This window comes from Synechococcus sp. PCC 6716, assembly GCF_022570815.1.
Lineage (GTDB): Bacteria > Cyanobacteriota > Cyanobacteriia > Thermosynechococcales > Thermosynechococcaceae > Thermosynechococcus > Thermosynechococcus lividus.
Genome location: NZ_JAKLTU010000003.1, coordinates 1 through 57,671, shown reverse-complemented (window position 1 = coordinate 57,671; position 57,671 = coordinate 1). Strand labels below are relative to the sequence as shown.

Sequence of the window (57,671 nt, the reverse complement as noted above, 5' to 3'; positions counted from 1 at the left end):
CCCCAAGCCGTGACAGACTTTCTTCAGAACCTGTCTCAAGCGGATGCAGAAACCTTCCCAGCCTTGGCCGAAGGACTGGATATCCGTCTCAGTAGCCCCACAGTAATTGGCAGTGCCCTTGTTGCTAAAGAGCGGGTGATTCACGTGAGTGCCTTTCCGAATACACTGGCCACTGAAACGTACTAGGCACAACAGCTAACACAGAAGTAAACTACTCCCGCTAAGCGCTAACGCGCTGTAGATGGGAGCTTTCAGTAGCCCTCAAGATATGCTCACTCAAAGAGCAAGACAATATCTCGGATCCTCTAGGCTGGTTTACAGACAGCCCCAAACGCTTGATCAGGTTTGCTCCATACTTGATTGGTCTGACTCTGGTGCTTCAGTCTTCAGTTGGATGTGCAGATAGACGTTGCCGTCTCGATGCTTGCAAAGCTGAGCCGAGGTTGGCTGACGCCCTTTGAGTGTGCCTCTTTGGTAATGGCCTGCATTCAACTTCACCTTCTCTGTGCCTTGAACTGTTGCAAGGCTAACCTGCCACTCCTTATCGTTGAAGGTAAACAGATCGTTGTTACAGTCCATACTGGTTGGTGCAAACCGTTTAACAGGCTTGCCTTTGAGTTTGGCAGTCTTACCGCCACACGAGCGCACGCCCTGAGCGCCATGTTGGCCACCAAGGAGAATGTCTCTTTGATGGTCTAGTCGGTCAAGGACTGAAGAGCGATTTTGTTGGTGAGTTTGGGATGGGTGTTGTCATTGACATAGTTGCACGCATCAGCAGACGCCTGAAGAGTTGCCGCCAGTTTGGACGCTTACTCAGGCCTAGGTTGAAGCTTTACAATGAGTGTCAGGACTTGTTTCATGGTTGGTACTTTACCACCACTGTGAAGATTGTCTAGAATGGCCAAGAGTATTACTGATTTCGGGGGTATCGAGCCGCACTTATACGCCTTTGGCGGAGCGAAGCTCGACAGCGCTCCTCCCCCCCTGACCGCCAAGCTTCGCTGTGGCGAGAGCACCTCGGAGGTCTAGGTGGTTATTGTGCCATCTTCTTCCTTAAGGCTCGCTGCAACTATGGGGATCGTCCTAGTCGTTGAGCCAAGCGCAGGTCTAGGGTAGGATGAATGCGGTCTATCGTTTATTGACGGCCTGTGATTGATCTCAAACAGCTTCGTGAGACTCCCCAAGCGGTGGGCGATCGCCTACGGCGGCGGCAAGGTGATTACGATCTTGAAACGATTCTTAAATTGGATGAGCAGCAACGCCAACTCGAGCAACAGCGCTCCCAACTACAGGCACGCAGCAACGAAATTGGTGCCCTTGTCGGCAAAAAAATCAAGGCAGGAGCCGATCCGCGCGATCCAGAGATTCAAGCCCTGAAAGCAGAGGCAAACGACCTGAAAAAAAAATTAGCCGATCTCGAACCCCGAGAGCGTAATCTCAAGGAGCAGCTAGAGGCACTGCTTCTAACCATTCCCAACCTGCCTAGTGACACCACCCCCCTTGGCCGCGATGAAAGAGATAATGTTGAAGTCCGTTGCTGGGGCGATGAATTCAAACCAAGCCATCCCTGTCAACCCCATTGGGAGGTTGCCACTCAACTGGGGCTGCTAGAGGTGGAGCGATCGGTGAAGGTGGCGCAAAGCCGCTTTGTTACCCTCGTGGGGATGGGGGCAGCGCTCGAGCGCGCCCTCATTCAGTTTATGCTGGATACCCATACCGCTCGGGGCTACGTCGAAATTCTGCCGCCTTTTTTGGTGAATACTGCCTCCCTAACGGCAACGGGGCAGCTCCCCAAGTTTGCCGAAGAAAGCTTTCGCTGCGCTGAGGATGATCTGTGGCTCATTCCCACCGCCGAGGTTCCTGTCACCAATTTTTACCGCGATGAAATTTTGTCAGCTGAGCAGTTGCCCATCTACCACTGTGCCTATACCCCCTGTTTTCGCCGCGAAGCTGGCAGCTACGGTAAGGATACCCGGGGGCTGATCCGCCTGCACCAGTTTGACAAGGTGGAGTTAGTGAAGTTTGTCCACCCTGAGACCTCCGCAGCAGAGCACGAGCAATTAGTGGCCGATGCCGAGTTTATTCTCCAAGCCCTTAAGCTGCCCTATCGGGTTATAGAGTTATGTACGGGGGACTTAGGGTTTGCGGCCATGAAATGCTACGACTTGGAGGTGTGGCTGCCTGCGGCCAACTGCTATCGCGAAATTTCCAGTTGCTCGAACTTTGGCGATTTTCAGGCACGGCGCGGCAAAATTCGCTTTAAGGGGGCAAAACAAAAGGGAACCCAGTTTGTGCATACCCTGAACGGCTCCGGACTGGCGGTCGGGCGTACCATGGCTGCGATTTTAGAAAATTACCAGCAACCCGATGGCTCTGTGGCTGTGCCCGAGGTGCTCCAGCCCTATCTGCGCTGCTCCCATTTAACCGGAACAAGGCTGTGAAGACAACGCTGGCGGCGATCGCCCAAGCTCTTGGTCAAACGGGAGACTGGCCAGAGCAACCCGTGACCGGCATTAGTACAGATTCGCGCCACGTGGCTGCTGGCAATGTCTTTGTGGCACTGCGGGGAGATACCTTTGATGGGCATCAGTTTGTGGCGCAGGCGGCAACAGCAGGGGCAACTGCCCTGATTGTCGAGGAACCTGTCGTTAGTCAGCTTCCCCAATTGCAGGTGGCCAATACCCTTGCTGCGTACCAACGCTTAGGGCAGTGGTGGCGCAAGCAGTGCCGCGCAGCCATTATTGCCATTACTGGCTCCGTGGGTAAAACCACCACTAAGGAAATGATTGCGGCCGTCCTCCGTCACTACGGCAGGGTTCTTAAAACTGAGGCCAACTTCAACAATGAGATTGGCGTTCCCAAAACCCTCCTGCAATTAGAACCTGCGCATGACTTTGCAGTGATTGAAATGGGGATGCGATCGCCCGGGGAGATTGCCCTCCTCAGCCAAATTGCCCAGCCCGATATAGCGGTGATTACGAACGTTGGCACAGCCCACATTGGCCGCCTTGGATCCCGGGAAGCCATTGCTGCGGCCAAGTGCGAACTCCTGGCCGAAATGCCCGCCACCAGCACCGCGATACTGAATGCCGATACTCCCCTCCTATTAGAAACAGCCAGTCGCGTCTGGTCAGGAACAACCCTCACCTACGGTTTAACCGCCGGTCAGCACCGCGGGGTCTATTTGCCGCCCCATACCCTCCAGATAGGGGATCACGCCTACACAGTTCCCCTTGCTGGTGCTCACCATGCCCTCAACTTTTTGGCAGCCTTAACGGTTCTCAGGGCGCTGGGGCTGAATCCTCAAGCGTTGCCACCGCAGCTAGAGCTACACTTGCCCGCGGGGCGGGGTGGCCGGTATCGGCTAGAACCAGATATTCTTTTACTGGATGAAACCTACAATGCTGGCCTCGAATCCATGGTGGCGGCACTCCAGCTCCTGCGTAGCCTGCCCGGACAGCGGTATTTGGCAGTGCTGGGTGCGATGCGAGAGCTAGGGGACTTCTCGCTTCCCTTTCATCAACAGGTGGGGGCAACGGTCGCCCAGTTGGGGTTCGATGGGTTATTGATTTTAGATGAGGGCGCTGAAGGGAAAGCCCTTGCCCAAGGAGCAGCAACGGTGCCAAGCCAGCAATTTGCTAGCCATGGGGGCTTAGTGGAGTATTTATTGACCCATCTGCAGCGGGGCGATCGCGTGCTGTTTAAGGCCTCCCATGCCGTTGCCTTGGATCGCGTTGTGGCAGAACTGCGGCAACGTTGGCCGCGTTGATAGTCCGCTGTTGTTGCGCAATTCTTCATCGGTCTATAGGGTGAAATTAGCGCCTATCTCCAAGGCTGTTCGGCTGGTGGTGTTGCTGAATGTGACTATGAATTGCCCTCATCCCCAACCCTTCTCCCCAAGGAAAAGGGCGCTAAGAGTCTTGTTCCCTCTCCGTTGGGAGAGGGCTAGGGTGAGGGCGGCAAAAGACTCAAACCTGAAAGTCATACTCCTATTCAGCTATTCAGCAACGCCTGGTTGGTTGACAGGAACATAATTGCGTACAAGAGTGAGTAGAAGAACTGGGCAAAACTGACCAATCGGCATCATAGCAATTTGAGAAGGTGTGGCAGTGACCATTCAAAAGCGACTGAGTTGGCGATCGCTAGGATTCGATTGGCTCCCCGTCATTCTGGGGAAGCGATCGCGCCTTAACTCTGTGTTACAACGGTTAGGGCTACACCATTGGCAGGTTGGCGCTATCTTGTCTCTGTGTGCGTCCCTCGGAATTTCTAGCGTTTCCCTATGGCTGCTCTTGCGGCAACCCAACACAGCGGGGAACTGCCAATTTGTGTTTTGGCCTTTTGCCTCAGCTGCCTTTCGGTTGTACTGTGCCCAAGCAGCAGCGGAGCAGCAACGCTTAGAGGATTTACTCTACGCCATTGACTTAATTGACAACTTGCCGCGAGATCATCCCCTTGCCCCCGAAGTTAACCGCCGCCTCGAAGTGTGGTCGGATCAGGTGTTGGCGCTAGCGAATGCTGCCTTTCATGAGGGGCAACTCAGTCGAGCCATTACCTTTGCCCGCCGTATTCCCCGCCATGTCCATGCCTATGGCAAAGTTGAGGCGCAAATAGCCCGTTGGCAAGAGATTTGGCAAGAGGGGGAAGGGATCTACCGCCGTGCCGAAACTGCCCTGAAAAACCTTGAGTGGCGCGAGGCGTTTGAGATTTCTCTACAGCTCCAGTTTGTCGAGTGTCGCTATTGGTCACAGGAGCAGTTTGGTGCCTTTAACCAGCGGATTATTCGGGCTCAAAAAGAGGATCGGCAACTGGATGAGGCGCGAGCCTTGATGGCGCGAGGTGGTGCCGATAACCTTGCGGCTGCCATTACCATTGTCCGTCGCATTCCTAGCAGCAGCGATGTATATCCTGGGGCGCGGCGACTCATCAATGAACTGGGGGAACGCTTGCTCCAAGAAGCCATGGCTGCTCTTGAGCGCTACGAAGCGGCAGAGGCGCGGCGCATCGCCCGGCTCGTTCCCAATGATGTTAGCAGTGTCAGGGCAGCCCAAGATGTGGTGAAGCTAGCAGCGGCTGAGGAGTTAGCCCAGGCAGGGATGGGGGCAGACATCGGCAGTGCGATCGCCCAAGCGCGCACCATTAGTGCCCAGCGTCCTCTTTACTTTGATGCTCAGCGGGCAATTCGTCGATGGCAAACGGATCTGAAGGTATTGCAAACCCTAGCAGAGGCGCAGGCCATTGCCCGCAGTGGCGACATTGGCCACCTCCGCCAAGCGATTGCGATGTTGATGATGCCCCTCACGGAGGCCAGTCCCTACCGCCAAGAGCAAATCCGTACCCAGCAGCGGATTTGGCAGCGGCAAGTGGAAGTTGCTGAAGATCAGCCACTGTTGGATCGCGCGAATGCGTTTGCCCGCCTCGGAACACCTGAAGGGTTGCTGCAAGCACGGCAACTTCTAGAGCAAATTCGCCCGAATCGCGCCCTGTACGAGACGGCTCAAAACCGTATTGCTGAACTGTTTCCGGCAACACCTACAACCACTGAGGCTTGGATCCCTGATGTGGATACCCTGCGGCTCAGTCAAGCCCAAAATCGTGCCCGGGGTGGGCGACCGACGGATTTTGCTGCGGCGATCGCCATTCTCCAAGAGATTTCCCCCGAGGCCACGATTTTCCCCGAAGCTAATCAGCTACGTCTAGAGTGGGGGCACAATATTCTAGAGCAGGCACGCTACTGGGTGGGGCGCGATACCGCTGAGGCGATCGCCACCGCAGAACTCATTCCCCAAGGCCATCCCCTCTATCCTGAGGCTGCTGAACTCATTGCCACATGGCGGCAGATCATGAGCCAACAACCGCCGATGTCGCCTTAGCGAGAGGTACTCTCCACTAGCCGGATCTTTTTGGCTAACCCCACGGCTTGGAGAGCACGAATGGTGATCCAAGTAATGTCAAATTCCCACCATTGCAGACCGTGGCGAGCCGAGTGAGGATAGGTGTGGTGGTTATTGTGCCAGCCTTCGCCAAAGGTGAGCAGGGCAACCCACCAGCAGTTCGTGGAGCGATCGCCAGAGTCAAAGGTACGGTAGCCAAATTTATGGGTTGCACTATTGACAAACCATGTTAGGTGATATACCAACACCAAACGCACAAAAACTCCCCACACCACAAAGGGTAAGCCCCCCCAAAGGTAGAGCAACACCGCTAAGACCACTTGCAGCGGCACAAAGTACTGATTGAGAAAGCGATAGATAGGATCGCCGTTAATATCCTTCGTGAGGCGTTCCACCTCAGCTTTAGCGGGTATGGTCACCAGCATCCACCCCATGTGCGACCACCAAAAGCCCCGTTGAGAATTATGCTGATCCTGTTCTTGATCGGAGTGCAGGTGATGATTGCGGTGCAGCCCGACCCACTCAATCACGCCACCCTCACAGGCTAAGCTGCCGCAAAACACAAAGAAATATTCTAGCCATTTCGGGCACTGGAAACTGCGGTGAGTCACTAACCGATGCCAGCCAAGGGTAATGCCTAAACCGCCGGACACCCAGTAAAGGACAGCACACAAAATCACTGCCTCAACGGAAAAAAACTTTGGCACAACGGCCAGTAACGCACCCACATGGACAACAACCATAAATAGAATCACCCCCCAATTAAGACGTGAGGGGGGTGTGGGCACAACGGAAACAGATGTCATACAAATCTCTTTTTTCAGTGATAACAAGCCCTGTTATAGAGACACCCCGTTTCCGGGGTCTATTTCAGGGATAATAGCGGATGGGCTTGCTTGAAGCCCCGATCGCCTGAAGGACAGGCAATCGCCAGACATTAAGTTCAGGAGAGTTGTGTCCTCACTGTGACAGCTAACATCCTTGCGGCAGCGGAGCAAGCCCTGTCTCCTATTTTTTCCGAGATTGATAGCCGCGTCAAGCAAAATTTAGATCGGGTTTTACGCTCATTTCGCAATCAACGGGTAGGGGTGCACCACTTTAGCAGCATGACTGGCTACGGCCACGGTGATCTTGGGCGCGAGACCCTCGATCGGGTGTTTGCTGAGGTGATGGGGGCAGAAGCCGCCTTGGTACGGGTACAGTTTGTGTCTGGAACCCACGCGATCGCCACCGCTCTGTTGGGGCTGCTGCGTCCGGGAGATGAACTGGTTGCCCTCGCAGGCGCTCCCTACGACACCCTCGAAGAGGTCATTGGTCTGCGGGGACACGGGCAAGGCTCCCTCAAGGACTTCGGCATCCACTATCGCGAAATTCCCTTAGACGGAAATGGGGAGCCGAACTGGGGGGCGATCGCCACCTGTGTAGAGCCACAGACGCGGATGGTGCTGATTCAACGCTCCTGTGGTTATACGTGGCGACCCAGCCTCAGCCTTGATCAGATGGCCAAGATGATTCAACTGGTCAAGGCACAAAATCCTGCTGTGATTTGCTTTGTCGATAACTGCTACGGCGAATTTGTCGAGACCCAAGAACCCACCCACGTAGGGGCGGACTTAATGGCTGGTTCCCTCATTAAAAACCCCGGCGGTACCATTGCCCCAGCGGGCGGTTATCTCGTAGGCAACGCCGCCCTCATCGAACAAGCAAGTTATCGGCTCACAGCCCCCGGCATTGGCCACGAGGGGGGAGCCACCTTTGACCAAAACCGACTCCTGTTCCAAGGTCTATTTTTAGCACCGCAGATGGTGGGCGAAGCCCTCAAGTGTAGCTACCTGCTAGGGTATGTCTTTGATCAATTGGGCTATGCAGTCAATCCACCGGCGCTTGCCCCGCGCCGCGATGTCATCCAAGCAATTGCTTTGGGCAGTCCCGAGAAACTAATTGCCTTTTGCCGCACGTTGCAGCGCTACTCCCCCATTGGTTCCTACCTTGACCCAGTGCCCGCGCCCATGCCCGGCTATGCCGATGAGCTAGTGATGGCGGGGGGCACCTTTATTGATGGCAGCACGGCAGAACTCTCTGCTGATGGCCCACTGCGCTCCCCCTACATTGTCTTTTGCCAAGGCGGTACCCACTGGACTCATATGGCCTTAATTCTGGAGGCGCTCCTTGCAGATAAAACGCTGTAGCCTCAACCGACCTGTTGAGGGGGCGCGATCGCTTCCCACTGGCTAAGAATATCCGCTTCAAACGCCTCTTGCCACGAGGGGCAAGTGCGCTGAGTTATCGCGTGAGCCGCTGTGCCCATCCGCTCGCGATAGCTAGGATCGGTGAGCAAGGGTGCAATGGCTGCTGCCCACACCTGCGGATCACGGCTGAAAACAACCACACCATCGACTCCCGATGCATCCACGTACTTGCGCCCCCCATCAAACCCTGAAATCACAACAGGTAGCCCCGCTGCTCGCGCCTCAACCACCACATTGGGACCTGTTTCCGACTCTGAAGGAAACACAAACACATCGCTGCTGGCGTAGATCGCCCCTAGTTTCTCTTGGGGTACTTTGCCCGTCAGGGTCACCCGATTCCCTAAGCACGCCTTGACCTCCCTGTCCTGTGCTCCTTCCCCCACCACTAACACGTGGAAATCATAGCCCTGCCTAGCTAACTCCATTGCCGCTGCTGCCATCAGCAAGACGTTTTTACTGGCATCTACCCGCCCCACAAACAGTAGGATGGGAACATCAGGGAGGTGATATTCTTCCCGTAGCCACTGCGGTTGACGCCAACGCGGATGAAAGCGATCGCGATCGATGCCCCGGCGGAACCAATACACCCGTTCCTTGGGTAAAAAACTCATCAGCCACTCATAATCCTGCTGCCGCGAAACAAGAATGCGATCGCTAGCACGCATAAATCCCGCGAGCTTTCGCTCGGCTCGCCGACTAAACCACTGGTCAACCTTCAGTTGCTCCAGCCATAGCCATTGCCATAGCTTGCTGCCCCAGCTACGGCCACTCATACGCAGGATAATTTCCCGGGAATAGGTGCGCGTTAGTAACGGTAAATCGGTATGGATTGAACTCAGTAGGGGGCGGCGCTGCTGCTGGCAAAAACGGCGTACCGTTTGCGCAAAGCTAAAGGTATCGGTGAGGTGAAAGACATCGTGCTCAGCTAGATGCCGCCATAGCTCCCAATGAAACGGTGCGACATCTGTCAGTCCTGCCCCTTGGCGCAAGATTTCAAGGCGCTGCGTGCTGAATTGGGGTCGCAGCAAGCGGTAACGTACATTGGCAGCTAGGTCAATGGTTTGTGCCGTTGCCCCCAAAAAGTAAATCGTCAGATCAACACGTTCTGGATACTGGGTGGCGGCTTCAGCAAAGCGTTCCCAGCATTTGACGTGCCCCCCAGCATTGGGCTGCCATTCCAAGCAGATAAAAACAGCAACCGATAGCGGCGGTTTCAAGCCCCTCTCCTGAAAGATTGCACCTTAGTAAAACCAACAAGAACCCTTCACTGTCAATCTATGATGGAAGTATCTATAGATTGAAGCGCGAGATAAGTTGTAGCGATAGCCCATGGTACCATTCTTTTTCGCTGAAGCCTGAGCCATTCTGTTGCCAGCACCAAAGCGATATTGCCGTTTGTAGTGGCCGCATTTAGTGAGCCTCTAGCCGTAACAGAGCAGTTGGAGTGAGGGCTAATGCGATCGTTGACGGTCAAGGTGAATCTGATTGGTATTGAGCCGCTGTCTGATAGGGGCACGGGTTTTACGCTGCGTGTAGTGATTTTTCTCAATACAATACAGATCTAAATGGAGGCACTCAGCTATGGAACCTCAAGTTAAGGCTAAACCCACGTCACTATACGATGAAGATTACCAACGTTGGTTAGATCAAACGGTTGCTCAATTGAAAGCGCGCAACTTTAGTGATCTTGACTTGGAAAATTTAATTGAGGAGATTGAGAGCTTGGGCAGACGTGAGAAACATGCAATTTCAAGCTATCTCATGCGCTTATGTGAGCATCTCCTCAAAATTAAGTATTGGGAATCTGAACGAGAGATGTGCTTGCGAGGTTGGAAACGTGAGGTCATCAACTTCAGATTGCAAATTCAGGAGGAGTTGGAAGTCAGTCCTAGCTTGAAGTCGTTTTTACAGGATGTTTTCCGTAAACAATATAAAAATGGTAGAAAGCTTTTTCTCAATGCAAGTGAGTTGAATGCCTACTTGATTCCTGAAGAGCCGGTATTTTCATTGGAGCAAGCCCTAGATGAAGACTGGCTCCCTTGGCCGCCAGAATCGTCTTCTCGTTCGTAGCGATCTCAACAACAAATAAAGGTGTTACTACAACCTTGTGCCTTAATCATGTCTCAACTCACATGCCCAACTGTCCAATGCACACGGGGCAAGGATGGTGTCCACGAGATGGATATTGTGGGGTCTGCGATGCCGATCCAAGAGTGTCAGGGCAAGGTAGATCTGATTTATATCGACCCGCTGTTTGATGTAGGTGCAGATTTTTCGAGGCGTGTGATATTGGCAATCAATACAATGAAGCAACTGATGGAGGTGAGGCACTATGGAACCTCAAGTTAAAACTAAACTCACGTCACTATACGATGAAGATTATCAACGTTGGTTGGATGAAACGGTTGCTCAATTGAAAGCACAGGATTTTAGCAATCTTGATCTGGAAAATTTAATTGAGGAGATTGAGAGCTTGGGGAGAAGTGATAAACGAGCCATTTCCAGCTACCTGATGCGATTATGTGAGCATTTTCTAAAGCTCCGGTATTGGAAATCCAAGCGAGAGATGTGTTTTAGAGGGTGGGATCTAGAGATTACTAATTTTCGTTTGCAGATTCAAGCCATTCTCGAAGATAGTCCCAGCCTCAAAAATTACCTCAATGACCAGTTTTTATCTGCCTATGGCAATGCTAGAAAGCTTTTTCTGAAAGCAAGCCAACTGGAGTCCCAAGAAGTTCCTGATGAGCCAGAATTTTCGTTGGAGCAAGCCCTAGATGAAGACTGGCTCCCTTGGTCACCAGAATCGTCTTCTCATTCGTAGCGATCTCAACAACGAAATTACAGGGTCTGCGTTGATGTTGAACTGAAGTAGTGGCCTCAAAGCAAGTTGCTAGGTCTCTAATTCCATCAGGCTATGTTAGGGGGAAGGCTCAACGTGCTGCGAACTTGAGCTAGCAGTGACTCACGACTGACTTCCCAACCCTGCTCGCCATTGGGACGCTCTAACACAATCAGGCTATCTACGGGGTCGGCAGCTAAGAGTTGAAACAGCAGTGGAATAATGGGCATTTCGACAACAACGAGTTGGCGATCGCCCTCACGATGGGCATTTGCCATCTCAGCACTACCGTAGGCGTGAATGACCACTTTTTGGTGGTAGGGGGGATGGCGCTCTTCAAGGGTAATAATCTGCCACTGGCCATCCTCGGTTTGCAGCACATAGTACATGGTCTGCTGGTAGCGTTGGGCTTCCTCTAGGAGGATAGGGGCGATCGCCTGTACCGCCGCAATTGTTGCCGGGTCGTCTGGGGCGTTGGCAATTAATTGGTTAACTTGGGTGGCTAAATCCACACCGCCTCCTTGGATTGAGTGGCACGACCTACTTTTTCGCGTCAAGGGCATCAAGGTCAAGGGCTTGGGAGCCACCCGTACCCAAAATGGTCAGCAGCTTGCCCAGTTGGTACCACACTAAAATGGCCGTGGCAACCGTCAGCCCAAGGGCGATCGCTATGCTCAGCCGTGCAGGAAAGCCATAGGTCCATAGCCCTGCACTCAAAAATAACCAAATTCCTAAACAAATACCTAAGTAAGGTACCTGTAGCCGGGAACCGCGAAGCTGACTGAGAATACGCGTTGAGCGACTACGGTTCCACTCCTGCACACTTTGTTTCAGGGTGGCCTCAAAAGCCTTGCCACTGGCCAACCCTATAAAAATTCCGGCAAGCAGCACTACAATGGGTGGATCAAACACAACAATAACCTGTCCTTACTGCATTAGCGAGCAACCGACAACCGCCCTAGCCCACGCTCTAGCGGGCAACCACTAAGGACTCCTCTTCTTTAGGAAGCGCTTGGGACACTGAAGCTTTGAGGGCTTCCCACGCCACATCAATGAAAAAGAGTGGCCGCAGGTCAGATTTCACCAAGTTCCAGAGCCGTTGCACCTCTTCGGTGTGGAGTCGGTCATCTTCGGTTAACGCTAGCACAATTTGCCGCCGTAAATACTGCCCCTCGTCTGAAAAGAGATACTGTAGGCCAAGGGTGGCTGTAGGTGCAAGGTTAAAATGACCATCTTGACGGGCGATCGTAATCAAGTTTTCAAGCCGCTGCCATTGCAGACGACCGTCTTTGAACAGTACATCCAATAATCGCCGCCGCAGTTGGGGCGATTCACCTTGCAGCAAGCGTCGCGCCACATAGGGATAGCTAACATCCACAATCCGAAACTCAGGGTTTAAGCAAAGGGCAATCCCTTCTTGGGTGACGAGGGAGCGAATAATCAAGGCAAACTTGGCTGGCACCCGAAATGGATAAGCATACATCAACTCTGAAAAGCGATCGGTAATAACCTTAAAGTTAAATTCTTGGACACTCGAGCCAATCACTTCCTCAAACACCGACTCAAGGGCAGGGATGATGGGCGTAATGTCGGTATCTGGGGTCAGGAAGCCTAGCTTGACAAAGTCTGCCGCTAATTGTGGGTAGTCCTTATTAACAAGGTGAACCACCGCATCTACCAAGGATTCTTTGGTGGTGTCTTCTAACTGATCCATCATGCCAAAGTCAATGTAGGCCATACGGCCATCCGCCATGGCAAACAGGTTGCCGGGGTGGGGATCCGCGTGGAAGAAGCCAAATTCCAGTAATTGGCGCAGACCAGAAATCACACCGACACGAATGAGATTGTCTGGATCAACCCCCGCCGCCACCATACAATCGGTACGGGTGAGCTTAATTCCGTGGATCCACTCCAGCGTTAGGACGTGCTGGCTGGTGAACTCCCAATAAATTTGCGGCACTTTTACCGTTGGGTCATCCCGGAAGTTGGCGGCAAATTTTTCAGCATTGCGACCCTCATTTAAGTAGTCGATTTCCTCAAAGAGCTTCCGGCCAAACTCATCGACAATATCGCGCAGATCATGGCAAAGGTTAATGGGCAGTAAGGGCTTCACCCACTGCACTAACAGCCGAATTAAAAACAAGTCGCGGGTAATTACCGGCAACAAGTTGGGTCGCTGTACCTTCACTGCCACCTCTTCGCCGGTGTGCAGTTTGGCACGATACACCTGACCAAGGCTGGCAGCCGCCACTGGCTGGGGTGAAAATTCTGCAAAGATATCCCCTAAGTTCAATCGCAAATCTCGTTCAATAATGGCGATCGCAATTTCGGTGGGGAAAGGAGGCAGCTTATCTTGCAGTAAGGTGAGCTGCTCAAGATAATCGGGACACACCAGATCGGGACGGGTGGACAGGGCTTGGCCTATTTTAATAAATGTTGGCCCCAAACGAATTAAGAGCTTGCGTAGCTGCATGGCTCGCAGTGGGATGTTAACCTCCTGTTGGCCGATCAATTTATCCCATTGCAACAGCAGCCAAAATGTAAAGAAGGATACAAAAATATTACAGAACCGCCCTATCACCTGCCATGGTCGAAACAGGAAGTAGCGGGCAATAGCCTCGGGATCGTAGCGACGATGACCAGCAGATGGAGCAGCGGGAACGAGGGGAGTCACAGTTTTTTCTCACCTTTTACCTGAACCCACGTTACTACAACCATGTTGCCCTGCCATGAGTGCTTTTACGGATACGAAAAGGTACCAACGTAAGCAACCATCGCATTTATGAGGATTTTATTGATCCCCACCGAGTAGGCGCATGATTCTTTAGGGTTTGCTTAAATATACTATACTTATAGTATAGAAAACTACACATTATCCTTGCTAATTTCAGGAATTCTTAACAAAACTTTAATATTGGTGTGCTTGTGAGGCTCCTGTTAACGCAGCAGCTAGTCGAACATCCGCAGTGTCAGAGAGTATGTCAAAGTGAAAGTGTTGGTTTATGAGCAGGTAATGTCCACAGATTTGCAGCATCCCCAACACTCCTTTCAGCAATTTCTCAAAGACTGTAGCCGTTTAGGACTGCTACGCCTTGTTGTTACGAACGATACAGCAGTTCTTGAGGTGCGATCGCCCCTTGAAAAGGTGTTCTACGCTGAGCTACCCAAAGGTCGGTATGCCAATATGCACAGCGATGACTTTGAGTTTCATCTCAATATGGATCAGGTTGCCACCATTCGCTTTGAGGAAGGCCAAGCTAAGCGGGGGAACTTTACCACCTACGCGATTCGCTTTCTTGATGGCAATGACAAATCGGTGCTGAGTGCCTTTTTGCAGTGGGGCAACCCCGGGGAATACGCCAACGGCCAAGTGGAGGCTTGGTACGCCCTGCAAGAGCAGTACGGTCGCCAATGGCATCCCATTGTGGAGGCTGTATGAGAGTTGTTGTCACCGGTGCAACGGGCTTTGTTGGGCGGCAGGTAGTACGGGCACTTGTGGAGCGCGGCGATCAGGTGGTGGCCTTAGTCCGCAGGGTATCCAAGACGTTTGCCACTACCCCGCAGGTTACCGTGGTGCCCTACACCCCTAAAGCCCAGGGAGACTGGTATCAGGCGCTTGAGGGTGCGGATGCAGTGATTCATCTGGCGGGGGAACCCCTAGCCAATGGCCGCTGGACTCCCAGCCGCAAGCAAGAAATTTACGATAGTCGTGTTATTGGTACCCAGCAACTGGTGCAGGCGATCGCCGCAGCTCAGGCGCGTCCTAAAGTCCTGGTTTCCACCTCGGCGGTTGGCTACTATGGCACGAGTGAAACGGAAACCTTTATTGAAACAAACACTGCTGGCACAGATTTCCTCGCCCATGTTTGCCAAGACTGGGAAGCCGCTGCCCGCGCCGTCATTCCCCTTGGCGTACGGCTGGTGATTCTGCGGTTTGGGATTGTCCTAGGAGATCAAGGGGCACTGGCCAAACTTCTCCCGATGTTTAAGCTCTATCTGGGAGGGCCTTTAGGCTCAGGGCAACAGTGGTTTTCATGGATTCATCAGCAGGATTTAGTCCGGCTTATTCTGACCGCCCTCGATCAAGACACCCTGCAGGGAGTGTACAATGCCACTGCTCCGGAACCGCTGACCATGGCGGAATTCTGCCGCGTCTTAGGAGAGGTACTGCAGCGTCCCTCTTGGTTGCCCGTGCCTGCCATTGCTCTGCAACTGTTACTGGGGGAAGCCGCAGAAGTTGTGCTGAAGGGGCAGCGAGTGTTGCCGGAGCGCACCTTAGCCAGTGGATTTGAGTTTGAGTACCCGAGTGCAAAAGCAGCCCTGACAGACCTTCTCAACAATACCGCTGTTCGTTCCTGTGGTGGCACGTTAGTGGATGGGGAGCAGCGGAGGTGGTATAGTCCAGATTAATTAACAAATGTTAAGGCTGCTATCGTGAATAGCCATAGCAGTGTGATAGAAAATGTGACTATCTGTGTGGCGTGAGGACTCCATGATGAGTGTGCAGCAACCGATTCGTTTTGGCACCGACGGTATTCGTGGGCGTGTAGGCCAATTACTCACCCCCAATCTGGCATTGCATTTAGGCTATTGGGTCGGTCAAGTGCTGCGCGAGGGAACAGATTTCCCCCATCCTGCCTTTGTTATTGGTCAAGATTCCCGCAATTCTAGTGATATGCTCGCCACTGCCCTAGCAGCAGGCTTGACCGCAGCCGGCGTTGATGTTTGGAATGTGGGGTTGTGCCCAACCCCCTGCATTGCTTATCTGACGGCCCATACCGAGGCCATCGGCGGAGCAATGATCTCGGCGAGCCATAACCCCCCCGCCGATAATGGCATTAAAATTTTTGGCGGCGATGGTAGCAAATTAGCGCCAGCCCTGCAACAGCAGATTGAAGCTCGCCTCAATGAAGGATCGGTACTGTCACCAACGCACCAGTGGGGTCGCCTGCGCCATCGCCCCGAGCTGTTGCAGCGATATCGCCATGCCCTCCAAGCTCCCCTAGAGGAGCGTCAACCCTTGCGGGGGTTACGGGTGGTGCTGGACTTGGCATGGGGGGCTGCTGTATCGATCGCGCCGACGGTGTTCCATGCCCTAGGGGCTGAAGTGATTCCGCTACACGATCAACCCGATGGCGATCGCATCAATGTGGCGTGTGGCTCAACTCATCTAGAGCCATTGCGCCAAGCAGTGAGTGAAACGAAGGCTGCGATGGGCTTTGCCTTTGATGGGGATGCCGATCGCGTCCTTGCGGTGGACAATGAAGGTCGCACCGTTGATGGTGATCATATCCTTTACTTTTGGGGACAGACCCTACAGGCACAGGCGCAGTTGCCCAAGGATTTAATTGTGGCGACGGTGATGTCTAACCTTGGGTTTGAGCGGGCGTGGCAGGCACGAGGTGGCCAACTGGTGCGGGCCGCTGTTGGGGATCAGTACGTCCATGCCGAAATGGTGCGCCATGGCGCAATGCTGGGGGGTGAACAATCGGGACATATTTTGTGTCGGCACTATGGCGTGGGGGGGGACGGCCTCCTAACCGCCATTCACCTCGCTACATTAGTACAGGATGCAGGCTGCCCCTTAGCCCAACTGCGGAATAACAGTTTTACGGCGTATCCACAGATTTTGCGTAATGTTCGGGTGGAGGATCGGCACCGCCGCCTCCAGTGGCACGAGTGTGAGCCACTGCAACAGATGATTGCTAAAGCACAGCAGGATATGGGCGATCGCGGTCGCGTCTTGGTGCGCGCGTCCGGTACTGAGCCTGTGATTCGGGTAATGGTTGAGGCCGAACAGCAGCCTGTTGCCGACTACTGGACTGAAACCCTTGTTAAAACCGTAGCCCACTATTTGGCAGCATGACATCTATGACATCACAGTGGCGGCTTCTCTACCCCCGACCCCCCTCAGCTAAGAGCTAGCGTACTCTCAGACCAAGCCTTCAGCAACTGCGGATCTGCTACCTCAGTGCCGACTGCGAGAGGATCGCAATGGGCTGTACCATAGGTAGCTAAGGGCAATTGAAGATGACTGAAACCGCTGTGGTGAACTCCCAACTGCCAACAACATCTGGTTCCACGTGGCGGGCGATCGCCCAGTTGCTTCGCTGGCACAAACCCGCAGGCCGCCTTATTTTATTAATTCCAGCCCTGTGGTCGCTGGTGCTGGCCAGTAACGGGCTGCCCTCTGTCACGCTCCTTGGCATTATTATTGTCGGCACAATCACCACCAGTGCCGCAGGCTGTATCATTAATGACATTTGGGATCGCAATATTGATCCCCACGTCCAACGCACCCAGCACCGTCCTTTAGCCAGTCGGCGACTCTCGCTGAGTCTAGCGCTTGGCCTCATGGTGATTGCGTTTGGGTGTGCCTGGGGCTTAACCTTTTATCTCACACCTTTGGGCTATGGGCTGGCGATCGCTGCGGTGCCAGTCATTATCCTTTACCCTTTAGCAAAACGAGTGTTTCCTATTCCCCAACTTGTGCTTGCCTTAGCATGGGGGTTTGCGGTTTTAATTCCATGGGCAGCGGTTCAAGGTCGCTTAACGCTGACAACGGCGTGGCTATGGGGGGCAGTGGTGGTGTGGACGCTGGCCTTTGATACGGTCTATGCCATGCCCGATCGCCCCGACGATCGTCGCTTGGGGGTGCATTCCAGCGCCCTGTTTTTTGGTGCCTATGCCCCGTTGGCGATCGCGCTCCTCTATGGCTGCACCATCCTACTGCTTGTAGGCGTAGGGTACAGCGCTAATTTGAGCTGGCGATTCTGGCTGGCCTTAGGGGTTACCAGTTACTTTTGGCTGCGGCAGTCTCTACAAATTTACAGCCACGAGCGCCGCGACATCCAAACCACAACATTACCGATCCAGACCTATGGTCGCTACTTTAATGAAAATGTCTGGCTAGGGTTTCTGCTGTGGGTGGGAATGTGGTGCCCTAGGCCTTAGTCAATACTTTGGCAGCAATCTGCCACGGCACAATCTCAAGAATATCGGTCTGAGCACAGTACTTAAGATCCGCCTCATTGCCAAGATTGAGGAGGCGCTGGCCATGGCTAGAGTGGTGAAACAGAGTCAGTAGATCCTCTTGATAGTAGCGGTAGAGTGCTGTGGCTGCTATCGTCTCATCATTTCCGGCCAAGGTTTCAAGGGAGACATCCTGTTGCCCCCACAGGCAGTGGACCAGTGCACCAGCGCAGACCGTATCCTCTAGCGAATAGCTCCCCTGCCAACCCGACCCCACGACCCAAATCGTTTCGGGCTGATGTTTATGGACAAATTCAGCCACCGCAGCACGGTTCACTAAGGCCGCCGCCAGCACCAGAGGACTGGCTTGAATTCGCTCTAGAGAACGGGTACCATTCGTTGTACTCATAAACAGCCGCCGCCCCTGCACCCGCTCGGGCACGCACTCGCTCGGCGAGTTGCCCATATCAAAGCCAGCAACTTTCTTGCCACCGCGCTCTCCGACCCGCACCCGTTTTGCCGCCGGCCACTGCTGGCTGGTGCGCTCTAGCTCTTCAAGATCACTAAAGACCTGTACCGCCTCGGCTCCGGCAGCAAGGGCAGCCGCAATGGTGGTAGTGGCACGTAATACATCAACTGCGATCGCGCAGTCGGGCTGCCAATCGGCGGGAACACGCTCCGGCGTGTGGTAGGTATAGATTTTCATAAATAATAACGGCGGTTGGCTACGATGATCCTTGATAGATAAAGTATGTCACCATTGGAATCACTGTAGCGGCAATTAAGAGCATCACGACAATAATTGTGGCAGAGCGGTCATCGGTTTCGCTTTTACTTTTATAGGTCTTTTCCGTAATCACTTCACGAATGACGGGGGGGCCTGGGTCGGGTTCTCCTTGGAGCACCTTACTGAGGCGATCGCCCGCATCTAAGACTGATTGATTGTAGTTGCCATCGCGCAGCGGTACCCGCATGGTTTCTTGGACGATGCTGTCGGCAGTTTCTGGGCTGAGGGTTTGGGCAACGGCATCGCCGTAACGAATAGCCGTACCATTGGTCACCGTATCAAGGGCAACAATCACTTGGTTGGCTTGGGCAGCCGCATCGGGAAACCATTCGGTAAACAACGTATCCACAAAGGTTTGCGGTGTTTCCCCATAGTCCAGTCGATGCACCGTGACAAAGTGAACATTAAAGCCAGTCTTCTTGGCAACCTCTTGCAGAAGCCGACCGAGGCTGCTTTGGGTAATGGGGCTGAGCACATTCCCTTCGTCAATCACTCCGCTGTCGCCAGCGGGGAAAGGAATCTCTGCGGCACTGGTGGCCCACACCGGCATCGCCATGAGGGCGATCGCAATCACACCCAGCCCCACACAGCCAACAAAGCGTTTCCAAACCACTTGCCAATTCATTCTTAGCTCATCCTAAGAGTCTCAATGCAATTTTCCCAGATTTTGCTTGAGTAAATGAGTTAACTCTCAACAAATCTTAAAAATTCGCTGCATAGGCCACACGGGCAGTTAGGCTTCCACAGGCTCCAAATTAAACAGCGCCTGGAGGGTCTGCATGGCTCGCTGGCGACTTTCTAAATCTTGCTGGGATTGCAATTGTACCGTGGGGTCGTGGAGGATTTTGTTAATAATGGTTCGGGTCATCGCCTCAATCACCCCTTGGTGCTTATCGGCAAACTCACTGCCGAGGCGCGAGAGGGCTTTGTCGAGTTCTTGGGTGCGAATTAGCTCCATTTTTTCCCGCAGGCAACGAATGGTTGGGATGGTTTCCAGAGCGTGCCACCATGCGAGGAAGGTGTCTAATTCCTTTTCGAGAATGGCTTCAGCTTCTTGCGCCAGTTGGCGGCGGGCTTCTTGGTTTTGAGCCACCACCGCTTCTAGATCGTCCACATTGTAGAGCTGCACGGCTGCTAGTTCCGTAACGTTGGCGTGAACATTTCGGGGCACGGAAATATCAATGATAGATAGGGGGCGATCGCCCGTGAGCACTGCGCCTAGGTTATCCCGATCCAAGAGGGGCTGCGTTGCGGCGGTGCCGGTAAAAATTAAATCCATCGCGGCCACAATCGGCAGCAAATCAGTCATGGTAAAAAGTTCAAATCGCACATCCGGAAACTGCTGTGCGAGGTCTTGGGCGCGCTCCACAGAGCGGTTAATAATACGTAGCTCCTTGACTCCGCGGGCAATCAGGTGTTGTACCACCAAACGCGACATTTTACCCGCACCCACAATTGCAATGCGGCAGTGTTGCAGGTTGGGGATTCGCAAATCCGCTAGCTCCACTGCTGCGGAACTAATGGAGACTGCCCCGGTACCAATACTGGTTTCAGTACGCACCCGCTTCCCCGCAGCGATCGCCGTAGTGAACAGACGATTCAGAATTGACCCAATGGCTTTATACTGCTGCCCCAACTGGTGGCACCGCTTGACTTGGGAGAGAATTTGGCCTTCGCCAATCACGAGGCTATCTAACCCCGAAGCGACTCGCATCAGGTGCATCACAGCATCTTGGTGCAGCAAAATAAACAGGAATGGCCGCAACTGCCGCAAGGGAATATGGCTCCATTCACTGAGGAATTGGTGTACCTCCCGTACCCCAGCTTCCGTGTCGCTGGCCACAATGTAGATTTCCAGACGATTGCAGGTACTCAGAATCGTTGCTTCTTGGATATGGGCATAGCCACAGAGGTGCTGTAGTGCTCGCTCCCGCACATCCTCTGGCACGCTGAGTTTTTCGCGAACCTCTACGGGGGCGGTTTTATGGCTTAATCCAATGACAGCAATATTCATAACAGCGTGTTCTCGTGGTTTTTAGCGGCAACTCCATAGATTGTTGTATCAAGATTCTTGAACCCCCTTCACGCTTGTTTGCAAGTCTTTACTTTTTGGTGTGCTGGTTTTGCGAGTATCTGAAGGAGCTTGGGCTACAAGGCTGCCACCCTTTGCCCCTAGGCCGATGCCTCGGTCATGTCCGATAAGGCCTGTAGGCGGTAAAGATTGGCATAGACCCCATTGCGTTCCAAGAGTTCAGTGTGGGTGCCCTGCTCCACCAGTTTGCCGCGCTTGAGCACCAAAATGCGATCCACATAGCGAATAGTGGCGAGGCGGTGGGCAATGATAATGGCTGTGCGATTCACCAAAAGGCGGTTCAAGGCTGCCTGAATCATGACCTCAGTACCCACATCAAGATTGGCTGTGGCTTCGTCCAGTACCAGAATTTGTGGATTGCGGATGGCAACCCGCGCAAAGGCGAGAAGTTGCCGTTGCCCTGCCGATAGATTTGTACCGCGTTGCCGTAGAAGGGTGTCGTAACCTGCGGGCAATTGCTCAATAAACTCAGCAATGTTCATCTCCCTTGCGACCCGCTGAATCTCCTCGAGGGTGTAGGCATCACCAAGGGCAATGTTGCTTTTCACATCCCCGGAAAACAAAAAGCTATCCTGCAAAATTACGCCAATGTGGTGCCGCAGTTCCGCTTGGGTGAACTCGCGAACATTACGACCATCCACAAAAACATCGCCGCGACTGGGTTCGTAAAGACGGCAGAGTAAGCGAATAATGGAGCTTTTACCAGCCCCTGTGGGGCCAACGATAGCTACCTTCTCACCGGCCGCAATCTGAAAGGATACCTGTTGGAGGATATAGTCATCGTCTTTGTAGGCCAGCCAAACATCACGAAACTCGACGGCTCCTCGCTCAGGGCTGTGTGGCGCGATCTGTACAACGGCGGGATCGGGGTCTTGGATATCAATTGGCTCTGTCAGCAGATCGGTGATGCGCTCAATGGCCGTTAGCCCCGCCTGCAGGGTAGTAAATTTCTCAGCCAGTTGCCGGAGTGGATCAAACACGCGCTGCGAAAAGAGAATAAATGTGGCTAGGGTACCAAAGTCAATCGTGCGCTGCTCTACTAAGGCACCCCCTAACCACAGCACCCCAGCGATCGCCACAAAGGCAATCCACTCTAGGGTGGCCGAAACCGCTGAATCGTAAAAAATCGTGCGATCCACTTCAGCAACGTAGCGTTGATTACGCCGCCGGAATAAGTCACTATTAAAGGCCTCGCGCCGAAACAACTGCACTACGCTAATGCCAATAATATTTTCCTGTAGGTTGGCATTCAGGAGCGATAACTCCTCGCGGGATTTGTAATTGGCCACCCGATAGCGATTCTGAAAATAAATAATGAGCGCCGTAATGGGCAACACCAGTGCTAGCAACAGGGTAGCTAGGGTGCGATCAATAAAAAACATGGTGAGGATCACCACCACCATGGAGAAGACATCGCTGATCACCCCCACCGCACCCGTGGCAAACACATCGCCGAGGGCATCTACATCACTGGTCAAGCGGGTAATCAGCTTACCCACTGGTGTGCGATCAAAGAAGCGAGAGGACAACCGCAATACATGGTTAAACAAGTCGTGGCGAATATCTGCGGTAATCTGCTGACCAATTTTCTGAATCCAATACCCTTGGGCCGCCTGCATCGTAAACCGCAATAACACGGTGATCAGCAGCGCCATACTCAGAACATCAATGCCTTGGGTCAGCGACAGGGGCTTGAGAAAAGCGTAGGTGCTCTCCTCCCCCTTAAGGAAGGCGATCGCCTGCCCAATGATAATGGGCTGTAGGGCGGCGGCAGCGGCCAAGGGCACTAGCAGTAAACCACTGCCTAAGAGCGCCCAACGGTAAGGCCGTAGGTAGGGGATCAATTGCTGTAACAATTGCCAGTCAGTGGCGCGGGATGCAGATACCATGCTGTTTAAGAACGAGACTGTACTCTACCAACAACGCCAAAGCACGGCCTGGCGATACAACTTGGTTAAATGCTCGGAGAACTTTTTTTGCAAATACAATAGCTCTATGATACCCCTGCCGCATAAAATAACCGAAAACCAGACTACGCCGTAGGCTCAACTGGGAAACCTGCCCATGGAGCAAAGGGCGAGTCTCGCTGGATAGTGATTTATAGAAAATGGAGGGCACGGGAACCAGATAAACCCCCTTCCTTCAGGTCGGGGATACAGAATGGTTCCCGCGCCGCTGCAAAGCGGCAGAGTTGATCAACCCTGGCACTCCTCGATATAGCGCTTAACGGTTTGAGCCGACACATTGCCACAGGTTCCCCAATAAAACGACCTGGCCCAAAGCGGATCTTTTTGGTAGAGCTGCTTCAGCCAGGGAAACTCCATCCTAAGATGCCGTGAACTGTAGCCTTTCAGGATGTTCACGACTTGAGACGCTGACATTCTAGGCGGGAATGATGCAAAAACGTGAACGTGGTCTATCAGGGTGCGGTCAATCTCGATGGCCTTAATCTCAATGTCATTGTTCGCCGCCGCCTCTCGGATATACCGCTTCGTGGCCTCAATGATCGCCTCATCTCGAAAGATTTTGCGCCGCTTAAAGGGTATCCAGACAAAGTGGTGCCCTGATTGATACTTGGCGTGGCGCGTTGACTTGACCTGTATACCATCTTGCCTCATAGCGGTTAAACCCTTGCCCTGCATATTGCCGGTAACTGCACACCTATAGTATAGTTTTTAGGACGGATGCACTACAGTCATGCTGATTAACAAAGCCTACAAATTTCGCATCTACCCGAATCAGGAACAGGAGCAATGCTTTGCTCACCACTTTGGCTGTGTGCGGTTTGTCTACAACCGGATGTTGGCGCTGTTCAAGGAAACGCGCCAGTTCAATAAGAATCAGTACAAGGTGATGCTGCCCGACTTGAAGCGGCAATTTGCGTGGCTGAAATACCCGAATTCACAGTCACTCCAAAGCGCCGTAGATAATCTGGCCTCGGCTATTGCTCGATGGGGCAAAGGGCTTGGCGGGTTTCCGGTGTTCAAAAAGAAGCACCTTAAAAACAGCTTTGAGGTGCCCCAGAACTGGTTTGTAGACGAAGCGGGAAAGCTCCACATTCCGAAACTGGCCAGCGGCATCAAGGTGGTGTGGCATAGGCCCGTGGGGCAGCACGACAAACAGTGCTATCCCTATAAGGTCAACTATATCGTGATTTCGCGCAGTCCGTCTGGGAAGTACTGGGTCTCGTTCTCCTGTGTGGTGAACGTCCCCGACCCGGTGATTGACCCCGCCCTAGACAGGGTGGGGGTTGATAGCGGCCTGAAGGACTTAGTAGTTGGCGTCAACCAGAAAGGGTTCGTCAAGTACTAGGTCACGGCACCCCGCTACTTTCGCAAGGCGGAGGCACGGATTTTGCGGTTACAACAGGTTTTGGCGGCTAAGCAAAAGGGGAGTAACAACTGGCGGAAGGTAAAGAAAACGCTGGCCATCGCCTATGAGCGGGTGGCCTTTAAGCGGGCTGACCTAGCCCACAAAATCAGTTACCAACTCACCCAGGAAAACCAACTGGTGGGGCTGGAAACGCTGAATATTCAAGGCATATTGAGGAATCACTGCCTGGCCAAGTCTGTTTCGGATGCTGCTATCCGAGCGCTGCACGTTTACACCACCTATAAGGGCAAGTGGTACGGAGCTGCCGTTCAATTCATTGAGCGCTGGTTCCCGTCCACCAAGCTTTGCTGGGATTGCGGGTCACTGAACGACAATTTGACGCTCAGTGACCGAGAGTGGACGTGCCCATCGTGCGGAAGGCAGCATGTTCGCGATGTGACCGCTGCATGGAATATCCTGCAAGAGGCGGTTCGTCTTTTACCGGGGAACCCGGAATTAAGCCCCTAACCGGGGTAGAAGCCTCGCCCTTCTAGGGCGGGGTTCAGTTCACCGATCTCGCCCCTCGTCAGCCAAGCAAGCCAGCGTCTCTTCAGGATTTCTAGGCCTGCCCTTTAGGAATGAGGCGGGATTCAGGTCAGGGTGGCAGCCTCTAATTCAACGCCTTCTAGCAGATCATTCACGGGGAAGCGATCCAGCAGGTAACGAGCCTGTTGGGCGCTTTGGCGAAGCTGTGGGCTAGTGTGAGGGGCGTGGGGAATCTGGGAGAGAAAATCTAAGGTTCGCCGCAGTAGGCGGACAATATCGCCTGCGTCAAGGTTGGTTTGGGCACAGAGTTCGTTCCAAGGCGTTCCCAGTGCCCAGTGTTCCACCAAGCCAATTAAGTCCCACTCGTACCAGAGGGGGAAGATAATGTGTCGCCGCCGCTGAATTTGAAACAGCCGCCGTCGTATGGGGCTAAGGGCGGCTAAGCGCTCCTCCACCTCGCTAGCGATGGGATAATTACACCAACTATCAGAACGTGGTGTTTCTGTGACTAGGGCGGCTACGGCTGCCGCAAGAAGATGGGGGGGCAAATCCTCCAGTTCACCGGAGGCTAAGGCAAGGGCTAGCCAGAGTTCGTTTTCCCCCCGTAGGGCAGCAGCCATTTCGCCGAGGGGGGTGGGGGTTAATTCGTTGAGACCGCCAAAGTCTTGCAAGGCGCCCACTAGGGCGAGGAACTGATCCCAATGGCGTTGGGCTTGCAAATTGAGTTTTTGCTGGCGATCGCTCAGTTCTGTCAGGAGGCGTTCTTCGCGACGCACCAGACGTAACAGGCTGTTTACATTCTGGGGAAAACTGGCTTGCAGTTGATGCAGTTTGGCCTGTAAATCTGCGATTTTGGCCGCTTGGGCAGCCACCTGGGGTGCAGGCAGCACGGGGGGCAACTCGGGAACAGTCGTTAGCCACTGTTCGGTGTTAGGGGCTGGGCAGCTATGGCCGAGGCGCAGCGTTAAGGTTTCTGGCAATGGCGGCAGGGCGGACAAGGGGGGGCGATCGGGGTAGATCCCTAAAATATGCTCAACGGCAACCACATAAAAGCGACCATCGGCGGCAAGGCATACCCAGTGCGGCAACTGACCAGACCCCGCCACTTGATGGCATAGCACGGCGGGTAGGGGGGGCTGCTCCGCTACGGTGGGTTTGAGGTGCACCCAAGTGCCTAAGGGAACGGCCATCAGCAGGGGCAGCAGTTCGTAGCTGCGTTCCTGCTCTGCCTGCTGCTGAAAAATTTTTAGGAGGCGCTGGTCTTGGTGGAGCCGCTCCCGTAGTTTTTGATAGGTGGCCAGTTGGCCGCGATCGATGGTTACAAGTCGCTGCTGAATGGTCTTTAGTTCGGCCTCTAGGGTGGCGATCGCCTGCCGCTGCGGCGTGAGGTGCAACGTCGCTAGGTACTGGCCAAAACTGCGCTCCACCAGTTCTTTGGCTTCTGCAAGGGTATGGCGCTGGAGTAGGTTCAAGACCATCCCATAGCTAGGGGTAAACTGGCTAATCAGCGGATCCGGGGCGGCAGTGGCCAAAAATGCGGCTTCGTTGGCTCCTTCAAAGGGGGTTTGCAAGGTCACCACGTGGCCAATGGTATCCATCCCACGCCGTCCGGCTCGTCCAGCCATCTGCAAAAATTCCGAGGCCGTTAGGAGGCGATGGCCACTGTCGGTCCGCTTCGATAGGGTGGAAATGATGGTGGTGCGTGCTGGCATGTTGATCCCCGCCGCTAGGGTTTCTGTGGCAAAGACCAATTTAATCAGTCCCTCCTGAAAGAGAGTTTCCACAAAGGTTTTCACTACGGGCAGTACGCCTGCATGGTGTGCGGCAATACCTTGGTACAGCGGTGCAATGATTTCAGGGGTTACAATTTCTTGGTGCTGCACCAAAAACTGATCGACTCGTGCTGCCAAGGTTGCCTTTTCTGACTCGGTGAGCAAATTCATCCCTTGGACGTCTTGCACGGCTTGATCGCAGCCCCGGCGACTGAAAATAAAGTAAATGGCTGGCAGCATGTCGCGCTGTTGCAGTTGGCTGACGACATAGCGGATACTCAGGAACTCTCGCTTGCCCCCGCGCCGCCGCGTCTCGCTGTGACCGTGCAGCTTGGGGTTCAGGCGCTTGCGCTGACCATCGAGAAGCGGTACCAACCCCTTGCCATTGCAAAAGTAAAAGTGCAGCGGAATCGGTCGCCAGTCAGAGTAGATCAGCTCCGCCTCGCCATGCACTGTTTTAATCCAGTCAGTGAGTTGGGCACCGTTGGCAATGGTGGCGGAGAGGGCGACGAGTTGAATTTCTGGCGGGCAGTAAATGATGGATTCCTCCCAAACGGTGCCCCGCTGGCGATCGTTCATGTAGTGACACTCATCCAGCACGACCACTTCTACCCCCGCAAGGGACGTACCTACTTCACCAATGGAGGTGCCGTAGAGCATGTTGCGGAAAATTTCCGTGGTCATCACCAAAATAGGCGCATCGCGATTAATGGAGACATCGCCCGTGAGCAACCCCACCTGCTCGCTGCCAAACTGCTGCTGAAAGTCCCGTAACTTTTGGTTAGAGAGGGCTTTGAGGGGGGTGGTGTAAAACACCCGCTGCTGTCGGCTCAGGGCACGGTGAATCGCGTACTCCCCAATGAGGGTTTTACCCGAACCTGTGGGGGCACACACCACCACCGATCGCCCCGCCTCTAGGGCAGCGATGGCCGCTTCCTGAAAGGCATCCAAGGAAAACGGCAGTTGGGCAAGGAAGTCGGCTAGGGCTGGCGATCGCTCGCTCATGGGGTTGGGGTTGGCTCCTGCACAAGAACTTCACCTTGCAGTAACCGCGCTGCGGCATCCAGCAACTGCTCTTCAAGGTAGGGCTTGGTGAAATAGCCCTTGGCTCCCAGTTGCGCTGCCATCTTGCGGTGACGATCCGCCCCCCGGGAGGTGAGCATGGCAATGGGCAGTTGACTAAGCTTGGGATCTTTTTGAATCCGCGACAATAGCTCTAGGCCGTCCATCCGCGGCATCTCAATGTCACAGAAGACCAGATCGCAGGGCAGACCGGAGCGCAGTTTTTCCCACGCATCTTGGCCATCACGAGCTTGCTCCACCCGATAGCCCGCACGGGTAAAGGTCATGGATAGCAGTTCCCGTACCGTAATGGAGTCGTCAATAATCAACACCAAGGGTTCAGCGGCCACTTCGGTTGGCTCTAGGACGCCAATGGTGCGATCGTGACCAAAGGAACTGCGCCATTCACGATCCATGCGCTCTAAGGATAGGTCAATAATTTCCAGAATGTCGGCGATCGCCATCGCGCGGCCATCCCCCTGTACGGTCACCCCAGCAATGCCAACGGGTTTGGGCACAGGCCCCGACAACTGCTTGATCACAATTTCCTGTTCCCCAATCACCTGATCGACTTTGATCGCCACCAGATCATCACCGCTGCGGAGCACCACCACAGAGACCATGCCATCATCTTGGTTGCTGCCGCCATAGACGTTACTGCGGCTAATGTTTCGGCTGTAGGTGAGTAAATCACTCAGGTTGCGCAGGGGAAGTTGGCGATCGTGCCACGGCAACACCTGCTTGCCCTCCTCAAGGGTGTGGATGCGCTCCTGGGGAATATCCAGCATATCCTCGACCCCATCGATCGGAAAGGCAATGCGGCAGTGGTTGTCAATGCAGCAGAGCGCCTTGGTAATACTTAGGGTCAGGGGCAAGCGAATGGTAAAGGTCGTGCCCTTGCCCACCGTTGAATCGGTATTAATGGTGCCGCGAATATCCTCTAGGTTTTTGCGCACCACGTCCATGCCGACCCCTCGACCTGCAAGGGAGTCGGCTTGGTCTTGGGTACTAAATCCTGACCGGAATAAAAAGGCATAGACCTCTTGCCGAGATAAATTGGGGGCATCCGCAGGGTTGAGCAACCCTTTCTCAATAGCTTTCTGTTTAACCCGAGCCGGATCAATGCCGCTGCCATCATCGCTAACGGAAATAATGGCCTGACTGCCTTGGTAAAAGGCACGGACACGAATCAGTCCTTTTTCTGGTTTACCCAATTGTTTGCGAACCTCTGGCAGCTCAATGCCGTGATAGATGGCATTGTTAATAAGGTGGGTCATCGGGTCAAAAAGTTTTTCAAGAATCCCCTTATCAATGAGGGTGTCTTCGCCTTCCACCTTCAGTTCCACCTGTTTGCCAATGGTGCTAGCGACGCGCCGCACGGCCGCGGGCAAGCGGGAAGACATTTCACGGAAGGGCACCATTCGCGAGTGACTTAGCCCTTCTTGGACTTGGGTGGTCACTTGGCGAAACTGCCGTGCCACTTGCTCCACTTCGTCCACAACGTACTGGATATCGTCTGCGGCCTCCCGTACCCGCACAATCCGCTCAATGACTTCTTGAGATAGGGTGTGGAAGCCAGTAAAGCGATCCATTTCTAGGGCATCAAACTCAACCCCGGTCGCGTGGGCGCGATCCTTTTGGCCATGACCATTCGTCACTCGCGCTGTTGTAATGCCCAACAGAGAACTTTCAAGGAGCGATCGCTCGTAGAGGTCCTGCATCTGTTGGCTGACATCCCCTAACTGCTGCACCTGATAGAGCAAGTTATCTAAAAATTGCCGGAGTCGCTCTTGGCTATCTTCGAGGCTGTTACGATTGACCACCAACTCCCCAACCAAGTTACTTAAGCTATCGAGATGGCGCACGGGAACTCGCATGGTTTGCTCCACAAGGCTGCCCCCCTTGGCTGCTTCCCGTCGTCGTGGGGCGGTAGGTTTGGTCGGCGTACCGATAATACCTTCTAACTCTGCAAAGTCACTATCGGTGGCTGGACTGGCAGAACTCGGCGCCACCTCTGGAGCGCTAGGAGCACCGAGCATCTGTTCGAGATCCTCAAACACAGGGGCAGCAGCAGTAGCAGCAGATTCATCAACAAGTAACTGTTCCGGATCAGCAACAGCACTTGCCTCATGCGGTGTGGTCTGAAGGCTCTCGTTAATTAAGTTTTCTAAGTCTTCAAGGGCATCTAGGGAGTGACTGGTATCCGCCTCTGGCTGCTCTGACGTATCTGGCGTATCTGGAATTAAGGCTTCAGGGGGATTTACGGGTGCAGTGGTATCTGTTGGAATCTCTGGGGCAGCAGGTGTCTCAGCCTCTAACCATAGATCCTCAAGGGGGGGAGAGGCGACAAATTCCGCCAACACATCTGCCGCCGTATTTTCAACCACAAGGTTATCGAGGGCATCCGTCAGGCCCGGAACATCTCCTAAAAAGGCAGCGACATCAGAGAATGTATCGGCAGACAGGGGCTCACTCTCTGGCAATTCGAGATCGGCGAGAGGCGCCTCGGTACGCACCCCTTCATCCGCTGCCAGAGCATCGGCAATGGCAGCATCCGCTGGATAACTCACTGCGGTGTCACTGAACCCCTCTAAGAAAGAAGCGATATCGACTTCCTCGTGTTCCTCGCTAGGGGAGTCGGCGATCGCCGATGCAGTCTCATCCAGCAGCAGGGCATCAATGTCATCGGTGATAGTATCAGCCGGTTTGTCGTCCAAGAAGTTATCAATATCCGTCAGGAGTTGATCAATGCTCAGGTCTTCAGTACTGGCCTCAGCGGAGTCACCAGTCACCGTCAAGAAGTCGGAAATGTCTTCATCAATAAATTCATCACTCTTTAGACCCGCCAGTTGTTCATCTAGGATATCATCGCCCCATTGTTCCCCCAAATCCCCAGCTAGGCTAAAGATGTCACTCAGTTCTTCGAGATCGGTCTGGCTATCGTCACCAAATACGGTGACCCCATCAGGCACATCGGTGATGAGATTAGCCTCCTCGACGGCGATCGCCTCGGCCACTGGTGCAACCTCCTCAACAGCAGCCTGCTCTAAGGGCGCAGAGAGATCCTGAATCGGCTCTAGCTCTGCCGCAGGCACAGGAGCGGGCTGAAGATCCAACAAGGCCTGACTAGCAGCAATGACACAACCTTGGCCGCTCAGCACCCGATCCCGCGCCGCCATAATCTCTTTGATCACCACTGGGGCAAGGACAGTGAGCGGTTGGCTATCATTACTAACAACCTGTTGGGCGATCGCCAACAGATCCACCCACTTCGGCAGCGCAAAGGTTTCCCCTAACTGACCCAAATTGGAACATGCCTCCACCAACTGCTGGCGAACCGCCGGTGAATCTGGCTGCTTAAAGAGTTGCAGCATCGCCCGCAGGCGTTCAGGCACATCCGTCTGAAAGACAAAAGTATAGCTAGGATCAACAGGGGGGGGCGGCGGCGTCTCTACAACGCCAGCAGCCACCGGTTCTGCTGGGGTAGCACCACCTTGAGTTAAGGCATTCAGGTGATCGTGAAGTTGCTTAAAAACAGGTTCAACTCTTGACAGGGTTGCGGTTGCCGTTTCCTCAGTCAAACCAAAGGGGCCTTGGAGTTCATCCAGAAGTTCCCGTAGCGCATCCACTCCCTGCAAAAACAGGTTTTCCAGCGTGCTATCTACGGTAATAGGATGCTCCCGCAGTACCTTGAAGTAGTCTTCTAGCTTGTGGGCGGTGTGCTGAATACTGTGCAGCCCCAGCATTGCTGCACCACCCTTGACAGAGTGGGCAGCCCGAAACATTTCACTCATCGCTTCGGGATCGTTTACCACCTGTTGCAGATTCATCAAGCTTTCTTCAATGGTGGTCAGGTGTTCCTGAGCCTCTTCAATGAAATAGCCGAGAATGCGCTTTTGTTGATCGCTTTGCATAGCCCCTCCCGGATTGCTTAGGCTTGGTCTTCAGTATTTTCAACGCGGAACCGTTCCACAGATGTTTGCAGGTTACGAGCCACGATCACCAGTCCCTGTAATGAGTCTGACACGCGCTGCGCTTCCTGGGAGGTAGCTTGGGCGGTCAACTCAATCGACTGCATCACCTGAGCCATGGAGCGGGCAGACTCCGTTTGCTCAACCGTAGAATTAGTAATCGAGCGCACCAGCGCATCAATCTGTGACGACACTTGGATAATGTCCTCAAGAGAGTGTTTGGCTTGCTCTGCCCGCTTCGTCCCCTCAATCACCTGTTGCGTTCCCTCTTCCATAGCGGTCATCACCGCGCCGGTTTCACTTTGAATTTGCAGCACGATCTGTTCGATCTCCTTCGAGGCCTTAGCGGCACGATCTGCCAGTTGTCGCACCTCATCGGCCACCACCGCAAAGCCACGACCCGATTCACCCGCTCGCGCTGCCTCAATACTAGCGTTCAGTGCCAAGAGGTTTGTCCGGTTGGCAATGGAGGAAATCACACCGACAATCTTGGCAATTTCTTGGGAAGACTCGGCTAAGCGTTTGACCTTGCGAGTTGTTTCCGCCACCGTTTCCCGAATTTGCAAAATCCCCGCCACGGTACGCTCCACCGCTTCACCGCCGCGCAGAGCCGTTTCAGAGGCATTACGAGCCACGGCATTGGCTTCTTGGGCGCTTTCGGCAACCCGCTGAATTGCGTTGGTCATCATCTGCACAGAGTTGAGGGTCACTGCCAACTCCTCTGCTTGCCGCAGGGCATCTGCTGAGAGGCTACGGGCAAACGTTTCGCTTTCTGCCGCACCGCGACTCACCTGCTGCGCCGCCACTTTCACCTGTTGCACAATGGTGCGCAGGTTGTGGATGGTCAGGTTAAAGGAGTCTGCGACCGCCCCCAACACATCGGCGGTCACCTCCGCTTGTACCGTCAAGTCGCCACGGGCAGCACCCTCCACATCGTCTAGGAGCCGAATCACTTGCCGTTGCAGATCATCCCGCTGACGTTCGTTCTCTTCAGCCTTTTTCTGGGCATCTGACGTGATTTGCCGAATGCTCTCGGTCATTTGGTTGAAGCTCTGAGCTAAAACCCCTAGCTCGTCATGGCCAGTGACGGGAACCTGTGCAGTCATGTCCCCAGCAATCACGGCATTACACTGGGCCTGTAGGTCGGTACAGAAGCGTTTGACCCGACTGACACTCCGCTGCCCTAAGGCGTAGGCCGCTAAGCCTGCGGTTAAGCCAGCGGCGGTGCCTCCCACGAAGGGAACCGGAACTGGGGCACTAAAGCCTAATCCCACGGCACCTGCAGCCAAGGCTGATAATACCCCTGTAGCTACCGCAGAGGTGAGGTTCTGCTGCGTGAAGGATCCCCCAGCGGTTGTCGCAGGCGAAGGGGAGGTGACCGCTGCGGCTGGCACGGATCGCGGTGTAGCCACAGAACGGCTGGGCGGAGGTGCAGTTTGCTGCGCAAAGGTTGAAAGGTCATGGGCACTGTCGTGGCTGCTGCCTTGGCTGGTGGGGGCGGCTGGCTGGTTCGGCTCAAGGCTAAACTCAGCCAAATCCGCTAAGTTGTCTTGGCTGAGGTCAAATTCCTCGGGTAAAACAGCAAAGGTTTCGGTGCCCAAGTCGGTTTGTGGCTCAGGGCTACTGCCGGCAGAATGCATCTGGAGTTTAGGGTTGGCGATCGTCATTTCATCGTCAAAGCCTAACTCGGGGGTGGCAGCGTTATCAGCACCAAAGTCGTCAAGGTCAAAATCCCCAAGGTCAAAATCGGGAATGACCTCTAAGGAGTCGTCCGCAGTGGGCGCTACGCCAGTGAAGGTGTTGGGATCAAAGCTGCTCTGCTGGGAAATGGCAATGGTTTCGTCTCCCATCGCCCCTTCTTCGGAGGGGATGGGCGGCATACTCGCCATAGCAATGGTTTCATCCTCCTCTAACTCAGCCAGTGCGGCTCCTTCTTCTGCCCCAACGGGAAAGAGGGGATCGGCAGACTCAGCCGTTGGCAACTGCGCCATGGCAATGGTTTGATCGTCGCTAGTGTCAAACAGGGCAGGATCAAAGTCTGTGGTGGGAAGCGGCTCAGCCACCATATCCGCCAAACCAGAATCAATAAAGCCACCAAAGAGGTCATCCTCCTCGTCACTAGGACTGCTGGGAGGGGTAGCCGCAGGCTCTGGAAGTAGATCAACCTCAGGCTCACTGCTCAACAACTCGCTAATGGCGGCGGCAGAGGTTTCCTCTTCTAGGGGTGCGGGAGCAGCCAATTCCTCGGCAAAACTGGGGAAGAGGGCATCATCTGCTGCGGCGGGTGCAGAGATGTCAGGAGATGGTGATGGCTGGGCGAACGGGTCGCTCAACAGGGGAGTATCCGCAGTTGCAGCGAAATCAAATAACGGATCACTCGCTTCAGCAGCCGGTTCGTTTGCCGCAGGCGCATCGCTGCCAAAGGGGGAGTTACCCATCAGCATTGTCACGTCATCGTCGTCAACGGCTGCGGCTCCCATCGCTTGAACTGACTCCCCCATGGGAATTTCCGGAATATTTTCCCCAAGGCCAAAGTCATCGAGGGTGGCACTAGGTTGTGGCTCTGTTAGCGGTGGTAATCCAAAGGGATCGTCTGTACTGTTGAGGGTGGAATCTTCATCAAAGGGATTAAAGGACGGCATTTCAGCCGTCATTGGGTACTCGCTCTCAATGCCAGAAATATCTAGATCATCGAAGGGACTACTATCCCCCGCGCCGAAATCATTAAAGCTCTCTAGGCTCATCTCTTCAAGGCGGATGTTCTCAGCAGCAGGGGCATCAGCGGTTGCGCCCTGAACAGTTGTGTGCTCGCCTTGGAGTATGGTGTGATCCCCTTGGAAGGTTGTCGCGGAGGAATCCTCGCTCCGGTCATGGCCACTATTGGTAGGCTCAACGGTAATAAACTCTTGAATTTTGGCAATACTCTCGTTGGCAAGGGTAATTAGATCGGGATCACTGGTGTGGCTAAGAACTGCTTGGTACTGGGCATGGGCTTCTTTGTACTGTTGTTGGCAGCAGTAAATATGTCCCCGCAGCAGCCGCAAATTGGGGTCGTCCGGTCGGGTGCCCACCAAATCGTCGGTAATCCTTGCGGCTTCGTCGTAGTGACCTTGGACGTAAGCGGCAACGGCTTTTTGATACTCTTGGGTGTGATGGGTGCTGCTGGATGCCATGGGCGTACTCCCAAAATGGACGGTAAGGGGGGAACTGGCGGAATAAGTTATGCTAGATATTTACAAAGTATGCGCCAAACCTCGGCAAAGGTGATATTGAGGTGTTAATTTTCCTGAACTGACTCCTTACTAGGGGGTCTAAATGCCCCAGCGGGCACTGCGCAGGATGGCGAGGGGGTCAAGCAGTTTTAAGACCTGTGGCTGCTCGCCGTCTAGGAGCCACTCCCCACGAATAAAAGGTGCCATTTTATCACTCAGGTTGGTGGCGGGCTTGATCTGATCGCTGTTGAGCCATTCCATGCCTTTGATCTGATGCACGGCCAAGCCCACCATGAGTTCGTCCTCTTCAATGGCAATGATGGACAACTCTGGACGATCGGTATTGAGGGGGGTCTCGTCTCCTAGGAATTGGCCAGTGTCGGCAACCCAGATGACCTGTCCACGGAGGTTGAGAATGCCCAGCAGCAATGGCGATGTGTTGGGAACTGGTGTGATGCGATCAGGGCTGACGGCCACCACCTCCCGCACGCCAACAGCTGACAACGCTAAGGCATCTCCTGAAGCAATGGTGAAGAGAATATGCAAGTCCCCTTCTGGAGTTTTCAGGGCATCCATGTTGCCGCTTTCAAGGGAAATATTCTCTGCCATCAGGTCTGAACTACTAAACATGGCGCCTAGCCTCGTAATAGTTGTTTGATGGTACCAATCAGTTCTTTGGGGTCGAAGGGTTTTGTGATATACGCATCAGCGCCTTGTTTCATGCCCCAGTAGCGATCAAACTCTTCGCCTTTAGAACTACAAATGACAACGGGAACCGTTTGAGTGCGCGGATCTGCCTTAATTTGGCGACAGACTTCATAGCCATTCATCCGTGGCATGACAATATCTAGAACCACAAGATCAGGGGTGAAGTTCTGGAGCTGTTCAATTGCTTCGACACCATCGCTGGCAATTGTGACTTCGAAGCCTGTCTTTGCTAGTAGCTCGCTAATCATCTCCCGCTGTGGGGGGCTATCTTCAACAACTAAGACTTTACTCATAGATGTTTAATGGATGTTTAATGAGGTTTGCTGCAAAGGGATTGTCTATATTCTAGGAAACGATCTCCATTGACGGTGTGGCCGGTTGTAAACTACCCCGCCCAATAGAGGACGGAAACCCTCAAGACAATATCCTGCAATGAGCAAGACAGTATCTCGGAGCCTCTAGGGTTGTTGAATGGCGCTAGCGGCAACCTGTCCCTTACGGGGAGGATTCTAGAACTGCTTTTTGTTCTAGCACGTCTGTGAGGGTTTCGTCTGCCACATCCCTGAGGGGTGAGGCTCCGCCAATATAGCGCTGGGTGATGGTCAGTAGTTCATTGGTGGTAAAGGGTTTGCTGAGGTAGTCGGTGGCTCCGGCAATTTTTGCCCGCAACCGATCTGGTAAGCCGACAAAGCTGGTGAGCATGATGATGGGGGTGTAGCGAAAGCGTGGGGTGTGGCGTAGTAGGGTACACAGTTCATAGCCATCTAGCTCGGGCATGGCAATGTCACAAAAGATGAGATCGGGGTTGAGTTGAAAAATGAGGCTTAGGGCGGTGAGGGGATGGGCGATCGCCGTGGCTTCATACCCCGCCTCCTGTAGGGTTGACTCTACCACTTGACGCACCGTGGCAGCATCGTCAACACACACAACCCGTGGCGATCGCCGCCATGCTAGAGCCAGCAACGGCCGACTTTGGCTGTTGTGAGGGAGGGGACTGAGTTGCAGGTAGCCTTGATGTAGGTAGGGCAAAAGGAGCTTACCCACGGTAATGACATCTCGCCCTAGGCGGCGACTGAGGCGGCGCACGCTTAAATGCTCTTGGATAAATGGCTCTAGCTGACGCAGACGTGGTTCTGGCAGACTGGGTTTGACATTCGTCATCTCCAAGGGCTGGTCTAGGGAGCGTAGGTACGGGTGGAGTTTTTTCCATTCCCGCAGTTGTCCGAGACTATCGTTGATCAAGCTTGTTAAGGGTAAGCTATGCCATTGGGGGGTGAGGGGACTCGCACTACAGAACTTAAACCAGCCGCGATTCAAACTGACAATATCGAAGAGACTTTCACGCAGGAGCGATCGCCAAAGCATCTGAATTTGCGCAAGGGGACAGTGGGGAACTAACCACCAAAGGCATTCGTACTCCACCCAACTGGCACCTGAGGCGCTTTCAATGAGATCTTCGGTTGCAGGTAAGGGAATCCCCTGACCGTAGAGTAAGTCTTGCAGCCGCTCTAAGCTCTGACTATGGCGATCGGCGATATAGGCAAGGTGCCCATGGTTAAGAAACAACAGCCACGTTTGACCGCGCTCATCCTCAAGGTACAGTTCCCCTGTGCGTTGCGCCAAGGCAAGGGTTTGGCACAGGGTATAGATGTCAGTATCGTTGAGGCACCCTTCCATGGTTGTGGTGATGGCGATCGCCGGTAGCGGCTAGCGTTGCGTGTAGGACGACAGTAGCTGCACTAACTGTTTCACCAGTGCCTCTTGGTCACGGTTGATCTGCGGAAAGTCAAAGTCCTCGCGGATATGCACCTCAAAGCCCGGCACCACCTCCACCCGGTTCCACGTTTCCGGCCGGGGCGAACTAGGCGGCGGGACTTCGGTAGTGCGGCGGACAGCACTGGCGCGTATTGGCTCAGGATAGCGATGTTCAGTGCGATCCTGAACCTGTTGCAAAAAGGCAGGGGCAGGATTGATCGGTGGTGGATTCAGTTGCAGGTGAACCCCTTGCTCTAGTAGTGCCCGTAGCTCAGGGGTACTCATACGATACACCAGCTTGTAAATGGCACCCGCAGTGTAGCCTTCCATCAAAAGACGGCGCACTACTAATAATTGCACTAGGTGGCGATAGCCGTAGCGGCCTTCACGACCAATGCGGGCTGGGCGATCAATCAGCTTGCAGGAGGTATAGTGACGCACAAGACGAGGGTTGACTTCCTCTAAAACACGGTTCTTAGAGTCTTCTTGAGGCAAGTGCTGGGGCAGTAGCTCGTTGGCAATTTCCACCAACTCGTCTAATGACCATTGATCCTGAACGTGAATGTATTCTTGAATTGTTGCCATGGTTGAATTAGTGCAGCCTTTTTTGAAGTTAAAAACCGAGAACAACAGGGATACTGATTGTTTCTGCAATGATTGCAACAGTACGATGGTTTATCAGCGCAGATGATGCTATAGTACCGTGTTTTTTTGATTCTGTATCATTTTGGGTCTAACTTGGTCTTATGTTGAGCTTGATGACTAACGCAAGGAAGCAGTTTACAGCACAGCAATATTACAGTTTTTAACGCTAGGAATACCGTAGGGCTGTAAGACCAAAATAATTTATTTGATACTAGCACATGGGTCTAGCTGTCGGCAAAATTCTTAGCCAGTTATCCTAATTTTTAGGGTATCAAGCAATGTGTTGCAGCGTTGTTACAAAATTTGGATAGGACACGGCAGCAGCACTCGCTTGGTGAATCCGACTCGACCCCTTTGCATTTAGCGCGGCGATCGCAAGGCTCATGGCCATCCGGTGATCCCCATAGCTCTCAAGAGCATTACCGTAGAGGGGCGCGCCGCCAGTAATGTCAAGACCATCGCTGATTTCTGTAACTGTTGCACCAAGATGTTGCAACTGAGTTGCAATTGCCGCGAGGCGATCGCTCTCTTTGACCCGCAGTTCCGCAGCATCCCGAATCTGGGTCGTGCCTGTGGCAAAGGCTGCAGCAACAGCAAGAATTGGAATTTCGTCAATTAAGCGCGGAATTAAAGCACCAGAAATCGTCGTCCCTTGGAGCTGAGTGGAGCGCACCCGCAGGTCGGCAACGGGTTCCCCTGTCGCCATGCGTTCGTTTTCTAGGGTAATATCAGCGCCCATGTTCCAGAGTGCGTCTAAAATGCCGGTGCGAGTCGGGTTCACCCCCACATTGGTCAACAGCAATTCTGAGCCAGGGGTAATCGAAGCCGCCACCAACCAAAACGCTGCCGAGCTGATATCCCCTGGGACAATCACGGTTTGGCCGCTTAACTGGCAAGGGCCTGTGAGTTCCACGGTGGCCTCTTCGGGTTCTACAGTAAGCTGGGCACCAAAGGCTTGCAGCATTCGCTCACTATGATCGCGAGAACGGTAGGGTTCTCGAAGAATCGTTGTTCCCTCAGTCGGCAGTGCCGCTAGCAAAATGGCTGATTTCACCTGTGCTGACGCAATGGGGCTAGTGTAGGTGATGGGTTTCAGCGCCTGCCCTAGGACGGCCAACGGGGCGCGGCGATGCCCATCTCGTCCCCAAATTTGGGCACCCATTTGGGTCAAGGGCTGTACGACTCGTCCCATCGGGCGCGATCGCAGGGATGCATCTCCTGTCAGCGTAAAGAAACGACCCGTTTGAGCAGCCAGTATGCCTAGCAAAAGCCGCATGGTTGTGCCAGAGTTGCCAGCATTCAGAACATCTAGAGGTTCTTTCAGGCGACCGCTTCCTATGCCCTCAACTGTTACCAAGTCTGAGTTGAGATCAGAAATGGTTGCCCCCAATTCCCGAAAACATGCCGCCGTGCTACAGGTATCGTCCCCTACTAATAGGCCTTGAATGTAGGTGGTTCCTGTTGCTAGCGCCCCTAGCATTAGTGCCCGGTGAGAGATGGATTTATCCCCCGGTACGTGAATAGTTCCCCGCAAGGGTTGGCCGTTGGGCTGAATCTGCCATGCATCATCGGAGGTAATTGTAATTGCAGCCATTGGCAAAAATTGCGAATCAAATTGCGTCTTTGATTCTCCCACGTCTGCTGCGGTTGATCACCTTCTGCGTGCAAGCCCTTCATGGAAGCCACATCACCCATCATTAGATTGTGCCACTTTGCCATGGATTGGCACAATTATACTAGGACACTTTGGCGCAAACCACCCCCGATGGGGTGATTGTTACAGAATTTACATTATTAAAAAAAACTATACTTAGTCCTGCATAAACTTTATTTTCCTTATTACGTTGAAGAGGGGCATTGATTTTATCTGCAAAAAATAAATTATCGTGAAGCCGTTGTGAATTCAGGGTTTTTAATTAAAAATTTGCCAGAGAAATATCCTATTTATCCCCTTTTGTAGATAATTCGCTGTGGTGCATGGGTGGGAGTGGCTTGCGTCAAGGCTTGTCTTTTGCTGAGGGATTCGGTAAAGTCACCTAGAAGTTTCATTGTCTTGCAAAAACATCCTTTGCATATTCACTGCTTTGGGACAGTTTTAGGCATAGACTCAGTCAGCTACCTAGGTAGCAATCTGTTGGATTGTTGTGTTCTCAGCAAACCGATTTGTCGAATCACCAGGTATTTTGTGTGCGAGGAGGCTTACCTTGAACAACGATAGTCGTACCCCTGCTGTACTTCAGGATGCACTCGTTACCCCCTCGGTTAGGATTGGTCGGTCGCTGTGCTCAGTTTGTTCCTATCTGCCACTGCTCTCCCTTGGGACAGCAGCCGTTATCAGCCCTGCTCAGGCCCTTGATACCTCCACATTGCTCGGCGATCGCGCTGAAGTGCTTGGGTTGCCCTCCTTTTTCGCAAAATCTGTTGCCTTTAGCACAAACACCGATGAATTTTCTACCTTTGGGCAGTCACCCGAGCGCATTGGTTTCGCTCAGGATAGCGAGCCGCTTGCGGGAATTACCCAAGGGGCGTGGCAGCAAGCAGTTCTGCCACAGGCTAGGTTTTCCTCTCTCACGCCTGCCTCGAACCCCTTAACCCTGTCTAGTGCCGCACCTCTAGAACGCCTCAGCGGCACCTCAGAGCCGACCTTTAGGCTTGTGGATCGCCGTGCAAACACCGATAGCCTTGCGACCCTTGTGACCCGAGCAACCACTACAGTTGTGGCCTCACTGACCCTTGATGTGCCCTTGTCTGTGGGGGGGGCTCTGGAGCAGACGACAGCAGGTGTAGAGCCTGAAGCCATACCCCCACAACCAGATGTAGAACGCTCCTCTGGACGAGTGGCCTTTGCGCCCTTACAAGCCGCCAACTCGTCACAAATGAGGGTGACAGCCAATCCGGTTCCCTTTGGCCGGGCGGTTGATCGCCAACGGCGGATTGGCCCTTCTCTGGCGACTGTTCAGGCAACAACGGTTCCCGCAACCCCTGAAGTGCGGCCACAACCAACCATTGCTAATCGTTCCCAAACAACAACGGTCGCTCCTGTGGCACCGGTGCAACCCATCGCTCCCCCTGTGCCGGTACAAGTGGCGCGCTCAATTGTTACACCACCGCTACCTAGCAATCTTAATTTACCCCCCTTACCGGCCTCCGATCGCTTTTTGCCCAGCTTAACAACAAACTTCATTTGGCCTGCCCGTGGGGTATTGACATCTGGCTTTGGCCCTCGCTGGGGACGGATGCACCGTGGTATTGACATTGCTGCGCCGGTGGGTACTCCCATTTATGCCGCAGCCGCAGGGGTTGTGACCTATTCCCAGTGGAATTCTGGGGGGTATGGGAACCTAGTCGAAATTCGCCATAGTGATGGTACCTTGACTCTTTATGCCCACAATCATCGCAACTTGGTGCGCGTTGGTCAGTATGTTCAGCAGGGCGAGCAGGTTGCTGAAATGGGCAGTACTGGCCGCAGCACCGGTCCGCACGTTCATTTTGAAATTCATCCCCAAGGAGGCGGCGCGGTTGATCCGATGAGCTTTTTGCGGCGGGCACAAAGCTAGGAGCTAGCGGCGAGATTGTTTGCTCACCCACTTGCGGCTAAAGCGCAGTTCAACCCCCACTTGCTCTGCCCATTGTTGAAGCTGTTTGAGAAAGGCTTGGCGATCGCTCCTTTGGAGAACGGCCACCTGATCGGCGGCTTCTAGGGCGTAGGGATACCCCTGACCACTAATGAGTTCGCCGCACAACCAGCGGATCACACTATTTAGCAGTCCCGCTGTATAGATCCAAACCGGCAGCTCAAGGCGCACGGGGTATCCTTGGTGAGCCTTCAGGTAGCAAAAACCGATTTGGTGCGACCAAGTGCCGTAAGTACCCAAGATGGCAGCAGAACCATCCTCATCGCCGCGATCGCACACGAAAAATGGGGAGCGATCGCCCCATTGAGACAGCACGTCATTCAGCAAGTGGCAGTCAAAGATTTGGTTGGTTCTCCTAAGGTGGTGGGTATGGCACAGCAGGGTGACTAAATCCCGCGCCTGAGAATAGTCAATATACGCAACAAGAGGTACTTGCTGCTGCTCACTCTGCTGGAGAGTGTCGCAAATCCCTTGGACGTACTGCTGCTGCCACTGATGATCGTAGGATTCCGCAAAGGTAAGCACAAGAGAGCCATCAAAGAGAGCCAAGGTCTGGCGAGGAAGACTCCTCGTGGCAATTAACTGGCGCAGGGTTGCCAACTCTAACTGAAATCGCTTTAAGTGAATAAAACGATCGCTAAAGCGGTGCGGTTGATCTTGATTGTAATGCTGCCGAGCCTGCCATAGCTCAGCAGGGGTAATTAGCTCAAGATGGATGTCTTTGCTATAGGGCTGATCAGGACAATGGGGATTAATAAACCAGCCCGCTTGAACCACCCCTACAGGGGTTGAAATCTCCTCGGTGGGTAAAATTTGCGATCCATCAACGGCGATCGTGGTTACCCCCTGCAGTTGCTCCTTTGCCCAAGATCGAGCCGCGTCGCGGTGAGGCCATGACATACCGAGGGGAATTCGCCACTCCTGTGGCCAAGGCTCCAAAGGACGGGCACCAGACCACTCAATCTCTTGCGGAATCGTGGTCAACAACTGCGCAGGGGATAGGGCTTGGGCATGATTCAAGGCTTGTTGATAGGCTCGCCAAACTTGGCTCAACTCGCTATCGTATTGCAAAAAGTCATTCTTTTTGGCGTTGAGCTGAGACACTAACTGTGCAGCAGGAAGAACCATAGGTTCGTCAAGACTGGTTGTATGAAGCGGACGATGGGACTCGAACCCACGACGTTCAGCTTGGGAAGCTGACATTCTACCACTGAATTACGTCCGCAATTTTACAATCTCTTATTTTAGCAGCAAACTAGGCACTACGGCGATGCTCCACGGTAATCACGGTATGCACATTGCCCCGCGGTGCAAAATCGCCCTTGATTTGCATGTACAGGGGGTCACAGGCTGCGACTAAGTCATCGAGAACTTGGTTCACTGCTTCTTCGTGGGAAATGTAGCGATCGCGGTAGCTGTTGATATAGAGCTTAATCGCCTTTAGCTCCACGACCTTTTCATGGGGGCTATAGCTAACGTAAAGAGTTGCAAAATCAGGATAGCCCGAAAAGGGACATTTACAGGTAAATTCAGGCAGCGTAATCTCAATTGTATAGTGCCGACCAGGGCGCGGGTTGGGAAAGGTAATCAGTTGACCTTCTTCAATAGCACGCTCACCATACTTCATTGCAGTCTCTTGCATTGATTAGCCCGAACATTCAGTATATTTATTTTACCGAAGAACGTATTTATTTTACCGAAGAACGCCGTAAAGCCCCTGCCTTTAGGCATGGGAAGGATGTCAAAGCGCTCTGTTCATGCTGGGTTGCGGAACACCGTAAATGACTGGTAACCTGTATCCACAAGTAGGTGTTCAAACAAGCCTTCTTCTATCAGCTCATCAATGACTTGTTTTACAGGAGAATTATTGTTACCTTGGTCGTCATACCAGCCATAATAATCGTGCAAGATAAAATATCCCCCCGGACGTAAATACCAGGGTACATAGTTGAACACATCGGCTTTACAGCCCTCATAACTATGATCACCATCGATAAAAATCAGATCAACTAACCCCTCAATTGTCACTTCATCCGAACGGGCATTAATGAACTGAACATAGTGCTTTAGGTTCGCCTCAGCAATCAAATCCTCTGCATCTTGGGTTGGAAAGGGATCTATAGAAAAAAGCTGACGTTGTTTGGGGGCTTCCCAGTCCGTATAGTCAATATCCGGTCGCTGCTTATGCTGTTGCGGCTCCTGCCAACCCGCATCAATAAATCGCAGTGCACTGGCAAGGCATAGGGTGGAAAATCCCTTGAATCGGCCAATTTCAATAATGCGGCTGGCGCGAATGCTCACTGCTAGGGAAAAGAGAGTCATACCTAAGCCCAGTTCCGACCCCCCCGCAACCAACGCTTTGCGCATCAAGCCAAAGAAATCACCAAAATAGCTGTCCATCCTCTGTTGATTCTGTCGAAGAGGCTCTGTTGGCATTAAGGACTCTGGACTAAAATTCATGGGGGCATTCCTACAAAGGGGTGTACGCTGCTAGTTTGCCATTCTCCTTGAGCGAGTTGCTAGACAAACCGGTTGAAGCCGCTTGGGGCTGGGCAAAAAACATCGGCCTTAACCAATATGTTCCATAAGTGTCCCTTCTAGTTGAGTACAAACAACCACCGTGCTTAACTAGGTAAAGAGTTTTTAACGATTTGCCCCTATGCCTTTCATTACGCTACCTTTTGTGCCTTCAATTGCTGATGTTGCTGCGGAAGCCCTGAATTTGGCAGAAGCTGGTCCTTTGATCCTTGCGGCGGTGCTCTTGAGCTTAGTGGTCATTTACGTTGCCAGTAAAGTGGGCGGTGAAATTTGCGCCCGCATTAACTTTCCACCCGTGTTGGGGGAACTGGTGGGAGGGGTTGTCGTTGGCATTTCGGTGCTGCATCTACTGGTATTTTCCGAAGGTGCCGTCACTGAACCGTCGGTATTGACCACATTTATTCAGCAAACAGCGGGGATGGATGGCACGGTGGCTTCAGTAGTGGCCAGTACCGCCAGTGAAGTGATCTCAGTGCTGTCAGAAATTGGCGTAATGATTTTGCTGTTTGAGATTGGCCTTGAATCGGATCTGCAGGGCTTGCTGAAGGTGGGGCCTCAGGCAGCGGTTGTGGCCATTGTGGGGGTGGTTGCCCCCTTTACTGCGGGTACCCTTGGCCTTGTCACGTTGTTTCATGTGGATCTAGTGCCAGCCATTTTTGCGGGTGCGGCACTGACCGCCACCAGTATTGGTATCACGGCAAAAGTCTTAGCAGAGATTCAACGGCTGACCTCCCGTGAAGGGCAAATCATTATTGGCGCAGCGGTGCTGGATGACATTCTTGGCATTATTGTGCTGGCAGTGGTGGCCAGTCTTGCCAAAACCGGCACCGTGGAAGTTAGCAACGTGATTTATCTGATCCTGAGTTCTGTGGTGTTTTTGGTGGGGTCGGTGGTGCTAGGGCGGCTGCTGAGTCCATTCTTTTTGGGGATGGTGGATCGGCTGAGTACCCGAGGGAGCTTGCTGATTCCTTCCTTGATTTTTGCTTTTGTCTTGGGGTATGTAGCGGTAATTCTGCAACTGGAGGCAATTTTGGGGGCATTTACCGCTGGCTTGGTATTGGGAGAAACGGAAAAACGGCGGGAACTGGAGGAGCAAATTTTACCCATTGCCGATATGCTGGTGCCGGTGTTCTTTGTGTGTGTGGGAGCGCGCACGGATATTAGTGTCTTAAATCCCCTAGAGCCAGAAAATCGCGCTGGCTTGATTATTGCCTCATTTCTCGTAGTCGTCGCTATCCTTGGTAAGGTGGTAACGGGCGCAACTGTGTTTGGCCAGCCTGGGATCAATCGCTGGGCCATTGGGATTGGTATGGTTCCCCGGGGGGAAGTAGGGTTAATTTTTGCAGCGGTGGGTTCTGCCAGTGGTGTGCTCTCGAAATCCTTAGAAGCAGGCATTATTGTGATGGTGATTTTAACGACCTTCCTTGCGCCGCCGCTACTGCGATTGGTGTTTAAGCCTCAAGCAGAGGAGAACCTGCTGCCAGAGGGGCCAGGGGTTGCGGTTGAGTCACCGCCAGAAGGGTAGGCATGGAACCAATTGTAGTGATTGGCGGTGGCTTGGCAGGGACGGAGGCAGCATGGCAAATTGCCCGGGCAGGGTTGCCGGTGATCCTCTACGAGATGCGCCCCCACGTTCCCAGTCCTGCCCACCATACGGCAGAGCTAGGGGAGTTGGTGTGTAGTAACTCCTTTGGTGCAAAGGCCAGCGATCGCGCCACGGGGTTATTACACCACGAATTACGCGCTCTTGGCTCCCTGATTATTGCTACAGCGGATCGCCATCCGGTGCCAGCAGGAGGAGCGCTAGCGGTGGATCGAGCCGAGTTTAGCCGTGAACTCACCCGCTGCCTTGAGACTCATCCGTTGGTGGAACTCCGACGCAGTGAGGTCTCGCGCCTCCCCGAAAGCGGCATTACAGTACTGGCCACAGGCCCGTTGACCAGTCCTTCCCTGAGTGCAGATTTGCAGCGGTTGACGGGGTTAGAGTATCTCAGTTTCTTTGACGCTGCTAGCCCCATTGTGGTGGGGGAGTCGATTAATCGCGAGATTGCATTTCTCGCCTCTCGCTACGATCGCGGCGAAGCAGCGTACCTGAACTGCCCCTTTACTGCAGACGAGTACCAGCGATTTTGGCAGGCGCTGTGTCAGGCGGAGCAGGCTCCCCTCAAGGATTTTGAGCGCGATAGTGCCCAGTTTTTTGAAGCCTGTTTACCGGTAGAGGAGTTGGCGCGGCGGGGAGTGGATACGCTGCGCTTTGGGCCACTTAAACCCGTCGGCTTACAGGATCCTCGGACAGGTAGCCGTCCCTATGCCGTTGCGCAACTGCGGCAGGAGGATCGCCACGGCCAACTGTGGAACTTGGTGGGGTTCCAGACTAATTTGCGCTGGGGTGAGCAGCAGCGGGTGTTTCGCCTGATTCCGGGGCTGGAGCAGGCGGAATTTGTGCGCATGGGGGTGATGCACCGCAACACGTTTCTGAATGCGCCGAAACTTCTGAGTGCCAGTTTGCAGTTTCGGGATCGCCCCACTCTCTTGGGGGCAGGGCAACTCACGGGCACAGAAGGCTATACGGCGGCGGCAGCGGGGGGATGGTTGGCTGGTACCAATGCGGCACGAATTGCCCAAGGGTTACCGCCGTTGGTGTTGCCCCCCACCACGATGGCCGGGGCACTGTTTCACTACATTAGTACCGCTGATAGCAAAACGTTTCAGCCGATGCCCCCGAACTTTGGCATTTTGCCGCCCTTGGCGGAGAAAGTCCGCTCCAAAGCCCTGCGCTATGCTGCCTATCGCGATCGCGCCCTCAACGATTTAAGCACATGGGCAGCAGCACTGTCGCTGCCCCTACAGCCGTTAGTGCCAGATGAGTGCGATCGCCCTGCCGCTGAAGCTCAAGTTTAAGATAATCGGTAGGCCACTGTGGTAGGCGATCGGGCCATTCAATTGCCACAATCCCTAGCTCAACCTCTTCCCCGTACCAGTACCGCTGCGGTGCTAGTTCTGACACATCCGCCGCACTTAAGCGATAGAGATCAAAGTGATACAGGGGCACGCGTCCTTCGGGATACTCCTGCAGCAGGGTAAAGGTGGGACTTTGGATAACGTCTGTGATGCCTAGCCCAGCCCCGAGGGCTTGAACAAACGTGGTTTTGCCTGCCCCCAGTGCCCCCACCAGCAGCAACGTGGTGCCACTGGGCAGGTGTTGACCCCACCGGTGCGCCAAGGCTTGCAATTCAGCTAGGGTGAACACCCCCACCTCGTTGACCATGAGTTACGCCCGTACCGCCTCCAAGAGGCGCGAAAAGTAAAAGCGGGTTTTGGTCATGGCATTGCGCTCGATACGCCAGCCGAGTGCCCTGAGGCGCTGCACAATCTCCTCTTCGCTGTGGAGATAGGCACGGGTTGCCTTGCTAGACCCCGGGAAAAACTCACCAATTTTTTTGAGCAGTGTGTATTTGAGGGTTTTAGGGGCGAAGCTGAGGATGAGTCGCTCTGTGGCTAAGGAACTCAAGTGCGCTAGCATCCCTGCCATTTGCGCATCGGGATAGTGAATGAGCACATCTAGGCAAATGACGGTGTGATACTGCCCCCGTAACGCCTCTAAGTCGCTGACGCTGAGAATTAGCTCATGGTGACCATTCAACTGGGCGGCGGCGCGATCGCGAGCCTCAGCCACCATTTTTTCAGAAATGTCACTGGCATAGACCCGTGCTCCCAACTGGGCAAGGGGGATGCTCAGGCTGCCAACCCCACAACCCGCATCACAAAACAGCTTGCCCTTGAGGTGTCCCTCGGCTTGGAGCCACGCCAAAACCGTATCAATCGTTTGCTGATGACCAAGGCGAATATCCGCCTGCACTTTGCTCACCGTATCGGTGCCATAGATGCGTCGCCAGCGATCAAAGCCGGTGGTGTTGAAGTAGTTTTGGACAATGGTTTTTTCGTCTAACGGAGGGGTAGCTTGCGTCATAACCGACAAAATTGTGATTGCCCCATTTATTGTTACACAGCCGATTAGCCTCGGGGAGCGGTTTTGATTGCTAGCAGCGTGCTCAGCCCACCCAAGCAAATCCCTGCAAGAACAAGGCTCACGCCCAGCAGCCAACTCCATTCCAGCGTTACACTGTTCGCTATGGCGCCGCCGCTAAACTGGCGGCTCAACCAGTGCTGTAGGTGCTGGCTACTGCTGGCTCCAGCCAACCAAGCCACTGCTCCGCCGATTCCCCCCAAGCCTGTTGCCTGCACAAAGAAGGGGGTATAAATCCAGCGCTGGGTTGCCCCTACTAGGATCATGATCTCAATGTCTGGCTGTCGCACTAAAATAATCAGCCGCAAAATGGTGCTCACCAGCGCCACAACAGTGACCCCCAATAACAGCACAAGGGCGATCGTGGCCGTACGGATAACTCGCTGCAGCCGTTGCAGACCGCTCAGTGCCCGCTCAAGGTACTGTACCGATTCAATTCCCTGCTGCTGAGCAATTTGAGTGGCCAAGGAAGCGACCTGATCGAGGGTCTTGGCGCGAATTTTGACTTCGTCACTCAGGGGGTTTTGCTCAAACAGGTGCAGATCTCCTTGCTGAGTGGTCAAGCCTAAATCTGCCTGTAGCTCTGCCCAAGCGCGATCGCGCCCAATCCATGTTAAGCGTTCAACGGCGGGTAATGCAGCTAACTCCTGCTTCAGACGAGCTATGGCTGTCTCCGGTAAGTCAGGGGCAACGTAGGCCGTAATTTCAAGGCGGTTGCCAAGGGCAGCCACCGCTGCACCGAGGGTATGGGACATCTGCCAGCCCCAACCAAAGATAAAGAGGGTTACCGCCACTGCAATCACCGCAGCCCCATTGAGCCAGCCGCCGCGCCAGAGGCTGCGCCGCATTTCTGGAATTAAGAAGTCAAGGGTTGGCCATGGGTGTGGCAACCTGCTGAAGTTGGCCATGGTGTAATCGCAAAATAGGATGGGGAAGCAATTGGGTTAACGCACGATCGTGGGTGGTGAACAACACCGTGAGGCCATGCTGGTGCAGGCGATGGAGTAAGTAGAGGATCTGTTGACTGGTCTGGGGGTCTAAGTTGCCTGTTGGCTCATCCGCTAGCAGCAGGTCGGGGCCGCCCACAATTGCGCGGGCAATACTGACGCGCTGTTGCTCGCCTCCCGAAAGAGCGTCGGGGTAGGCGCTGGCTTTGGCGGTCAGCCCCACCAGTTTGAGAGCCGTGTGCACCCGCTGCTGCAGTTCTGGTTTAGGGGTGCCGCGCACAAGGAGGGTAAAGGCCACATTATCTGCCACGGTGCGATCGCCCAGTAACTTAAAGTCCTGAAAAATCACCCCCAACCGTCGCCGCAGCCGTGCCATCGCCCTATCATCGTGGGGGGTGAGCGCTTGTCCAAAAAGGTGTACACTGCCGTGATCCGGTGTTATCTGACCGGACAATAACTTGAGCAGGGTGGACTTCCCAGAGCCAGAGACCCCTGTTAAAAAATAGAATTCCCCCTGCCGCAGTTGCAGGCTGACGCCATTAAGACAGGGCGAATGCGCCGCAAAACACTTTGTGACTTGCCTTAGCTCGGCAATCACATCAGGACTCGATTGAGCGGTTGAAGGTCTTTGCACTGCTGTAGCGGTGACCATAGGAAGCGTTAACGTCGCCGCCCGTATAAACGACTCACAAGGGCTTTCCATGCAAACTGTGGCAGTGCCAACATCCGTCGCCAGCGCCAGGGCTCTTGGTAGAGGCGATAGAGCCACTCGAGGTGTAAATTGCGAAAGAGCTTGGGGGCGCGCTGCTTTTGCCCCGCCCAAATATCAAAACTGCCGCCCACACCTACCCAAATGGCGGTCGGACACACATGGCGATGGTCTTGAATCCAGTACTCTTGGCGGGGCACCCCTAAGGCCACAAAGATAATGTTGGGTTGTAAACGCTCTAACCGCCGGATCAGTTCAGCTTCGGTGTTGGCATCATGGTAACCCGACTCTACACCAACAACCTTCAGGTTGGGGAGCTTAGCCTGCCAGCGCCCAGCCACCGTTTCAGCAACGCCCGGTGCCGCGCCATAGAAAAAGACACGATTGTGATGGTCAGACTCACTGGCCAGCTTCAGTAGGGCTTCGGCAAACTCAATTCCTGGTTGCCGTTTTACAGATAGGCCGTAGAGCTTGAGGTAAAGAATGACCCCGGAGCCGTCAGGAATCACTAAGTCTGCTTGCCGCAGAAGCTCGGCAAAGCGTGGCGTGCGCTCCGCCAGCATCACCATTTCTGAGTTAAGGGTGACAACGTGCTGACCCCGGCCACTGCGCTGCTGCATCAATAGCCACTCTGGGGCATTGTCCACCAAGTGCAAGGGATAGCTAAAGACAGACACTTTGGCAGGAACGGCAGGCATGACCGTAGGTGGCTGACCCATAGAGACTTGAATAACTTGAGAGCATCCTTGAGTATCCTACCGCTATTTTCACGTTTGGTCACTCACCTATAGGCAGCCTTGAGCAACCACTTATACCTTAGAGACAGTTGCTTCTTCAAAATGGCGGAGCTGTCGCCAGCCGACAAAGTTGGCATAGTGTTGGCGATCGCCCATGCACTCTGCCACATGCTCAAGGGGCGACAAGTGTTTGGGGTCTGCCCCAGCCAGCCGCTGATACAGTGCCAAATCCGACGCGGGATCACTGCGTTGACCATCCCGCAGATAGTAAGACACCCTAGCACAACGAGCAACAGACATGTACTTACACTGCTCGAGGGTGTATTGTTGGCGATCGCGTTCCTCGATGTAGGGTAAATGCCATTCGCCGACAGCTAGCGGTGTGGGTGTATGGGTTTCAAGTAAGTGTTGGATCATCTTGGCAAGGGACTGCATTTCTGGCTGGGCATCGGGATGGTTGCGCAGATGTAGAAAATTTTCCCACTCGGTACTACTGACCACCGTTTGCATCCACATCCACGGCTCTAGCATCCGATTTACGACCTGCTTGTGAATCCCTAATTCGTTCAGCTTACGGGCACCCTCTAAAACGGCAAGGCGAGTTTCTAGCCAAATCTCCTTTGCCGCCTCCTTATGCTCACTTTCTACGCGGGCTTGCATCCCTTTCTGGTTTTGCCCCCAGTGGTAGGGTATCACCGGGTTTTGCCTCACCTGTTCCATCATTTTGCTGACGGGAACGGCGCGAGAACTGGCAGAATTACGGGAAAATACGCGATGGGTGAGCAGTTCGCTATGGATAAACCGTGGATAGGTTAATTGAAGTGTGACCAGCCGTATTCCTGCTGGCGAGAGGGAATCGGCAATCACCCGTCCGTCTTGCATGGATCCTCATCTCAAATGCTGTACGTTCTAGCCTAGTCCATTGGCTCTAGAAAAAATTGCCTCTAGACAAACACGTGACTATCGGGCATCAAACTTAGCTCAAGGGGAACCGCGTGGCGATCGGTTTCCAAGGCAGCCTGGATCAGGGCTGCTGCGGCATCTGGCTGCAAGAGTTTCTGGCGATCGACTTTGAGGCTAACGCCATCCCAAAAGGGCGTATCCACGCCGCCAAAATAGAACAGGCTAAACTTAATGCCGTAGCGTTTGAGTTCCTCGGCCATGCACTTACTAAAGCCCACCACCCCAAACTTGGCGGCACAGTAGGCGGCTGCCATGGCCATCGAATGCTTCCCCAAAATTCCCACGACTGTACAGATGTGTCCTTGCTGGTGCTCTTTCATGAGTTCCGCTGCTTGCTGAGTGGTGTAGAAGCAGCCCTTCAGGTTTAACGCCAGCATCTGCTCTAGTTCTGTGGGGGTAATTTTGGCGTAGGGCTTGAGTAAGCCTGCCCCAGCAGCATTAATCAGGACATCGAGCCGCCCGTGTTGCTCGCGAATGGCCTGCATTAACTGCACAACCTGATCCGGCTGGGTAATGTCGCAGGGGTGACTCTGCACGTTACGCTCCCCTGAGAGCGTGGCGGCTAACTGCTGGAGGCGATCGCCAGAACGAGCGGCTAACACTAAGGTTGCTCCCGTGCCTTTTAACCGCTCGACAACGGCACGGCCAATCCCACCGGTGGCACCTACCACTAATACCACTTGATCCGCTAAGTGAGGCATTGTTACATTTCTTTACATTCCTTTTCTATCTTAGCCCTAAAACTATGTACAAATATGTACAAAGAGAGCACATGGTATAAAAACCAAGAGGTTGTCCTAGCGGGTCATCATGAAAGCGGCAGTGCTCTACGGCAAAGAAGATGTGCGCATTGAAAGCGTGGCGGATCCAACGCCAGCGGCTGGCGAAGTGGTGATCCGTGTGAAAGCGGCAACCACCTGTGGCACCGACTTGAAAGTGTGGCGGCGGGGCGGCCATGCCCGCATGTTAACCCCGCCCATTCTCTTTGGCCATGAGGCCGCAGGGGAAATTGTTGCCCTCGGTGCTGGGGTGACGGGTTGGCGACTGGGCGATCGCGTGGTAGCAAATAACTCTGCGCCCTGTGGCCAGTGCTTTTATTGCCAGCGGCAGGAGTTTTCGCTGTGTCCGCACCTTGAGTTTAACAATGGCACGTTTGCTGAGTATCTGAAGGTTCCCGCCAGTATTGTTCGCCATAACCTCCTGCCAATTCCTGAGCACCTGAGCGAGGAGATGGCTGCCCTGACGGAGCCGCTGGCCTGTGTCCTGCACGGCGTGGCACGTTGCGGGTGGCAGCCCCAGATGCAGCAGTGGCCGAGTCCACCCCAGATTGTGGTGATTGGCGATGGTGCCATTGGTTTAATGTTTGTGGGGGTGTTGGCTCAGCAGGGGGCACGGGTACTCACCTTTGGCGGCTCGGATCAACGGTTGGCGATCGCCGAGACCTTCGGTGCAGAGCAGGTGGTGAACCATCATCAGTGCGAAGATATGCCAGCAGTGGTCAAAGATTGGACGACAGGACGGGGTGCTGACATTGTGATTGAAGCCACAGGCGTACCGCAGGTGTGGGAAGTGGCGATCGCCTGCGGTCGTCCGGGGGCAACGATTAATCTCTTTGGCGGCTGTCCGCGGGAAACCCGCATCAGTGTCGATACTGAGCGCCTGCACTACGAAGAACTCACCCTCAAGGGAGTGTTTCACAATACGCCTGCCTTTGTTCGTCAAGCCCTTGCCCTCATTGCCAGCCAAACCTTACCCTTTGAAATGCTTGTAAGTGGCCACGCACCCCTTACCGACATTGAGCAGGTGCTGCAAGCGATGAAAGCACGACAAGTGATTAAGGTGGCACTGCACCCTTAGCCCTCTAGGAATTTTGAACCAGCCTTGACAGAGTAAAATAGGGCGATCGCCCCTAGCGCATTACATTCTCGAGCCACAGCATGACATCTTCTGGCAACTCCTACCCAGTGATCCTCAACCAGTTTTGTGTTAAGACCCTTGAGGAGGAGGCACGACTCCTTTATCCATTTACATGCCAGTGGCAGCAGAATCCTGAACTAGGAACAGAAGCCTATGCCCTCAATAAGGTGTGCTACCAGTTAGCGGTTCCTGCCGCTCGCTGGGGGAGTGCCATTGTGACTCGCCAGCCCCCCGAACAACTTGAGACGGAGGCGTGGCAACTGGTTCCCCAGCCGCGTCGGGTCTTTGACTGCACCCGTCTTGAGGATCGCGAAGCCTTGGAGAGCCTATGCCGCCAAGAATTATACCGTTACTTTAAGCAGCGAGATAGAGAGGACGTTGACCGAGCAAGCAACAACAGTATCCGCATCTGGGAGCGGAAACCCTCGGAGAGTCCAGCACAAGGGTGGACAGTTCACCAAGGCTTTTGCCTCGATGTCAGGCTCGATGCCACAGCAAAACTTTATCTGGAAATTGACCGTTTCCACCATTTCTGGACACCTTTGACATTGCAGGAGTGGCTCAACACCTATCCTGAGTATGTGCCTTTAATCAAATGGGTGCGCAATACGTACCTCAAGAACAACCAGTTTCTGCGCTGGCAACTACACAGTATCAGTCACGAGCGACCCGAAGCAGTGCGTTTTTGCTGATAACCAGTCAACCCATTAAGAGAGGTAAACATGAGCTAGGTAGTACCCGTCCTTTACGGGTTGTGCATACCTATGGCAGCACGCCGCTTGAGTTGCTGGCGTTGCAAACCTATCACAGAAAACCTCCGAGAAGCCCCGCACCTTCAGGTCGGGGAGAGACGGGAGCGGCAATTGAGAGGGGTTCAATACCCCCGAAATTGCCAAGTTTAGTACGCTTGTTTTTCATAGTTACATGTGGGACTATAAGAGGATGAAACAAACTCTGACACTAGTTTGCAAACTTGCAACCACACCTGAACAAAATGCCAAGATTGAGGCATTGCTTCAGGCGTTTGCTGCTGCTTGCAACTATGCCAATGAGCGCGTCAAACCCAAAACAACCAGCAAAACAACGATTCAGTCGTTGGTCTATAACGACCTGCGAGAACAGTTTGGGTTGAGTGCTAATCAGGCAGTCAGGGTTTGTGCTAGGGTTGGGGCGAATCGAAAAACAGCCAAAGTGAAGGGCAAACCGGTCAAAGCGTTTCGTCCAACTTCGGCAGACTACGATGCCCGAATCTTCTCTTTTCGGGAGAAGGATTGGACAGTCAGCCTGACCCTGCTGGGATGTAGAGAACACATCAAACTGGACATAGGACACTACCAGCGCAGCAAGCTGAAGGGGTGTCAACCCACGTCGGCTCAACTGTGCAAGCACAGAGATGGAAGATACTACATCCACATTCAACTGAGCGACGACGCTCCTGAACCCATTCGGTCGGACAAGGGGATTGGCGTTGATTTCGGTCGGCGTGAAATCGCTAAAACTAGTACCGATAAAGGGTGGGATGCTCAGCAGTTGAATCAAGTTCGAGATCATTTCGCCAAAGTGAGAGCATCGCTCCAGCAAAAAGCCTCGAAGGGCACACGGTCGAGTCGGCGTAGATGCCGACAAATCCTGCAACGGCTGTCGGGGAGGGAGAGACGTTTTCAGCGATGGCTCAATCATTCCATCAGTGCATCCATCATTCGTGAAGCAAAACACCTCCATGCCATTGTTGCTATCGAGGATTTGACCGGCATTCGAGATAGAATCAACCAGCAACCGAGAAACACGACCGAGCGGAGACGGTCTAACAGTTGGGCGTTCTATCAGTTGCGACAATTCTTGGAATACAAGGGTATCAAGGAAGGAGTTGAGGTGGTTGCTGTACCCCCTGCCTATACCAGTCAAACCTGCCATTGTTGCTTGCATATTGGGCTGAGAACTGAAAAAAAGTTCAAGTGTGGGCATTGCGGATGGATTGGTGATGCAGACCTAAATGGAGCAATCAATATTGCGCTTTTGGGGCAGTCCGTAACGCTGCCTGGAGGCTCCTGGCTAGCTTGCGAGATAGCCGGAGGGCTACAGAAAGCCTCGCCCGTCTAGGGCGGGGAAGTTTACCAAACGCCCAAGCTTAGCACCCAGCAACGATGACCGACAAGCAGAACAGAGGAACTGCGGTGGCCATGCTCTCTGCTCCATCCTCTCTGTACGGGTCTGTACGGGTCGGCAAGGTTGTACATCACGTTGCTAAAGGGTGAAGTTAAAGGCTTTTACTAACATTCCGGGGGCTGTGATGCCGCCCAGCGATCGCTGCTCGTAGGTATCGGTATTGGCAATCCAGACGGCTGTGTTGGTGAAAGCGTCTAGTTGCTCGCCCCAAAAGGCGTAAAGGCTATCGTCAAAGCGCAGATCCGTAATGGGGGCAACAATTTTCCCCTGTTCGACCCAAAAGCAGGCGTAGCGGGTCATGCCGGTTATGCGGCCACTGGGGCGATCGCTCCAGTTGAGGTAGTGCAAGTTACCCACGTAAAGGCCGGTGTCTAGGGCGCTGAGGCAATCCTCTGCCGCCAGTGTTCCCGGTAAAACTAGGGGCGATCGCAATCCTTCGTGGGCACTGGCACCATTCGCTTGCAGGCCGTACTCTTGGGCGGTGCGGCGGCTGATCAAGAGCGTGTGCAGGCGTCCCTGCGTAATGAGGGGCACACAGGCTGGGGCAATCTCGCCATCGGCATTAAAACGGGGAACGGTTCCTGCGGTAAAGTCTTCGTGCAAGCTGAATAGGGGCGATAGGGAGGCAGCACCATCCCGCAGCTTGGCAAGAGCACTCCCCCCTTGGCGATAACTGGCCTCACTGACGGCACCCCACGAGAGCATTCCCACCAATTCCGCCACCGCCGCCGGGGCAAAGTAGGTGCGGTAACATCCGGGACTGAGGGAGCGCACGGGTCGGTCTAGTTGAGATAACTGCTGGCGATCGCCCTCAATTTGGGCATGATAGACCCCCTGATCCCAATGGGTACCGGCGTAGGTATTTTTAACGGCCTTGCCCGCCGCCGTAAATAGCGAATAGTCGAGGCAAAAGGTTTCCGTTGCAAACCAGTGATCCTGACCGGCGGAATTAAAACTCCCCCGCACGATGGTGCCGCCACTGTAAATGCCAGTAAAATCTAAGTCGTGTACCGGCGTTAGGAGCGCTTCCACCGCCGCCTCAGGAGGCAACAGACAGCCCATATAGGTCTCTTGAATCGAGCCAGTATCTACCGGCGGGCTGAGGTAGGGGTCTTCCGGCAGTTGTAGCGTCTCTGAGCGCAGCGCCTCAAGCTGGGCGATCGCCCACGCTTGATCGATGTCGCTAGTATAGGGAAACGAACTGCTGGCCGTCCGCTGCTGGGTTTGCAGCCGCAGGGTCACCATCGCTTGCGCCACTGTGCCAATTTGGCGTACCCGTGCCCGATTAAAGCGGATGAATTGGCTCGACTCCCCCGTAAACTCAATGAACAAAGCTTCCGCAGGTTTAAGAGCTGCAAAGAGCTGGTGACTAAACTGCTGCGCCGTCGAAAAATCAATCGTCATTTAGTGTCAATTAGGGGTTGTTGAGTAGGAGTGTAAACTTCCCCGCCCTAGAAGGGCGAGGCTTTCTGTAGCCCTCCGGCTATCTCGCAAGCCAGCCAGGAGCCTCCAGGCAGCGTTACGGACTGCCCCAAAAGCGCAATATTGATTGCTCCATTTAGGTCTGCATCACCAATCCATCCGCAATGCCCACACTTGAACTTTTTTTCAGTCCTCAGCCCAATATGCAAGCAACAATGGCAGGTTTGACTGGTATAGGCAGGGGGTACAGCAACCACCTCAACTCCTTCCTTGATACCCTTGTATTCCAAGAATTGTCGCAACTGATAGAACGCCCAACTGTTAGACCGTCTCCGCTCGGTCGTGTTTCTCGGTTGCTGGTTGATTCTATCTCGAATGCCTGTCAAATCCTCGATAGCAACAATGGCATGGAGTTGTTTTGCTTCACGAATGATGGATGCACTGATGGAATGATTGAGCCATCGCTGAAAACGTCTCTCCCTCCCCGACAGCCGTTGCAGGACGTGTCGGCATCGACGCCGACTCGACCGTGTGCCCTTCGAGGCTTTTTGCTGGAGCGATGCTCTCACTTTGGCGAAATGATCTCGGGCTTGATTCAACTGCTTAGCATCCCAACCGTTATCGGTACTAGTTTTAGCGATTTCACGCCGACCGAAATCAACGCCAATCCCCTTGTCCGACCGAATGGGTTCAGGAGCGTCGTCGCTCAGTTGAATGTGGATGTAGTATCGTCCATCTCTGTGCTTGCACAGTTGAGCCGACGTGGGTTGACACCCCTTCAGCTAGATCGGAAG

The 57,671-nt window shown here is 53.8% G+C and carries 46 protein-coding genes, 1 tRNA gene and 2 pseudogenes (1 of these 49 running past the window's edge); 18 read left to right on the top strand and 31 right to left on the bottom strand.

All coding sequences use genetic code 11. From position 1 onward, the window contains the following. The 4 genes from L5220_RS04125 to L5220_RS04110 form a co-directional block, all read left to right on the top strand. Positions 1–186, top strand: partial view of an ARPP-1 family domain-containing protein gene (locus L5220_RS04125; protein WP_499571806.1) — the end only. It extends 747 nt beyond the left edge of the window; only the last 186 of its 933 coding nucleotides appear in the window; its start codon lies beyond the left edge, outside the window; its stop codon occupies positions 184–186. A gap of 962 nt (positions 187–1,148) precedes the next feature. After that, on the top strand, positions 1,149–2,441 hold the full coding sequence (gene serS, locus L5220_RS04120; RefSeq protein WP_499571804.1) for a serine--tRNA ligase: 1,293 nt from the start codon (positions 1,149–1,151) through the stop codon (positions 2,439–2,441). Continuing rightward, positions 2,438–3,769 carry a UDP-N-acetylmuramoyl-tripeptide--D-alanyl-D-alanine ligase gene (locus L5220_RS04115; RefSeq protein ID WP_499571801.1) on the top strand — a complete coding sequence of 444 codons (1,332 nt, stop codon included), beginning with the start codon at positions 2,438–2,440 and terminating at the stop codon, positions 3,767–3,769. The genes serS and L5220_RS04115 overlap by 4 nt, the downstream gene beginning before the upstream one ends. 334 nt (positions 3,770–4,103) lie before the next feature. Next, the gene (locus L5220_RS04110; protein WP_499571799.1) at positions 4,104–5,873 is read left to right on the top strand and encodes a hypothetical protein; all 1,770 of its coding nucleotides are present in this window, start codon (positions 4,104–4,106) and stop codon (positions 5,871–5,873) included. Here the strand turns inward: L5220_RS04110 and L5220_RS04105 are convergent. Next, a complete protein-coding gene (locus L5220_RS04105) occupies positions 5,870–6,700 on the bottom strand; it encodes an acyl-CoA desaturase (protein WP_099799718.1) in 831 nt (276 codons plus the stop codon). The genes L5220_RS04110 and L5220_RS04105 overlap by 4 nt on opposite strands. A 159-nt stretch (positions 6,701–6,859) precedes the next feature. Here L5220_RS04105 and L5220_RS04100 point away from each other — a divergent pair, with 159 nt between their 5' ends. Beyond that, positions 6,860–8,083, top strand: a complete 1,224-nt coding sequence (locus tag L5220_RS04100; RefSeq protein WP_499571797.1) for a methionine gamma-lyase family protein — start codon at positions 6,860–6,862, stop codon at positions 8,081–8,083. A gap of 2 nt (positions 8,084–8,085) precedes the next feature. On the opposite strand, the gene L5220_RS04095 is transcribed toward L5220_RS04100, so the two are convergent. Further along, on the bottom strand, positions 8,086–9,360 hold the full coding sequence (locus tag L5220_RS04095; protein ID WP_499571795.1) for a glycosyltransferase: 1,275 nt from the start codon (positions 9,358–9,360) through the stop codon (positions 8,086–8,088). Positions 9,361–9,724: 364 nt separating this feature from the next. Here L5220_RS04095 and L5220_RS04090 point away from each other — a divergent pair, with 364 nt between their 5' ends. Together L5220_RS04090 and L5220_RS04085 are read left to right on the top strand one after the other, a co-directional pair. After that, on the top strand, positions 9,725–10,213 hold the full coding sequence (locus L5220_RS04090) for a DUF29 domain-containing protein (RefSeq protein WP_448513811.1): 489 nt from the start codon (positions 9,725–9,727) through the stop codon (positions 10,211–10,213). Between the two features lie 262 nt (positions 10,214–10,475). Next, positions 10,476–10,964, top strand: a complete 489-nt coding sequence (locus L5220_RS04085) for a DUF29 domain-containing protein (protein ID WP_499571792.1) — start codon at positions 10,476–10,478, stop codon at positions 10,962–10,964. 86 nt (positions 10,965–11,050) lie between these two features. Here the strand turns inward: L5220_RS04085 and L5220_RS04080 are convergent, their stop codons facing one another. From L5220_RS04080 to L5220_RS04070, 3 genes are read right to left on the bottom strand one after another with little or no spacing between them, the layout of a single operon-like run. Then, a complete protein-coding gene (locus L5220_RS04080; protein ID WP_499571789.1) occupies positions 11,051–11,494 on the bottom strand; it encodes a hypothetical protein in 444 nt (147 codons plus the stop codon). Between the two features lie 28 nt (positions 11,495–11,522). Further along, positions 11,523–11,894: a hypothetical protein gene (locus L5220_RS04075; RefSeq protein ID WP_499571787.1), complete on the bottom strand. Its 372-nt coding sequence runs from the start codon at positions 11,892–11,894 to the stop codon at positions 11,523–11,525. A 58-nt stretch (positions 11,895–11,952) separates the two neighbouring features. After that, positions 11,953–13,656, bottom strand: a complete 1,704-nt coding sequence (locus L5220_RS04070) for an ABC1 kinase family protein (RefSeq protein ID WP_099799724.1) — start codon at positions 13,654–13,656, stop codon at positions 11,953–11,955. A gap of 339 nt (positions 13,657–13,995) precedes the next feature. On the opposite strand from L5220_RS04070, the gene L5220_RS04065 reads away from it, so the two are divergent. The 4 genes from L5220_RS04065 to L5220_RS04050 all read left to right on the top strand — a co-directional run bounded on the left by L5220_RS04065 (position 13,996) and on the right by L5220_RS04050 (position 17,936). Beyond that, positions 13,996–14,421, top strand: coding sequence for a ChuX/HutX family heme-like substrate-binding protein (locus L5220_RS04065; RefSeq protein ID WP_099799963.1), 426 nt, complete (start codon positions 13,996–13,998; stop codon positions 14,419–14,421). After that, on the top strand, positions 14,418–15,392 hold the full coding sequence (gene thyD / locus L5220_RS04060) for a thylakoid membrane protein ThyD (RefSeq protein WP_499571784.1): 975 nt from the start codon (positions 14,418–14,420) through the stop codon (positions 15,390–15,392). Before L5220_RS04065 ends, thyD begins: the two co-directional genes overlap by 4 nt. Positions 15,393–15,474: 82 nt before the next feature. Beyond that, positions 15,475–16,848, top strand: coding sequence for a phosphoglucosamine mutase (glmM, locus tag L5220_RS04055; protein WP_499571782.1), 1,374 nt, complete (start codon positions 15,475–15,477; stop codon positions 16,846–16,848). A 164-nt stretch (positions 16,849–17,012) separates the two neighbouring features. Continuing rightward, positions 17,013–17,936: a 4-hydroxybenzoate solanesyltransferase gene (locus L5220_RS04050; RefSeq protein WP_448513745.1), complete on the top strand. Its 924-nt coding sequence runs from the start codon at positions 17,013–17,015 to the stop codon at positions 17,934–17,936. Here the strand turns inward: L5220_RS04050 and L5220_RS04045 are convergent. The 5 genes from L5220_RS04045 to tnpA all read right to left on the bottom strand — a co-directional run bounded on the left by L5220_RS04045 (position 17,926) and on the right by tnpA (position 23,451). Further along, a complete protein-coding gene (locus tag L5220_RS04045) occupies positions 17,926–18,660 on the bottom strand; it encodes a 2-phosphosulfolactate phosphatase family protein (RefSeq protein WP_099799726.1) in 735 nt (244 codons plus the stop codon). The two genes, L5220_RS04050 and L5220_RS04045, sit on opposite strands and share 11 nt — an antisense overlap. A 19-nt stretch (positions 18,661–18,679) precedes the next feature. Continuing rightward, complete coding sequence (gene psb32 / locus L5220_RS04040; RefSeq protein WP_448513746.1) at positions 18,680–19,366, bottom strand: photosystem II repair protein Psb32; 687 nt, start codon at positions 19,364–19,366, stop codon at positions 18,680–18,682. 108 nt (positions 19,367–19,474) lie between these two features. After that, positions 19,475–20,755 (bottom strand): glutamyl-tRNA reductase, encoded by a 1,281-nt coding sequence (locus L5220_RS04035; RefSeq protein ID WP_099799727.1) that lies wholly within the window; start codon positions 20,753–20,755, stop codon positions 19,475–19,477. Positions 20,756–20,913: 158 nt separating this feature from the next. Further along, complete coding sequence (locus tag L5220_RS04030; protein WP_499571779.1) at positions 20,914–22,722, bottom strand: ABC transporter ATP-binding protein; 1,809 nt, start codon at positions 22,720–22,722, stop codon at positions 20,914–20,916. A gap of 306 nt (positions 22,723–23,028) precedes the next feature. Beyond that, positions 23,029–23,451 carry an IS200/IS605 family transposase gene (gene tnpA, locus L5220_RS04025; RefSeq protein ID WP_499571777.1) on the bottom strand — a complete coding sequence of 141 codons (423 nt, stop codon included), beginning with the start codon at positions 23,449–23,451 and terminating at the stop codon, positions 23,029–23,031. Between the two features lie 79 nt (positions 23,452–23,530). Between tnpA and L5220_RS04020 the strand changes: the two are divergent. After that, a pseudogene (locus tag L5220_RS04020) lies at positions 23,531–24,673 on the top strand (RNA-guided endonuclease InsQ/TnpB family protein). A 122-nt stretch (positions 24,674–24,795) separates the two neighbouring features. Here L5220_RS04020 and L5220_RS04015 read toward each other — a convergent pair. The 8 genes from L5220_RS04015 to aroA all read right to left on the bottom strand — a co-directional run bounded on the left by L5220_RS04015 (position 24,796) and on the right by aroA (position 39,416). After that, positions 24,796–27,468, bottom strand: coding sequence for a DEAD/DEAH box helicase (locus L5220_RS04015; protein WP_499571775.1), 2,673 nt, complete (start codon positions 27,466–27,468; stop codon positions 24,796–24,798). Continuing rightward, positions 27,465–31,439: a hybrid sensor histidine kinase/response regulator gene (locus L5220_RS04010; protein WP_499571773.1), complete on the bottom strand. Its 3,975-nt coding sequence runs from the start codon at positions 31,437–31,439 to the stop codon at positions 27,465–27,467. The genes L5220_RS04015 and L5220_RS04010 overlap by 4 nt, the downstream gene beginning before the upstream one ends. Positions 31,440–31,456: 17 nt before the next feature. Then, entirely contained in the window at positions 31,457–34,669 is a 3,213-nt protein-coding gene (locus tag L5220_RS04005) for a methyl-accepting chemotaxis protein (protein WP_499571771.1), read from the bottom strand. Between the two features lie 138 nt (positions 34,670–34,807). Continuing rightward, positions 34,808–35,338 carry a chemotaxis protein CheW gene (locus L5220_RS04000; protein WP_448527006.1) on the bottom strand — a complete coding sequence of 177 codons (531 nt, stop codon included), beginning with the start codon at positions 35,336–35,338 and terminating at the stop codon, positions 34,808–34,810. Between the two features lie 5 nt (positions 35,339–35,343). Continuing rightward, positions 35,344–35,709, bottom strand: a complete 366-nt coding sequence (locus tag L5220_RS03995) for a response regulator transcription factor (RefSeq protein ID WP_099799508.1) — start codon at positions 35,707–35,709, stop codon at positions 35,344–35,346. A gap of 202 nt (positions 35,710–35,911) precedes the next feature. Continuing rightward, a complete protein-coding gene (locus tag L5220_RS03990; protein WP_499571768.1) occupies positions 35,912–37,093 on the bottom strand; it encodes a response regulator in 1,182 nt (393 codons plus the stop codon). Positions 37,094–37,123: 30 nt separating this feature from the next. Then, entirely contained in the window at positions 37,124–37,756 is a 633-nt protein-coding gene (locus L5220_RS03985) for a MerR family transcriptional regulator (RefSeq protein WP_499571766.1), read from the bottom strand. Between the two features lie 331 nt (positions 37,757–38,087). Then, on the bottom strand, positions 38,088–39,416 hold the full coding sequence (aroA, locus tag L5220_RS03980) for a 3-phosphoshikimate 1-carboxyvinyltransferase (RefSeq protein WP_499571763.1): 1,329 nt from the start codon (positions 39,414–39,416) through the stop codon (positions 38,088–38,090). 604 nt (positions 39,417–40,020) lie between these two features. On the opposite strand from aroA, the gene L5220_RS03975 reads away from it, so the two are divergent. Beyond that, positions 40,021–41,373, top strand: coding sequence for a M23 family metallopeptidase (locus L5220_RS03975; protein ID WP_499571761.1), 1,353 nt, complete (start codon positions 40,021–40,023; stop codon positions 41,371–41,373). Between the two features lie 3 nt (positions 41,374–41,376). Here L5220_RS03975 and L5220_RS03970 read toward each other — a convergent pair whose 3' ends face one another. From L5220_RS03970 to L5220_RS03955, 4 genes are all read right to left on the bottom strand, one after another. After that, positions 41,377–42,579, bottom strand: a complete 1,203-nt coding sequence (locus L5220_RS03970) for a DNA double-strand break repair nuclease NurA (protein WP_499571759.1) — start codon at positions 42,577–42,579, stop codon at positions 41,377–41,379. 25 nt (positions 42,580–42,604) lie between these two features. After that, a tRNA-Gly gene (locus tag L5220_RS03965) sits at positions 42,605–42,676 on the bottom strand. 30 nt (positions 42,677–42,706) lie between these two features. After that, positions 42,707–43,078 (bottom strand): preQ(1) synthase, encoded by a 372-nt coding sequence (queF, locus tag L5220_RS03960; protein WP_499571757.1) that lies wholly within the window; start codon positions 43,076–43,078, stop codon positions 42,707–42,709. Between the two features lie 128 nt (positions 43,079–43,206). Continuing rightward, positions 43,207–43,851: a class I SAM-dependent methyltransferase gene (locus L5220_RS03955; RefSeq protein ID WP_499571755.1), complete on the bottom strand. Its 645-nt coding sequence runs from the start codon at positions 43,849–43,851 to the stop codon at positions 43,207–43,209. 259 nt (positions 43,852–44,110) lie between these two features. Between L5220_RS03955 and L5220_RS03950 the strand changes: the two genes are divergently transcribed. After that, positions 44,111–45,514: a cation:proton antiporter gene (locus tag L5220_RS03950; RefSeq protein ID WP_499571753.1), complete on the top strand. Its 1,404-nt coding sequence runs from the start codon at positions 44,111–44,113 to the stop codon at positions 45,512–45,514. A gap of 2 nt (positions 45,515–45,516) precedes the next feature. Continuing rightward, positions 45,517–46,890: an FADH(2)-oxidizing methylenetetrahydrofolate--tRNA-(uracil(54)-C(5))-methyltransferase TrmFO gene (gene trmFO, locus L5220_RS03945; protein WP_499499465.1), complete on the top strand. Its 1,374-nt coding sequence runs from the start codon at positions 45,517–45,519 to the stop codon at positions 46,888–46,890. On the opposite strand, the gene tsaE is transcribed toward trmFO, so the two are convergent. The 7 genes from tsaE to L5220_RS03910 form a co-directional block, all read right to left on the bottom strand. After that, complete coding sequence (gene tsaE / locus L5220_RS03940; RefSeq protein WP_099799501.1) at positions 46,793–47,257, bottom strand: tRNA (adenosine(37)-N6)-threonylcarbamoyltransferase complex ATPase subunit type 1 TsaE; 465 nt, start codon at positions 47,255–47,257, stop codon at positions 46,793–46,795. The genes trmFO and tsaE overlap by 98 nt on opposite strands. A 3-nt stretch (positions 47,258–47,260) precedes the next feature. Beyond that, the gene (gene bchM, locus L5220_RS03935; protein ID WP_448514397.1) at positions 47,261–47,959 is read right to left on the bottom strand and encodes a magnesium protoporphyrin IX methyltransferase; all 699 of its coding nucleotides are present in this window, start codon (positions 47,957–47,959) and stop codon (positions 47,261–47,263) included. Positions 47,960–48,003: 44 nt separating this feature from the next. Next, positions 48,004–48,924 (bottom strand): cell division protein FtsX, encoded by a 921-nt coding sequence (locus tag L5220_RS03930; protein WP_499571748.1) that lies wholly within the window; start codon positions 48,922–48,924, stop codon positions 48,004–48,006. Next, positions 48,881–49,615: a cell division ATP-binding protein FtsE gene (gene ftsE / locus L5220_RS03925; RefSeq protein WP_499571746.1), complete on the bottom strand. Its 735-nt coding sequence runs from the start codon at positions 49,613–49,615 to the stop codon at positions 48,881–48,883. The genes L5220_RS03930 and ftsE overlap by 44 nt, the downstream gene beginning before the upstream one ends. 8 nt (positions 49,616–49,623) lie before the next feature. Continuing rightward, positions 49,624–50,391 carry a WecB/TagA/CpsF family glycosyltransferase gene (locus L5220_RS03920; protein WP_499571744.1) on the bottom strand — a complete coding sequence of 256 codons (768 nt, stop codon included), beginning with the start codon at positions 50,389–50,391 and terminating at the stop codon, positions 49,624–49,626. A gap of 90 nt (positions 50,392–50,481) precedes the next feature. After that, on the bottom strand, positions 50,482–51,291 hold the full coding sequence (locus tag L5220_RS03915; RefSeq protein WP_499571742.1) for an FAD-dependent thymidylate synthase: 810 nt from the start codon (positions 51,289–51,291) through the stop codon (positions 50,482–50,484). Positions 51,292–51,353: 62 nt separating this feature from the next. Then, positions 51,354–52,073: an SDR family oxidoreductase gene (locus tag L5220_RS03910; RefSeq protein WP_448514392.1), complete on the bottom strand. Its 720-nt coding sequence runs from the start codon at positions 52,071–52,073 to the stop codon at positions 51,354–51,356. 109 nt (positions 52,074–52,182) lie between these two features. Here L5220_RS03910 and L5220_RS03905 point away from each other — a divergent pair, with 109 nt between their 5' ends. The 3 genes from L5220_RS03905 to L5220_RS03895 all read left to right on the top strand — a co-directional run bounded on the left by L5220_RS03905 (position 52,183) and on the right by L5220_RS03895 (position 55,389). Further along, positions 52,183–53,229 (top strand): zinc-dependent alcohol dehydrogenase, encoded by a 1,047-nt coding sequence (locus L5220_RS03905; protein ID WP_499571739.1) that lies wholly within the window; start codon positions 52,183–52,185, stop codon positions 53,227–53,229. An 80-nt stretch (positions 53,230–53,309) separates the two neighbouring features. Beyond that, positions 53,310–53,981, top strand: a complete 672-nt coding sequence (locus tag L5220_RS03900; RefSeq protein ID WP_499571737.1) for a hypothetical protein — start codon at positions 53,310–53,312, stop codon at positions 53,979–53,981. 250 nt (positions 53,982–54,231) lie between these two features. Next, positions 54,232–55,389, top strand: a complete 1,158-nt coding sequence (locus L5220_RS03895) for an RNA-guided endonuclease InsQ/TnpB family protein (RefSeq protein ID WP_499571735.1) — start codon at positions 54,232–54,234, stop codon at positions 55,387–55,389. 144 nt (positions 55,390–55,533) lie between these two features. On the opposite strand, the gene L5220_RS03890 is transcribed toward L5220_RS03895, so the two are convergent. Beyond that, the gene (locus L5220_RS03890) at positions 55,534–56,859 is read right to left on the bottom strand and encodes a TldD/PmbA family protein (RefSeq protein ID WP_499571733.1); all 1,326 of its coding nucleotides are present in this window, start codon (positions 56,857–56,859) and stop codon (positions 55,534–55,536) included. Between the two features lie 47 nt (positions 56,860–56,906). Continuing rightward, positions 56,907–57,659, bottom strand: a pseudogene (locus L5220_RS03885) (RNA-guided endonuclease InsQ/TnpB family protein); the annotation flags it as partial. Between the last annotated feature and the right edge of the window lie 12 nt (positions 57,660–57,671).

Bases quoted from the DNA above. Each gene is read 5' to 3' on its own strand.
- L5220_RS03900 (WP_499571737.1), top strand. From the start codon at position 53,310: ATGACATCTTCTGGCAACTCCTACCCAGTGATCCTCAACCAGTTTTGT.
- L5220_RS03930 (WP_499571748.1), bottom strand. From the start codon at position 48,924: ATGGCCAACTTCAGCAGGTTGCCACACCCATGGCCAACCCTTGACTTC.
- L5220_RS04000 (WP_448527006.1), bottom strand. From the start codon at position 35,338: ATGTTTAGTAGTTCAGACCTGATGGCAGAGAATATTTCCCTTGAAAGC.
- L5220_RS04085 (WP_499571792.1), top strand. From the start codon at position 10,476: ATGGAACCTCAAGTTAAAACTAAACTCACGTCACTATACGATGAAGAT.
- L5220_RS03905 (WP_499571739.1), top strand. From the start codon at position 52,183: ATGAAAGCGGCAGTGCTCTACGGCAAAGAAGATGTGCGCATTGAAAGC.
- L5220_RS04050 (WP_448513745.1), top strand. From the start codon at position 17,013: ATGACTGAAACCGCTGTGGTGAACTCCCAACTGCCAACAACATCTGGT.
- L5220_RS03890 (WP_499571733.1), bottom strand. From the start codon at position 56,859: ATGACGATTGATTTTTCGACGGCGCAGCAGTTTAGTCACCAGCTCTTT.
- L5220_RS03955 (WP_499571755.1), bottom strand. From the start codon at position 43,851: ATGGACAGCTATTTTGGTGATTTCTTTGGCTTGATGCGCAAAGCGTTG.
- glmM (WP_499571782.1), top strand. From the start codon at position 15,475: ATGATGAGTGTGCAGCAACCGATTCGTTTTGGCACCGACGGTATTCGT.
- L5220_RS04005 (WP_499571771.1), bottom strand. From the start codon at position 34,669: ATGGCATCCAGCAGCACCCATCACACCCAAGAGTATCAAAAAGCCGTT.
- L5220_RS04010 (WP_499571773.1), bottom strand. From the start codon at position 31,439: ATGCAAAGCGATCAACAAAAGCGCATTCTCGGCTATTTCATTGAAGAG.
- thyD (WP_499571784.1), top strand. From the start codon at position 14,418: ATGAGAGTTGTTGTCACCGGTGCAACGGGCTTTGTTGGGCGGCAGGTA.
- queF (WP_499571757.1), bottom strand. From the start codon at position 43,078: ATGAAGTATGGTGAGCGTGCTATTGAAGAAGGTCAACTGATTACCTTT.
- L5220_RS04105 (WP_099799718.1), bottom strand. From the start codon at position 6,700: ATGACATCTGTTTCCGTTGTGCCCACACCCCCCTCACGTCTTAATTGG.
- tsaE (WP_099799501.1), bottom strand. From the start codon at position 47,257: ATGGTCAACGAGGTGGGGGTGTTCACCCTAGCTGAATTGCAAGCCTTG.
- bchM (WP_448514397.1), bottom strand. From the start codon at position 47,959: ATGACGCAAGCTACCCCTCCGTTAGACGAAAAAACCATTGTCCAAAAC.
- L5220_RS03995 (WP_099799508.1), bottom strand. From the start codon at position 35,709: ATGAGTAAAGTCTTAGTTGTTGAAGATAGCCCCCCACAGCGGGAGATG.
- L5220_RS03895 (WP_499571735.1), top strand. From the start codon at position 54,232: ATGAAACAAACTCTGACACTAGTTTGCAAACTTGCAACCACACCTGAA.
- L5220_RS03920 (WP_499571744.1), bottom strand. From the start codon at position 50,391: ATGGGTCAGCCACCTACGGTCATGCCTGCCGTTCCTGCCAAAGTGTCT.
- L5220_RS03915 (WP_499571742.1), bottom strand. From the start codon at position 51,291: ATGCAAGACGGACGGGTGATTGCCGATTCCCTCTCGCCAGCAGGAATA.
- L5220_RS03970 (WP_499571759.1), bottom strand. From the start codon at position 42,579: ATGGTTCTTCCTGCTGCACAGTTAGTGTCTCAGCTCAACGCCAAAAAG.
- L5220_RS03950 (WP_499571753.1), top strand. From the start codon at position 44,111: ATGCCTTTCATTACGCTACCTTTTGTGCCTTCAATTGCTGATGTTGCT.
- psb32 (WP_448513746.1), bottom strand. From the start codon at position 19,366: ATGAATTGGCAAGTGGTTTGGAAACGCTTTGTTGGCTGTGTGGGGCTG.
- L5220_RS03910 (WP_448514392.1), bottom strand. From the start codon at position 52,073: ATGCCTCACTTAGCGGATCAAGTGGTATTAGTGGTAGGTGCCACCGGT.
- L5220_RS04065 (WP_099799963.1), top strand. From the start codon at position 13,996: ATGTCCACAGATTTGCAGCATCCCCAACACTCCTTTCAGCAATTTCTC.
- L5220_RS04030 (WP_499571779.1), bottom strand. From the start codon at position 22,722: ATGGTATCTGCATCCCGCGCCACTGACTGGCAATTGTTACAGCAATTG.
- tnpA (WP_499571777.1), bottom strand. From the start codon at position 23,451: ATGAGGCAAGATGGTATACAGGTCAAGTCAACGCGCCACGCCAAGTAT.
- L5220_RS03990 (WP_499571768.1), bottom strand. From the start codon at position 37,093: ATGGAAGGGTGCCTCAACGATACTGACATCTATACCCTGTGCCAAACC.
- trmFO (WP_499499465.1), top strand. From the start codon at position 45,517: ATGGAACCAATTGTAGTGATTGGCGGTGGCTTGGCAGGGACGGAGGCA.
- L5220_RS04035 (WP_099799727.1), bottom strand. From the start codon at position 20,755: ATGAATATTGCTGTCATTGGATTAAGCCATAAAACCGCCCCCGTAGAG.
- L5220_RS04090 (WP_448513811.1), top strand. From the start codon at position 9,725: ATGGAACCTCAAGTTAAGGCTAAACCCACGTCACTATACGATGAAGAT.
- L5220_RS03985 (WP_499571766.1), bottom strand. From the start codon at position 37,756: ATGGCAACAATTCAAGAATACATTCACGTTCAGGATCAATGGTCATTA.
- L5220_RS04015 (WP_499571775.1), bottom strand. From the start codon at position 27,468: ATGAGCGAGCGATCGCCAGCCCTAGCCGACTTCCTTGCCCAACTGCCG.
- ftsE (WP_499571746.1), bottom strand. From the start codon at position 49,615: ATGGTCACCGCTACAGCAGTGCAAAGACCTTCAACCGCTCAATCGAGT.
- L5220_RS04045 (WP_099799726.1), bottom strand. From the start codon at position 18,660: ATGAAAATCTATACCTACCACACGCCGGAGCGTGTTCCCGCCGATTGG.